We start from the raw sequence: 57,671 nt of genomic DNA on the forward strand, positions 1-57,671 counted from the left end.
TAATTCCTATTTTTCTGTCAGTGCCAAACGGTTCATTCTGCTTTTCATTGTCTAGCTACATGAACCAGCACTTCGGAAAAAAGATAATTATCGTTGTCGGCAAAAAACACCGAAAACAATAATTCCTATTTTTCTGTCAATGCCAAACGGTTCATTCCACTTTTTATTGTCTAGTACGTTACATAAATCTCGAAGGAGGCGAAAATTTTGAGTAGTGTTGTGGAAACTGTTACCGAGTTAGTCACACCAATCTTAGAAAAACAAAATTTTGAACTTGTAGAAGTAGAGTTTGTCAAGGAAGGAAGAGACTGGTTTCTCCGTGTCTTTATTGATAAAGAAGGCGGTATTGATATCTTAGACTGTGCACTTGTTAGTGAGCAGCTAGATGAAAAGCTTGATGCTATGGATCCTGATCCGATTCCTCAAGCGTACTTTCTGGAAGTGTCCTCTCCGGGAGCTGAACGTCCGTTGAAGAAAGAAAGCGACTATGAAAAAGCAGTTGGAGAATACATTCATGTTTCACTTTATCAAACAATCGATGGTGAAAAACAATTTGAAGGTATCTTAAAAACAGTAGATAAAGATCAGTTGACCTTGACAGTCAAAATCAAAACAAGAGTCAAAGATTATACATTTGAACGAAAAAACATTGCCAAAGCTCGTTTAGCAATTCAGTTTTAAATAAGTAAAAACATAAAGCAGAACTTTCCAGTTTTTGCTTATCGCGAGATGCAGGAATTGACCTGAAAAAGGTTGATCAGCTCCGTTCACCTTTCATTTAGACAGTAGGAGGAAATGATAAAAAAATGAGCAAAGAAATGTTAAATGCACTGGATGCATTAGAAGCTGAAAAAGGTATTTCTAAAGAGATTGTGATTGAAGCGTTGGAAGCAGCATTAGTTTCCGCATACAAAAGACATTATGGGCAAGCCCAAAATGTAGAAGTAGAATTTGACAACAAAAAAGGTAACATTCATGTTTATGCTGTCAAGGAAGTAACAGAAGAAGTTTTTGATTCACAACTTGAAGTATCGCTAAAAGAAGCGATGGAAGTGAATAAAGCTTACGAAATGGGTGACAAAATCCGTTTTGAAGTGACACCAAAAGATTTCGGACGAATTGCAGCACAAACAGCAAAACAAGTTATTTTACAACGCGTTCGTGAAGCAGAAAGAAACATTATTTATAATGAATTCAGCGCTTACGAAAATGATATCATGCAAGGAATTGTTGAAAGACAAGACCGTCGTTACATTTACGTAAACTTAGGAAAAATCGAAGCTGTTTTATCTAAGCAAGATCAAATGCCAAATGAATTTTACCAACCCCATGATCGTATTAAAGTATACGTTTCAAGAGTTGAAAATACATCAAAAGGCCCACAAGTTTTTGTAAGCCGTAGTCATCCAGATTTATTGAAGCGATTATTTGAACAAGAAATCCCAGAAGTGTATGATGGAATTGTAGAGATTGTCAGCATTGCTCGAGAAGCAGGCGACCGTTCAAAAGTTTCTGTCCGTTCAACTGACCCGAATATCGATCCTGTTGGAACTTGTGTAGGACCAAAAGGCCAACGTGTTCAAGCAATCGTTAATGAGTTAAAAGGTGAAAACATGGATATCGTTGAATGGAGCGAAGACCCAGCCGTTTTCATCAGCAATGCATTGAACCCTGCCCAAGTAGTTGATGTTATTTTTGATCCAAATAATAGCAAAGCTTGTACAGTTGTTGTTCCAGATTATCAGTTATCACTTGCGATTGGTAAAAGAGGTCAAAACGCTCGTTTAGCAGCTAAATTGACTGGCTTTAAAATCGATATCAAACCAGAATCTGAAATGGAAGCTTACTATGCAGAACATGCAGAAAATCAAGATACTCCTGAAGAAGAAGCACATGATGAAGCAATCGTGGCCTCTGATATGACTGCTGATGATTACGAAAACGTTGAGTTTGAAGAAAAAACAGCAGAAGACGAAGAACAAGTTTAACCATTTGGAGGGAATCAAATGAAAAAAAGAAAAACCCCAATGCGTAAATCTGTTGTTTCAGGTGAAATGAAACCGAAAAAAGAATTAGTTCGAATCACGCGTTCTAAAGAAGGCGAAGTGGCAATCGATCCTACAGGGAAAATGCCAGGACGTGGAGCTTATGTTTCACTTGAGCCTAAAGAAGTCCAAGATGCTTGGGATAAACATATCTTAGATCGTGTGCTAGAAACGACATTGACAGATGCTTTTTACCAAGAATTATTAGACTATGTTGAACACCAAAAAGCGCGGAATGAGTTGTTCGGCAATGGATAAAGAAAAAATATTGAATTTATTAGGTTTGGCTATGAGAGCTGGAAAACTAGTGACCGGTGAAGAATTGACCATCGGTGACATCCGTAGCAATAAAGCAAAATTTGTTTTCGTTGCGGCAGATGCTAGTGACAATACAAGAAAGAAAATAAAGGACAAATGTTCTTATTACAATGTTCCTTGCGATGAGTCGTTTTTACATTCAGAATTAAGTCACGCAATCGGTAGAAGGCGTATGGTGATCGGTATTAATGATCAAGGCTTTGCGACCAAGTTCAAGGAACTAATCAAAGGTTAGGAAGGTGATTGCATGGGGAAAAAAAGAATTTATGAATTAGCCAAAGAAATCAATCAATCGAGTAAAGATGTTGTCGAAAAAGCACATGCTTTAGGTATGGATGTGAAAAATCACATGGGCGCAATTTCTTCTGAGGACGAATCAAAACTTCGTAGCTCATTTGGAGGAAACAAGCCTGCGAGTCCGCAACAAAAACCAGTGGCGAAACCACAAGCAACACAAAATGGTCAACCACAAACAAAACCAGCAAATCCAAAACCAGCTAACCAAAATGGAAATAGACCAAACCAAAATCAACATAGAGCACAACAAAACGGCCAACAAAATCGTCCGCAACAAAATAACCAAAATCAAAACCGTCCAGCACAACAAGGACAACAAAATAATCAAAACCGTAACAACCAAAATCGAAACATGCAAGGAAGCAGCCAAAATATGACTCAAAACCGTTCAAATCAAGGACAGCAAAATCGTCCGCAACAAAACAACCAAAATCAAAACCGTTCAGCACAACAAGGACAACAAAATAATCAAAATCGTAACACTCAAAACAATCAAAATCGTAATACACAAGGTACGAACCAAAATCGTCCAGCACAAACAGGACAACAAAATCGTCCGCAACAAGGACAAACGAATCAAAACAGCAACAACACACAAGGTAATCAAAACCGTAATAACACTAACACTGGAAACCGCAACAATAGTTTCGGTGGCGGCGGTGGACAAAACCGTAACCGTAATGGCTACAACAACCAAAACCGCAACAGATACAACAAAAAAGGCAAAAAAGGCAAATACCAAGAATCAACAAAACCAGCAGTGCCAGCACGTAAATTCCGTGAATTGCCAGATGTATTAGAATATACAGAAGGAATGAACGTTGCCGATATCGCGAAGAAAATTCACCGCGAACCAGCTGAAATCATCAAAAAACTATTCATGATGGGTGTTATGGTCAATCAAAATCAATCATTAGATAAAGAGACGATTGAACTATTAGCAGTTGACTATGGTATGGAACCACAAGAAAAAGTTCAAGTTGATGTTGCTGATATCGATAAATTCTTCGAGCCAGAAGCGTTAGTTGAAGAAAATCTTGTGACACGTCCTCCAGTTGTAACGATCATGGGACACGTTGACCATGGTAAAACGACATTACTAGATACACTGCGTAATTCACGCGTAACTTCTGGTGAAGCAGGTGGTATCACTCAACATATTGGTGCTTACCAAATCGATATCGACGGTAAACCAATCACGTTCTTAGATACACCAGGACATGCTGCCTTTACAAGTATGCGTGCTCGTGGAGCAGGTATTACAGATATTACGATTTTAGTTGTTGCAGCAGATGATGGTGTAATGCCGCAAACGGTTGAAGCAATCAACCATGCCAAAGCAGCTGAAGTACCAATTATCGTAGCAGTCAATAAAGTCGATAAACCAGGTGCTAATCCAGATCACGTGAAACAAGAATTAAGTGAACACGGTTTGATTCCAGAAGAATGGGGCGGAGATACGATCTTCGTAAACATTTCAGCGAAATTCAACCAAAACATTGACGAATTATTAGAAAATATTCTTTTAATCGCCGAAGTAGAAGATTTGAAAGCTGATCCAACTCAACGTGCGATCGGTACAGTAATCGAAGCTCGTTTAGATAAAGGAAAAGGACCAGTTGCGACATTACTTGTTCAACAAGGTTCATTACGCGTTGGAGATCCAATCGTTGTTGGGAATACCTTCGGACGTGTCCGTGTGATGACGAATGATATCGGTCGTCGTGATAAAGCAGTAGGACCTGCAACGCCAGTTGAAATCACTGGATTGAATGATGTACCACAAGCTGGCGATCGTTTTGTTGTCTTTGAAGATGAAAAAACAGCTCGTCAAGCAGGTGAAGAACGTGGCAAACGTGCGGTTCTTGAACAACGTTCATCAAACAATCGTGTAACTTTAGATAATCTATTCGAAAGCTTAAAAGAAGGCGAATTGAAAGATGTTAACGTGATTATCAAAGCAGATGTACAAGGTACTGCTGAAGCATTAGCGGCTAGCTTACAAAAAATCGAAGTTGCAGGCGTTCGTGTGAAAATCGTTCACTCAGCTGTAGGTGCAATCAATGAAAGTGACGTAACTCTTGCTGCAGCAAGTAATGCGATCATCATCGGTTTCAATGTACGTCCTACACCACAAGCGAAACAACAATCAGATCAAGAAGAAGTAGACATTCGTTTACACCGTATCATCTACAAAGCAATCGAAGAAATCGAAACAGCTATGAAAGGGATGCTAGATCCTGAATTTGAAGAGAAAATCACTGGACAAATGACTGTTCGTGAACTTTACAAAGTATCTAAAGTTGGAACGATTGCTGGTTGTTACGTAACAGAAGGATCTATTCGTCGTGATAGCGGCGTTCGTGTGATTCGTGACGGTATCGTAATCTTCGAAGGCAAACTAGCTAGCTTGAAACGTTTCAAAGATGATGCGAAAGAAGTTAAGCTTGGCTTTGAATGTGGTGCAATGGTTGAAAACTTCAACGATCTTAAAGTGGACGATGTCATTGAAGGATTTGTTATGGAAGAAATCAAACAATAAAAATAAATAAAAGTAGAGAGAAGGAGAAACAGTATGGCAAATTATCGTGACCGCCGAGTAGGTCAAGAAATTATGCGTGAAATCAATGATATATTGAGAAAACGCGTAAGAGACCCACGTGTGCAAGACATTACAATTACAGATGTTCGAGTGACTGGTGATCTACAACAAGCAACGATTTATTATAGTTTGTTATCTGATCTAGCTTCTGACCAACAAAAAGCGCAACAAGGATTAGATAAAGCTAAAGGATTGATTCGTAAAGAATTAGGTCAACATTTGACGTTATATAAAACGCCAGAACTAATTTTTGAAAAAGATGAATCTGTTCAATATGGAAATCATATCGATGACCTGATTCGTAAATTGAATCAAGAATAGAAAAAAAGAAAGTATCTTCTTATTAAAAAGAAGATACTTTCTTTTTTATTTAGATTATATTGTTGTTTTTATATACTTTATGTATACTATATTTAATAATGAAAAGGAGGAATTAGATGATGAAGAAGAGTCGCAAATTGTTGATAGGTGTTGGGATGTTATCTTTGTTTGGCTTGGGAATTTTGGTTGGTAAATATGGAGAAGCGGATGAGAAAAAAGTTTATATACCATCTGCAGGAATTCGTGAACAAGTAATTAAAGAGATCAGTCATAGCGAAGAAAATAATAATGTAGAAAATGAATTGCCGACATCAACGCAGTTGGCGCAAATAAAAGAAGATCATATCATTTTTTCAAATCAATATGAAGAATCCACTTCCCTAGAGGGACTTCAAGAAATTAAAGATGTTAAGGGGATATCGTTATTGATGTTTAATAAAGTTATAGATTATCGACCTCTTGGTGGGATGGAAAATTTACAATATATTCAGTTTTATTATTTTCCTGATACTGAAGACCCAGTTAGTAAAAAAGCTGTAGATGTTTCATTTGTGAAAAATCTTAAGAAATTAAGAATTTTTGATGGGGGCACATTACCTGTTTTAGATTTAACCCCTTTCAATGAATTGAACAATGTTGAACAACTAAATATGAGTGGAGAAGTTGATGGAATGACTCCAATTGTTGTTTCGAAAAAGAATAGAAGTGCAATTGTTGGAAATCCTGTAACGTATTCAAAACAATTCAATAATGCTGCTTTAAGTGTTAAAGCTTATAATGTTGACGGTGAAGAATTGCCCGTTACTGTTTCAGGTAATAACTTTTTTGTAAGTGATATTAAATCAGAAACCAGCATGCTTACTTTTGAAATTAATAAGGTGGATTCTAAAAACGAGTATATTAATCATTTTATTCGCTATACTGCTCCATTAAACTGGTACTAAGTTGATACAATATATCACCATGTAGATCGCTTTAAAGAACTGTCACGTAAAAGCTGATTAACTGGATTTTTATAAAAAGTCGATTTTGGATAATGATTCTGTTAGACCCAAAAGTTAGATTTTTTTTATACTAAAATAATTCAGTTATTTTGTAATGTACTTATTTTTTGTAACTATATTGAAAGAAACTGTAATGTTTTTAACGATCAAATAAATAAAATCTATGCTATTATATATAGTACAAGTCTTATCAAAGATACTGTTGAAGAAAATGGAGGGTCAATAGTGAAGAAAAAGAATTTGTCATTATTAATAGTTAGTATGGTTACAGTTGCAGGAACAATAGCACCAATTAGTTCACTAGCCGAGACAACTGATAAAAAAATAGAACAACAAGATAAAGAAATTTCAGCATTAAAAGAAAAACAAAAAGGTGTATCAGCGCAAATTAGTACATTAGAAGCAGAGATTTCTTCGATTTTCGAAGAAGCTATTTCTCTGAATAAACAAAAAACAGAATTAACGAAAGAATCTGAACAATTAAAAAAAGATATTACCGCACTAGATGTGCGAATCAATAAAAGAACAGAAGCGATTCAAAAACAAGGAAGAAATGTTCAAGTAAATGGACAAGGGACTCAAATTCTGGATATGATTTTAAATTCAGAATCTATCACTGATGCAGTTGGACGAGTACAAGCAATTTCTTCAATCATGACAGCAAACAATGATTTAGTTAAACAACAAAAAGAAGACAAAGCACTCGTTGAAAGTAAAAAATCAACAATTCAAACGAATTTAGTGAAGATAGAAAAGGCAGAGGCTCAGCTTGAAAAAGAAAAAGAGAATCTTGTTGCCAAACAAGCAGATTTGAATGTTCTAAAAGCAGAAGTAGATTCTGAAACATCAGGTGCTGAAAGTTCGAAAAGCAAGCTTTTAAAAGAACAACAAGAAGCATTAAAGGCTCAACTTACAAATGAAGCGAAAAAGAAAGAAGCTAAAAAAGTTGAGACTGCTAAAACAGATGCTACAAAGTCTGATACTTCAAAAGCACCAGAAACAACAACAACTCAAAGTGAAAGTACTTCGGATACCACTACGGCACCGTCTAATACTGATGAAACAAATGAATCAACAAAACCTAACACTGGGAATAACGGAAATGAGCAAGAAAGTACTGGACCAACAGAAAAACCTAGTGATCCAGTAACACCACCTGTGACTTCTGGTGATGCAACATTCCAAGCTCTAAATTCTTTACGAGCTGCTCATGGATTAAATCCAGTTAGCTGGGATGCGGGACTCGCAGCTGCAGCGAGTAGCCGTGCCTCTACTATGCAAGATTTCCAAGTGCCATCAGATCACTGGAATAGAGGTGATGAAGTGATTGCCTTTATGTTTGCACCTGGTAATTCTGTCATCATGGCTTGGTATAATGAGACGAACATGACATCACCATCTGGAACAGGTCACCGAGATTGGGAGTTGAATCCTAGCATGACACGTGTTGGATTCGGATATGCAGGCGGTGTAATTGTGGGACATTCTGCCTAATAGCAATATTTAATGGAATTCAATTAGCATAGTAGCGTGAAGCAAAACTTCTTTAGTCGTTTTGTTTTACGCTTTTTTATTTTCGATTCAGATTATTTATTTTGGCAACTACCTATTTGTCCGTTAAACGTAATATCTATTAAAACCAGCTTTAAAAAAATGAATTTCTAATCTCTTCTATGCTATAATAAATCAGTTGATACTTAAATTTTGGAGGAACTATTAGATGGACGGTATTTTACCTTTATGGAAAGAAGCCGGCATGACTAGTCATGACTGTGTTTTTAAACTAAGGAAAATTTTACATACGAAAAAAATTGGTCACGGCGGTACTTTAGATCCTGACGTATCTGGGGTTTTACCTATTTGTATCGGAAAAGGGACAAAAGTAATTGAATATATGGTTGATTCTGGTAAGACATACGAAGGTGAAATTACGCTTGGTTTTTCTACCACAACAGAAGATGTCAGTGGAGAAATTGTTGAGAAAGTAATACTGTCTAAACCTTTTTCAAACGAAGAAATTGATGCTGCTATGCAAACGATGACAGGTGTGATCACACAAATTCCACCGATGTTTTCAGCAGTTAAAGTTAATGGTAAACGTCTTTATGAATATGCTAGAAATGGTGAAGAAGTTGAACGACCAGTGAGAAAAGCGACGATTTATTCTTTTGAGCGCACCAGCGAGCCTGAATTTGATGAGGTAAAGGGAACGCAAAGCTGGTGTTTTAAAGTCGTTTGCGGTAAAGGAACGTATGTTAGAACTTTATCTGTAGACACAGGTATTGCCTTAGGAGTACCTGCACATATGTCTGATTTAACTCGTATGGCAAGCGGTGGCTTAACAGCAGAGCAATGTTTGACTTTAGAACAAGTTGCAGAAAAAATGGAGCAAAATGAAATCAATGATACCTTATTACCGATTGAAACAGCTGTCCAGCAATTTCAACGCATCGATCTATCTGACGAATTGTATCAAAAAGTCAAGAACGGCGTTCGATTAAGTCCAGCTGAATTGGCTTTAACAGAGATGCCCGAAGACTTAGTCGCTTTATTTTATCAAGATCAGGTTGTGAGTTTATATATGGCGCATCCGACTAAACCCAATGTATTGAAACCTAGCAAAGTGCTAAGAAATAATTAATAGAAAGAAGTTTTATCATGCAAATTATTCCAATTCGACATCCTTATAATCCAGAACAAATCCCTACTGATGACGTTGTTATGGTTTTAGGCTTTTTTGATGGTGTTCATCGTGGACATCAAAAAGTAATTGAAACAGGTAAAAAATTTGCCGAAGAAAAAGGCTTGAAGCTAGCTGTGATGACCTTTAATCAACATCCTTCGATTGTTTTTCAAAAAGTTCTGCCCGAAAATATGAAATATTTGAACAGCTTAGAACAAAAAGAGCGATTAATGAAAAAACTAGGTGTAGATATTTTATATGTGATCGAATTTACTTCAGCGTTTGCTCATTTAGCTCCGCAGGAATTTGTGGATCAATATATTGTCGGGCTGCACGCTAAAGCTGCAGTTTCAGGTTTTGATTATACTTATGGTCCTAAAGCGATTGCGGATGTTGCTCATTTACCAGGCTATGCCAAAGATCGATTTGAAGTCGTTACGGTAAGTAAGGAAGAGTTAGATGGCGCAAAAATCAGCTCAACACGAATTCGTGAACTGATGGAGCAGGGGCGAATGGAAGAAGTCACTGAATTACTAGGTTATGTTTATGAAACGGACGGAACAGTCGTTCACGGGGATGCCAGAGGACGTTTATTAGGATTTCCAACAGCTAATATCAAAGTGAAAAGTACTGTGCGCCTGCCTAGGATCGGTGTCTATGCTGTGAAAATCAAAATTGGTAATAAGTGGCATATTGGTATGGGATCGATTGGTCATAATGACACATTTGGTGATGGCCGTGATCTCACAGTAGAAGTCTATATTTTAGATTTTCATCAAGATATTTATGGAGAACAAGTAACGGTACGTTGGAATCATTATTTGCGGGATCAGGTTAAATTTGATGGAGCTGAAAGTTTGATTGTACAGCTAAAACAAGACGAACAAGATACTGGCGATTATTTTTTAGAAAAGTAATAGCGCTATAAATATTTTAGGATGGTTCATACTTTCTATTCTGTCATAATTGAGGATAAGCAAAAATAGTTGCTTATTAAAATTTAGGAGGATGAAGTCCATGAAAAAAATTATTTTAGGAGCAACAGTTTTGCTATGTTCAGTGGCTTTAGTAGGTTGTGGGAAAAATACGGATAAGAATAAAGATAAATCCGAAACGCCGTCATCTTCGAAAGTTGAAAAAAGCAGTAGCACTTCAGAATCTAGCAAAAAAGATAGTCGAGAAAAATCTGATTCCAAAGAGGCTGATAAAAAAACATCAGAATCTACTGCTAAAAAGAAAAAGTAATCTATCATTTTTATTCAAAAGAAGAGAGCAAAACAAAACTGATAGTGAGTTTTGTTTCGCTCTCTTTTCTTGACATCTAATTTTTTATAAAAGTCAATCAAACGAAGCATTAGTAAAAGATGACAATACTTGCTTTACCTCAGTGCTCATATATTTATTTTTAAGATAATAAATAGACATAACTCTGATTGGCAGACTTTTATGAGTGATTGAGACGATGTTTAAATCATCTAAATGACATTCTAAATATTGTGGAACGATAGAAAAAGTATCTGTGTTGCTTACCATGTAAAGGATCAGTTCAGTGGAATCAACTTGAATATCATATTCTTGAGACCTTTCTGGGAGATGAAGAGCCATCCAGTCATAAATTGTTTTTGTTTCAAGGAACTTTTTATTGAAAAAAATAAATGGATAGTTGTCAAATAAGTCTAAAGTAATTGTCGAGTTCTCTAAAAGCGGATGTCCTTTTCGCATGATAATTTTGTATTCATTTGAATAAATATCTATTTTATTTATGGTAGCAGGCACATTTGCTATGGAAGGACCAATCCCAATGTCTGACTCCAACTTTTCAAGCGATTTGAAAATGTTATCTGAAATAATCGTATTTACTCTTAAATGTTTATATTCATGAAACAATGTAGAAAGAGTGTCATTTAATTTGAATTCTAGATCATTTAAAAAAAGAGAAATCTTGAGCGTTGTTATCCTAGGTTCTTTTGTAGTAGAAAGGTCATTGATCTCTTCACAAATATAAAACATTTCTTGTTTGATCCGCCAACAATGCGTTTCTAATATTTTTCCAGCAGGAGTAAGTTGACACTCTCCGCCGTTTCTAAAAAATAATGCCGTTCCAATTTCGTCCTCAAGGTTTTTTATTTGTTTACTTAGTGCAGCCTGTGAAATATTTAGTTTGTTACTGGCTCTGGTGAATTGTTTTTGTTCACAGAGTGCCAAAAAGTAATTTAAATGGGTTAGTTCCATAATGAGTTGCTCCTTTCAAACTACAAATTAAAAGATATATTGAAGCTGTTCAATAAGATATTCATGTGTCTTTGAGAGCGGAGAGCTTGAAGAATAGCCAATAGAAACATTTCTAAAGGGAGCATCAATGATCTCGACAGAGACAGTATTTAAGTAATTAGGAATTGAATCTACTAATGAGTAAGGAAGAAAGGCTACTCCAAAGTCTTGATCAACCAAATTTAATATTGAAATTGTAGATGGAAGTTCATAATAGCGATTATCTTTCAGTTCAGGATGATTTGTTTCAATCCAAGAAGTGATGATTTGTTTTTCGTAAATTTTGTTTGAATAATTGATTAGTGGTATTTGCTGCAAATCTTCCGCCGTTAATTCATCTAACTCGGATAATTGATTGTTAGTGCTGACGAAAATACTATATGATTCAGAAAAAATTAAGTCACTTGTTATTTTCGAATTTGTTTCTGACAAAATACCGATAGCAATGTCGATTTCATTATTTCCTAGTACCTCTTCTAGATTTTCAAAATAACTGTACTCAAGCGAAACAGAGGGATAATGAAGACGGAATTCCGTTAATAATTTAGCAATTAAATAATCGATATCAGGTAAATTAGTACCGATTTTGATTGTTGCAGTTTCTCCAGTATGAACGAGTAAGTTGATTTCATTGACTGCCATGTCAAATTCTTTAAAAATTTTTTCTCCTCTAGTTTGTAGCACAAGCCCTTCTGCGGTTAACTTGTTATTACCGTAATCTCTTGTTATCAATTGAGCATGTAATTCCAGTTCTAATTCGCGGATATGAGTGCTCAAATAAGGTTGAGAAATACCTAATTCCTCCGATGTCTTTGTAAAGCTTTTGCTTTTACATAATGCTAAAAAATAATCTAAGTGTTTTAGTTTCATTTCCCCATCTCCTTCACTCAAGTAAAAATAAAATTCTAATCACATATAAGATAAAATAATTTTAGATAAAATAGTTCATTTTTTTAAAAAATATATAAAAATTTAATAGTATCTATGATTATTTTGAAATAAGCATAATTTGATGTACAGGAGAAAGAGCAATTTTCAGACAAATAGGAAAAGAGCCTCTTCAATTGGTGATAGCAGACCAATTGAAGAGGCTTTTATCAGGTTGTTGCTTTCTGATAAGAAATGATGAACGTTAAATCATGCACTGTAAATAATTTATTTACTCGTTCATTATATTCGTACTGATGCATTTAAACCATTCTATTTTACTTATAGTGCTATTCCTTTTTGTATGGATTAAATATGAGAATCTTGAGAAAACAAATCCCACTTCGCAGAAAATACGAAGTGGGATTTATCCGAGTTAATATTGTAAAAAGGAGTATGGATTGTGCATAAACGAAGTTGGGATGTTCGTCTACATAACTATCATAAATAGAAATGAGCAAATAAACCATCCCTTTTTATTTATACCTTTATTCTATTTTGTAAATGATTTGATGTTGGCTAACAAAAGCTTAAGTACGCTGATAAAACTATATACAAAAAAAGTTATAGCGGTATAAGTTTTTTAGTCTATAAAAAAATGATGTAACTCATTAGAATGATAGTGTAATTCTTCTTGTTAGGTGAGGCTCCTATACAAACACAGGCTACTGCCCAAAAACGTCGAGAGACGCCAATGGGTAGAACAGGAATTGTCGGATTAAGGCTTTTCATAAGGTAGCTAAAAGCTGATGCTTTTTACGTTGTATAGTGCCAAAACTCAACGATTGCGAAGACTCACGGCAGAGCGGGCTGAGTTTTCAGTGCGTTTTTTTTGTGTGGAAAGGATGTGGTTAGTGTGCCAGAAGATAGTTCGATCAATAAATCAGTAATTGAAAGAAAAGAGGAAAAGACAGATGCAAAAAGAAATGAAGAACATGATCCATGAAAAAGCATATCAAAAATTAGCTAACCTATCTATCGATAAAGTATTAGAAAATTTTTCATCTTCTTGGGATGGACTAAAAGCCAGAGAAGTACAACGTTCTAAGGATAAATTTGGCGTAAATAAAATCACTGATGATAAAAAGAAATCATTTATTTATACGGTGATAAAATCATATGTTACCCCATTTACAGTTGTATTGATGATTCTTGCAACTATTTCATTTTTTACGGAATATGTTTATGCAGAACCAAGTGAAAAAGACCTTGCCGGCGTATTGATCATGCTCGTTATGGTTTTGTTAAGTGGAACAATGAGCTTAGTTCAATCAGTAAAATCAAGCAATGCAGTTAGTAAATTGCAAAATATGATTCAGATAACTGCAACAGTTACTAGAGAAAATAAAGAAATGGAAATCCCCATGGATGAAGTTGTCTGCGGTGATTTAGTTAAACTTTCAGCAGGTGACATGATTCCAGCAGATTTACGTCTGATCCATGCCAAAGACTTGTTCATCTCACAATCTGCGATGACCGGAGAAAGTTTTCCAGTTGAAAAGAAAGTAAAAAATACAGTGCATACCAACAATAACCAAACAGATTTTGAAAATTTGTTATTTTTAGGCAGTAACGTGGTCAGTGGCAGCGGCGTTGGTGTTGCAGTTCGAGTCGGTGACAATACTTTATTTGGAAAAATTGCTCAAGATGTAGCAGATGACGAGAAAAAAACTAGTTTTGAATTAGGTGTGAATAAAACAACCTGGCTTTTGATTCGTTTTATGATGGTGATTACACCAGCGGTATTTTTGATTAATGGAATCACTAAAGGTAATTGGAGCGAAGCGTTGATGTTTGCGATTGCGACAGCGGTCGGTTTGACACCAGAAATGCTGCCAATGATCGTAACGACAAATTTGGTCAAGGGTTCTAGAGATATGGCAAAAGAAGGAACGATCATGAAAAATGTCAATGCGATTCAAAACTTTGGAGCGATGGATATTTTATGTACCGATAAAACCGGGACATTAACACAAGACAAAGTTATTTTAGAATACCACTACAATACGTCGTGTCAAGAAGATCGCAAAGTACTGCAGTCTGCTTTTTTAAATAGTTATTTTCAAACAGGTCTTCGTAATTTAATCGATAAAGCAATTATTGAAGCGACATCAAAAGAATTAACCATTGATGAAGAAGATTATTTTAAAATCGATGAAATACCTTTCGATTTTAATCGTAGAAGAATGAGTGTGGTTGTCAAAGATAGAAGAGCCAATCAAAGTAGCTTGATCACAAAAGGTGCAGTTGAAGAAATGCTTCAGGCCTGTTCTTATATCAATCAAGGTGGCGAGATTGTTCCAATCACGTCAGAAATAAAAAAACAAGTGCTAAAAACAGTGAATGACTTAAATGAAGATGGTCTAAGAGTGTTAGCAATCGCTGATAAGAAAGTCAATAATCAGTTAGATGATTATTCTGTTGAAGATGAAAAAGAACTTGTTTTACAAGGGTATCTAGCATTTTTAGATCCTCCTAAAGAAACGGCAGCGCAAGCTATCCAAGCGTTGAAAAATAACGGAGTTTCAGTAAAAATCTTAACTGGTGATAATGAGTTAGTTACACGATCTGTCTGTAGAGAAGTTGGTCTGGGCTCTGAAAAAATGATCAATGGTTCAGCAATTGCTAAATTAACTGAGACAGAATTAGAAAAAACAGTCAATGAATACAATGTTTTCACAAAAGTAACACCAGATCAAAAAACAAAAATCGTTAAAGCTTTGAAAAAGAACGAACAAACAGTTGGTTTTATGGGCGATGGGATCAACGATGCTGGAGCGATGAAAGTTTCCGATGTAGGGATTTCTGTGGATACGGCAGTTGATATTGCCAAAGAATCAGCAGATGTTATTTTACTGCAAAAAGATTTAATGGTTTTAGAACAAGGAATCTTATCTGGACGTCGAGTGTTCAGTAATACAATGAAATATATTAAAATGACAGCAAGTTCAAACTTTGGAAATGTTTTTTCCGTGATTCCAGCAAGTATCTTTTTGCCATTCTTACCAGTGGCACCAATTCAATCACTTTTCTTAAACTTGATTTATGATACTTCCTGTATGTCTGTTCCGTGGGATAATGTTGACGCAGAATATGTAGAAAAACCTAAAAAATGGGAAGCTAAGTCGATTGGTTCGTTTATGAGATGGTTTGGACCAACAAGTTCTGTTTTTGATATTGTTACGTATCTATTTATGTACTTTATTATTTGTCCAGCTATCTTGGGCGGTAGTTTCTTCTCGTTAACAGCAGATAAACAGTTATTATTTATTGCAATTTTCCACGCAGGTTGGTTTATTGAATCTTTATGGTCACAAATGTTAGTTCTCCATGTACTAAGAACACCAAAAATTCCATTTCTTCAAAGCAGAGCATCAGGGATTTTAACATTGGTGACTTCGATTGGGATTTTAGTTGGAACAGTTTTACCGTTTACCAAGTTAGGGGCAAGTATCGGTTTTGCACCACTGCCGGGAAATTATTTCTTCTACTTAATTCCGACAATTATTGCATATTTACTTTTAGTAACAGTAATCAAAAAAATCTATATGAGAAAATACCAAGAGTTGCTTTAGTCTATAGCTAAAAGGAACCTTATGTTCTCACTAGATACTCGAATTTTAGGTGTGAAGCAAAATTGCTAGTTAATTTTGTTTCACACTTTTTATTTATAAAATTAAGAACTTGGATGAAAAGTTTAATAAATCAAATTAGAACATTTTACGATCGAGTATGGTAAGATAAGATGCGCCTTCTATATAATAGTATAAAAAGTAGCGAACTTCTAAATTTGGAGGAAGAAATAAATTGAAAAATGATCATCTTAACACGTCGGCATATATACATATTCCCTTTTGCGAACATATCTGTTACTACTGTGACTTCAATAAAGTCTTTTTAGAAGGGCAGCCAGTGGATGAATATATTCAAAGTTTGTTAAAAGAGATTCGTTTAACACAAGAAAAATATCCCAACAATGATACTAAAACGATCTATATTGGCGGGGGAACGCCAACGTCATTATCAGCGAATCAATTGGCCGTTTTATTAGAAGGAATACGAAAATCACTTCCTTTTGATCCTAAAAATGAATTTACAGTAGAGGCCAATCCTGGAGACTTAACTCAAGAAAAGCTGCATGTGATGAAAGAATATGGTGTAAATCGTTTATCTATGGGCGTCCAAACGTTTGATAATCAATTACTGAAAAAAATCGGACGAAAACATACTGCAGAAGATGTCTATGAAACGATGAAGTTTTTAGAAAAAGAAAACTTTTCCCATGTAAGTATTGATTTGATTTATGCATTACCAGGGCAAACCTTGGAAGGCTTTAGAGATACTTTGACACGCGCAATCGAACTTGATTTACCTCATTATTCTTTGTATTCTTTGATTCTAGAAAATAAAACGATGTTTATGAACTGGGTTCGACAAGGTCGTTTACAGTTGCCAGATCAAGAAATAGAAGCACAAATGTTTGAAGAAACAATCGTTGCGATGGAAAAAGGCGGACGGCATCAATATGAAGTAAGTAATTTTGCTTTAAAAGGAAAAGAAAGTCAGCACAATTTGATTTACTGGAATAATGAACATTACTATGGATTTGGTGCAGGCGCGAGTGGGTATCTAGGGCATACTCGTTATCGAAACCATGGACCGATCCAACATTATTTAGAACCCTTACGAAATAATCAATTACCAACGGTTGAAACGGAAGTTCTGACGTTGAATAACCAAATGGAAGAGCAACTCTTTTTAGGTTTGCGTAAAAAAGATGGTGTTTCTAAACAACAATTTAAAGAAAAATTTGGTGTTACACTGGAACAAGTCTATAAAGAAAAAATTCCTCAGTTAGTAGAAAAAGGTTTGTTGATAGAAGACGATACTTGTATTCAACTTTCTGAAAAAGGCTTATTTGTTGGCAATGATGTATTTGAAGAATTTCTGATCGACAAAGAATAAAAAAGCAAAAAGTACCAAGGTGTTTTCCTTCAGAAAGCCTTGCGTACTTTTTCTTTTCCTGTAATTTAGCACTCGACAGTGAAGAGTGCTAAAAAAGTATGTTTTTCTCTTGACAATTATACAAGATATTGATATATTAATAATTGTATTAGCACTTGAATAACATGAGTGCTAATGAAGGGTGGTAACTATGATAACTGAAAGACAAAAGAATATTTTGCGACTTATCATCCAAGAATACACGAATACAGGAACTCCGGTAGGATCAAAGAAATTGATGGAAGAAGGAATCAACTCGAGTTCTGCCACGATTCGTAATGATATGAAAGCTTTAGAAGAACATGGATTACTGCTTAAGACGCATTCGTCTTCTGGTAGAATCCCTTCTATGGATGGTTATCGCTACTACGTGGATCATTTGTTGAGTCCTGCTGAGATCGAACATGATGAATTAGAAACAATTCGTCATTCGTTTGGAAAAGAGTTTCACGAAATCAATGACATCATCGAACAATCGGCAGAAATTCTCTCTGATCTAACAAGCTATACAGCTTTTTCGTTAGGTCCTGAGGTGAAGGAACGACGATTGACTGGTTTTCGGATCGTTCCATTAAATGAACGACAAATCATAGCGATTATCGTTACCGATAAAGGCAATGTAGAAAGCCAAGTATTTGCGATTCCTGCATCCGTTTCAAGCCAAGACTTGGAAAAGATGACGCAAATTATCAATGATAAATTGGTGGGACAACCATTATTGACCGTATATCATCGTTTGAGAACAGAAATCCCGATGATTTTACATCGTTATTTTCAAACGCCAGATGGTATGATGAATTTATTCGATGCAATGCTAGGACATGCTTTTGAAGAAAAAGTATTTGTCAGCGGCCGAATGAATCTTTTAAATTTCGGCGTAAAAAAAGACATCGATCAATTAAAATCTGTTTATTCCTTTATGCAAAATACAGATGCGATTTCGCATTTGCTGACTGCAGATGAAAAGACTGATACACAAATAGCGATTCGGATCGGCTCAGAAATAGGCAATGATTTGCTTGATGACATGAGCATGATCACTGCCACCTACGAAGTGGCTGGTCACGGTAAAGGAACTATTGCTTTATTGGGACCTACAAGTATGCCTTATTCAAAAATGTTCGGTTTAGTGGACGTTTTCCGGCATGAATTAGCTTCAAAACTTGGTGCTTATTATCGTTTCCTTGATGAATAAGCAAAAAGTTAAAATATAGAACTCAAATAATTCTACGGAAATGAGAAGGGAAGTTGCAACGTGAGTAAGAAAGAAGAGACAAATGAAGAAATACAAGAAGAACACATGGAGGCAATTGATGATTCAGGTGTTTCTGAAACAGAAGCTGAAATGACAGAAGTAGAAAATGCTCAGGCTGAGTTATCAGAAATGGAAGATAAATTTTTAAGAGCTCGTGCTGAAATAGCAAACATGAGCAATCGTTTCAAAAACGAGCGAGAGTTACTTGTTCGTTATCGCTCACAAGACCTAGGTAAAAAATTATTACCTTCGATTGATAACTTAGAACGTGCGATGGCAATAGAAGTCGATGATGAACAAGGCGCAAGCTTGAAAAAAGGCATCTCGATGGTTCTTGAAGGCTTACAAGCTGCGTTGAAAGAAGAAGGCATCGAAGAAATCCCAACAATGGGTGAAGCTTTCGATCCTAATTTACATCAAGCAGTCCAAACGATTCCGGCAAGTGATGAAATTCCAGCCGATACAATCGTTGAAGTATTACAAAAAGGGTATAAATTACATGACCGCGTTTTACGAGCAAGCATGGTTGTTGTTGCACAGTAACAGCAAAAAAATGTTTGTATAATATAAATTGAAAAAAATTAAAATAGAAGATAGGAGATCATTAATTATGAGTAAAATTATTGGTATTGACTTAGGAACAACAAACTCAGCAGTTGCAGTATTAGAAGGCGGAGAAGCAAAAATCATTGCGAATCCAGAAGGTAACCGTACAACCCCTTCAGTAGTATCATTTAAAAATGGCGAAATCCAAGTTGGTGAAGTTGCAAAACGTCAAGCAGTAACTAATCCACATACAATTGCCTCAATCAAACGTCATATGGGAGAAGCAGGATACAAAGTAGAAGCAGATGGCAAATCTTATACACCACAAGAAATTTCTGCAATGATCTTACAATATCTAAAAGGTTTCGCAGAAGATTATCTAGGTGAAAAAGTTGATAAAGCAGTTATCACTGTTCCTGCTTACTTCAACGATGCACAACGTCAAGCAACAAAAGACGCTGGTAAAATCGCTGGTTTAGAAGTTGAACGTATCGTTAACGAACCAACAGCTGCAGCATTAGCTTATGGTTTAGATAAAACAGATAAAGACGAAAAAGTATTAGTATTTGACCTTGGTGGTGGTACATTTGACGTATCGATCCTTGAATTAGGGGATGGCGTGTTCGACGTATTATCAACTGCCGGTGACAATGAACTAGGTGGAGATGACTTTGATAACAAAATCATCGACTACATGGTAGCAGAATTCAAAAAAGAAAACGGTGTTGACTTATCTAAAGATAAAATGGCTGTTCAACGTTTGAAAGATGCTGCTGAAAAAGCGAAAAAAGATTTATCAGGTGTTACTTCAACACAAATCAGCTTACCGTTTATCACAGCAGGAGACGCTGGTCCATTGCACTTAGAAATGAACTTAACTCGTGCGAAATTTGATGAATTAACAAGTGATTTAGTAGAACGTACAAAAACTCCTGTACGTCAAGCATTGAAAGATGCTGGTTTGAATCCTTCTGAAATCGACGAAGTTATTTTAGTTGGTGGATCTACTCGTATTCCAGCTGTCGTAGAAGCTGTTCGTAAAGAAACAAACAAAGAACCAAACAAATCAGTTAACCCAGATGAAGTAGTCGCAATGGGAGCTGCAATCCAAGGTGGGGTTATCACTGGTGATGTGAAAGATGTCGTATTATTAGATGTAACACCATTGTCATTAGGTATCGAAACTATGGGTGGCGTATTTACTAAATTGATCGATCGTAATACAACGATCCCAACAAGTAAATCACAAGTATTCTCAACAGCAGCAGACAATCAACCAGCTGTAGACATTCATGTATTACAAGGTGAACGTCCAATGGCTGCTGATAACAAAACTTTAGGTCGTTTCCAATTAACAGATATTCCAGCTGCTCCTCGTGGTGTGCCACAAATCGAAGTAAGTTTTGATATCGATAAAAATGGTATCGTAAACGTACGTGCTAAAGATTTAGGAACACAAAAAGAGCAAACAATCACAATCAAATCTTCATCAGGTTTATCAGATGATGAAATCGAACGTATGGTGAAAGATGCTGAATCTAATGCTGAAGCAGATAAAGCACGTAAAGAAGAAGTTGACTTACGTAATGATGTTGATGCTTTGTTGTTCACTGTTGACAAAACGTTGAAAGAACTAGAAGGCAAAGTTGACGCTGAAGAAGTGAAAAAAGCAGAAGATGCTCGTGATGAATTAAAAGCTGCTGTTGAAGCAAACGATATCGAACAAATGAAAGAAAAACGTGATTCATTAAACGAAATCGTTCAAAACTTAACAGTAAAACTTTATGAACAAGCAGCGCAACAACAAGCACAAGAAAATCCAGAAGCTGCACAAGGTGGAGCAGATGATGTTGTAGATGCTGACTTTGAAGAAGTAGAAGGCGACGATAAATAATCGTTAACAAGCTGGCAAAGACCAAAGTCATCGCTTTGGTCTTTGCCTATCTTTATTTGTAGAGAAAGTTGGCTAGTAAATGAAGTGAAGCTATTTTGCTTTTGCTTGATTTGTGGTATGATTACAACGATGTTTTATACAAATAAATTGCTGACGATCCTTTTTTAGAATAAATGGAATAATAGTTGGAGGGGAATTAATGGCTACGAAAAGAGATTATTATGAAGTCCTAGGTTTAGCAAAAGGCGCTTCAGATGATGAAATAAAAAAAGCTTACCGTAAGCTTTCCAAGCAATATCACCCGGATATCAATAAAGAAGCAGATGCTGAAGAGAAATTTAAAGAAGTGTCTGAAGCATATGAAGTATTGAGTGATCCTCAAAAGAAAGCGGCATATGATCAATATGGTCATGCAGGTACTGATCCTAACTACGGTGGAGGCGCTGGTGGTTTCGGCGGCTTTGGTGGTGGCGGATTCTCCAGCAGTGGTTTTGGCGGATTTGAAGATATTTTCGATTCATTCTTTGGCGGCGGTTCTCGAAGTGTAGATCCAACGGCACCTAGACAAGGGGCTGATTTACAATACACCGTTAACTTGAAGTTTGAGGAAGCGATTTTTGGTGTGGAGAAAGAAATCAAGTACAATCGTGAAGATAACTGTGAAACTTGTGGTGGTAACGGTGCGAAACCTGGTACGCATCCTGAAACTTGTCACAAATGTCATGGTTCTGGTTCGATCAATGTTGAACGTCAGACACCACTTGGACGCGTGATGAGTCGTCAAACTTGTGATGTTTGTCGTGGTACGGGTAAAGAAATCAAAGAACCATGTCCAACATGTCACGGAACTGGGCATGAGAAAAAAGCACATAAAGTGAAAGTCAATGTTCCAGCCGGAGTAGAAGACGGACAACAAATGCGTTTGGCTAATCAAGGGGAAGCTGGAATGAACGGTGGACCGTATGGCGATCTATACGTTGTATTCAGTGTAGAAGATAGTAACATTTTTGATCGTGAAGGATCAGAAATTTATTACGAGTTACCATTGAGCTTTGTTCAAGCAGCGTTAGGTGATGAAGTCAAAGTACCGACTGTTCATGGGGATGTAAAATTAAAAATTCCTGCAGGCACTCAAACTGAGACAAACTTCCGCTTAAGAGGCAAAGGTGCACCTCGCTTACGTGGCGGCGCTACTGGCGATCAACATGTGAAAGTCAAAGTCATTACACCGAAAAACTTGAACGATGAACAAAAAGAAGCATTGCGGACATTTGCTAAAGCTGGCGGTCAAACCGTTAGTGAACAGCAAGAAGAAGGATTCTTTGATAAGATGAAAGATGCTTTTGGCGGTAAGAAAAAGAAATAAACTATTAAAGCTTCTCAAGCTGTACTGAAACCGGCACAGCTTGAGAAGCTTTTTTGATTGCGATCATACTTGATAAAGCTCAAGCAAATTTTTAATACGTTTTTTCAATTCGGATCTAACATGAGGTGGTGTAAGGCATTCGCATTGATTGCCAAAACCTAAAAGTAAATTATAGCCGAACTCATCTTCCATAAAAGGAAATTCGACAATCCATTTTTCAGAATCAGGAGCAGGAACAATAGTTAACTGTCCAAATTTATCGATTAATTGTTCTTTGATTTTGTGTGTTACTTTCAGCGTTGTAATGGTGAAGTCTTTACCATAAAATGGCTCTTTTCCCAACGCTTTAGCTTGAAATGCACGTGGGACAAACGTTGTTGATAGTAGGTCTAAGTTATTTATTCTAGAAAGTTTAAATGTACGAAAATCATTTTTTTCTAAACAGTAAGCTTGTAAATACCAACTGATTTCTTTTAAAACAAGTCGATAAGGTTCGATGATTCGAGTTGTTTTTCGACCTTGGTTGTCCTCATATTCAAAGCGCAATAAGCGCTGTTGATCCATACCAGATTTAATGATTTCTAAATAGGGTTGTAAGGTATGATTGCTGGTCCATGGAGTGAGATCAATCGCTATTTGGTTGGTTTTGAACTCGATGTCTTCTAGAGAACCAGCTGGAACAAGTGATTTTATTTTTTCAAAAGTTTGACTGAGTTGAATCGGAGATACATTGTTAGATAAACTTTTTAAAGCAATCAACAGAGAGGTGAGATCAGTGGATGTAAAAAAATGTTTATCTATTTTGTAATTATCCATAATTTGTATCCCACCATTTACCCCAGGGTGAGAGGTGACAGGGATGCCCGCTTCAGCGAGTGAGTTAATATCTCTGTAAATCGTTCGAACAGAGACTTCTAGTATATCAGCCAATTGAGAAGCACTGATTTGTTTTTTATCTAATAAAATCATAGTTATTGCAAGTAGTCTTTCAGTTTTCAATAAAGCACCTTCTTTTTTAGAGAGAATCCTTGTTCTTATTATAACTAAAAATCAGCTGAATTGGGATGGAAAGTCAAAAGAGTTGGTTTAACTAAATAGAAAATGTCTAGGGCTAGTTTGGAAAAATTGACTTTAATGAGATAAATTTATATAATTACGTTGTTGTTTAAAGCAATATGTAGATTAAATAAAGATAATGAAGTTTTTTTATAGGCAGCACACTTTTATAAAAGTGACGGCTGTTTTTTTATTGTTAAATAGGGCAGCTATCTAATATACTAGCAGAGAAAGGAACTTTTAGATGAACAAACACTTTTTTCAACAAAGACATCCTTTAGTTATTTCCTGTTATTATCTGTTGATGCTGTTGATTGCGATGAGTACGACGAATCCATTGATTATCAGCTGCCTTTTTTTAGGTAGTTTGACACAACAATTGATTTATTTAAATGGAAAACCAAAATATACGATTATTTATCCTTTATTTTTTTGGGGAGTTATAACGTTGACGAATCCATTATTTATCCATCGAGGCGGTACAATTTTATTTTTCTTTTTAAATAAGCCAATTACGTTAGAAGCTTTTATCTACGGTTTTTTTATGGGAATGATGATTACAGCTGTCATTTACTTATTTCAAAATTTTCAATCAGCAGTTGATTCTGAGCAGCTTTTTTATCTTTTTGGACGACGATTTTCTAAGGCGACGATGATTTTAACCATGGTTTTTCGATTTATTCCATTGTTTCAGCAATATTACCAAGAGTTGAATCAGGTACAAAAACATGTGCAGAGGACACAAAAACGTACTTTTAAAGAGAAAGTTTCTTATGGATTGGATTTATTTGGAAATTTATTTTCCTGGGCTCTAGAAAATGGAATGGATACGGCAGATTCGATGAAAGCACGAGGGTATGGTGTGGGGGTTAGGAGTAGCCGTATCACTTATCGTTGGAAGATAGTAGATACGTTGGCTCTGATCATGATCGTCAGTTTAAGTTGTCTATTTTTGTTGCAATTAATGCAGGGAAATTACGAATTTAATTATTATCCTTATCGAGATAATATCTTGTTACGAATAGAAGAGCACAGTACGGATTATCTATTGTTTATTTTCTTAGCGTTTTTACCAGCACTGAATCGAGTACGGGAGGTGATCATTTGGACTATCTTGAAATCAAAAATCTGAGTTTTCAATATGCTGGAAATGAGAAACAAGTGTTGGATAATGTATCATTATCGATAAACCAAGGAGACTTTATGTTAATCTGCGGTGCTTCTGGAAGTGGAAAGTCGACCTTATTAAAAATGCTAAAACCACAACTGACACCAGCTGGCAAACGAACAGGGGATATCTATCTAAATAATGAAAAATTAACGGATCTTCCAGAAAGTTTCTCAGCAAGTAACATCGGTTATGTGATGCAAAATCCAGAAAATCAAATTGTAACGGATAGTGTTTGGCAAGAGCTAGCGTTTGGGTTAGAAAATATGGGAATTGCTTCATCTGAAATGAAAAGTAGGATTGCTGAAATGGTCAACTATCTTGGGATTCAAGAGCTGATCGATTTTAAGACTAAAGATTTATCTGGTGGACAAAAACAACTGCTGAATTTAGCTTCCGTTTTAGTTATGAGACCGGATATCTTGATTTTAGATGAGCCGACCACTCAGCTTGATCCAATCGCTTCACAGAATTTTATTGATATCTTAGTACGATTAAATAAAGAAATGGGTCTGACGATTCTATTAGCTGAGCATGATTTAGAAGCTATTTTTTCATTAGCCAATAAGGTTGTACTTTTAGATAAGGGGCAACTGATTTTTTCAAATAAACCTACGACGATTTCCCGCGAAATCAAAAACAAGCAACATGATCTTAAACGTTTTATTGCCAGCTTACCTAGTGCTGTTCAGATTTATCTGGAAAGTGGATTAAATGGAAAACCCCCACTTACGGTTTTAGAAGGTAAACGATTTTTAGCACACCATTTTCCTAAAAATGCTGATGATAAAATGGAAAAATCAAATCAACGAAGGAAACTTGATAAAAAAGAACAAAACATAAGCATTCAAATAAAAAATGGTTGGTTTCGTTATGACAAAAAGGGTCGTGACATTTTAGCAGGAGTGGATCTTGATCTGTATGACGGAGAGATATTTTCTCTAGTCGGAGGCAATGGAACGGGAAAAACAACGTTATTAAAGGTAATTGCTGGCATTCATGAATGTTATCGAGGAAAAATAAAGATTTTTGATCAAACGCTTAAAAAAAATCAGCAAGAAATTGGCTATTTACCTCAAACGCCTCAACTGATGTTTATTAAAGATTCCGTGATAGAAGACTACGAAAATCACTTGAAAACTAAACGGATTGATGCCCAAGATCAAATCAAAAAAATCACTGAATTACTTGATTTGAAAGGCATTCTTACACAGCATCCGCTTGATTTAAGTGGTGGTGAAAGTCAGATGGCGGCACTAGGGAAGTTGCTCTTAACTGATCCTAAAGTGCTATTATTAGATGAACCGACCAAAGGAATCGATGGTTATGGAAAGAAACAATTGATCAGATTGCTAAAAAAATTATCACATCAAGGTAAAACGATCCTAGTTGTGACACATGATTTAGCGTTTGCTGCTGAATTATCTGACCGTTGCGGTTTGTTTTTCCAAAATAATGTGTTAACAACTGGGGCACCAAACGATTTCTTTAGTCATCATAGCTTTTATACGACGGCTGCAAGCCGAATTTCTCGCGAAACATTTTCAGGTTTGGTTACAACAGAGCAAGTAATCGCTGCGTGTAGGGATTTGAAAGGAGTTGCTGATGAGTAAAAAAGAGTTTAAAACACTGGTAATTAATGTTTTATTTGTACTAGTTTTGGTTAGTATATGTATGATACTGTTTCAAGCTAGTCAATATCAGGTTATTTCTATGTTGCTAATTATTAGCGCCTGCTTTCCGATTTATTATCGTTATGAAAAAAAACAAGTTAACATTAAAGAAATCGTTTTGATTGCTATATTAATAACGGTTGCAGTTTTAGGGCGTTTTCTATTTTATATGATTCCGGCAATTACACCGATGACTGCAATTATCATTATTTCAGGTATCAGCTTAGGTTATGAAGTTGGTTTTTTGGTCGGATCATTATCGGCGGTTGCTTCTAATATGTTGTTTGGTCAGGGACCGTGGACACCCTTTCAAATGTTTTCTTGGGGAATGATCGGTTTTCTTGCAGGGCTGCCTTGGATGCGGAAAATACTTGGAAAAAGCTATTGGTTTTTAGCACTTTATGGTATCTTTGCAGGATTGTTCTTTTCATTTTTTATGGATGTTTGGACTGTTTTTTCAATCGATCGCTATTTTTCTTGGCAAAGATATTTAGCTTTATTACTTACAGCAGTTCCATACACGCTGTCTTACTGTTTCGCAAATGCGTTCTTTTCGTGTTTACTGTTTAGAGTAATTCAAACAAAGCTTCAACGTATTTTAATCAAATACGATATAAAATAATATAATTAAAGGTGGAACTCAAATGAAAAAAGTAATAAAAGCAGCAATGATTGTAACGGTTATCTTTTTATTAGGTGCATGTGGTAAAACAACAAATACGAATGATACAAAAAAAGCCAAAGAAGAGTTACTAAAAGTTACGATCATCTTAAAGGAAGATAACAAAGAATTTGATAAAAAAGAATTAAAAGTCAAAAAAGAAGAATCGCTTCAAACAATTATGGAAACAAATTATAAAGTTGATATGGATAAAGATTTTATCAGCGGCATCGATGGTCATCAACAAGATGCAAAAACGAGTAAATACTGGATGTATGATGTGAATGGTAAACAACCTGATGTAGGAGCGGTCGAGTATTTTCTAAAAGATGGTGACACAGTTACTTGGACTTTGAATAAATTATAAAATAAATAGATATGTTTAACAAACCCTGACAATCAGTTGTCAGGGTTTGTTTGTTAGAATGAACTTGTCAGTTAGATAATTGAACAATAAAGGAGCTAACATTTTATGAACACAACAGAAGTATTTAAAAAAATCATGAAAGAGCAAACAGAAATTGCTCTAGCGACAAGTGTAAAGGAGATACCGAATGTACGAATCGTCAATTTCTTTTACGATGAAACAAAAAAATGTTTATTTTTCTCCACCTTCAAGGGCAACGAAAAAATCACTGAGTTTCAAAAAAATCCCAACGTGGCTTTTACAACAATCCCAACTGAACAAACAAATCATGTTCGGGTACATGAGGCTAAGGTCAAAAAAAGTGAGTTGACTGTGTATGATGTTGCGGAACAATGGATTCAAAAAATTCCAAGCTATGTAGAAAACATCAAACAGGCAGGGGCAATGCTGGAACTATATGAAATTCATTTTACCAAAGCAATCGTAATTTTAGGAATGGCTAGTAGAGAAACTATCCTACTATAGGATAAAAAGGAGAGAATAGTATGAATTATTGGATCGGGGTGGCGTCTAAAGATCATGTGAAACTTGGTGTAATAGGTGGTTTTTGCCAACTATGCCATGGTAAATCAGCGCCACTGAATAAAATGAACGCAGGCGATTGGTTGATTTATTATGCACCTAAACAGAGTTTAAAAACAAAAGAACCGTGCCAAGAATTCATTGCATTAGGACAGGTTTTACCAGGAGATACATATTCATTTGAAATGGCTCCAGGTTTTATCCCTTATAGGAGAAATATTGACTTTATAAAAAATATTCAACCTGTTCCATTACAAGCAGTTGCTGAGTTTCCATTGTGGCAGGAATATCGATCACGTTTGAGATTTGGACATTTTCAAATTCCGAAAGAGCTATTTGATTTTATCGTTTCTGGTATGAAAACTGCATAATTAAGAAAAAATCAGGACAGAGGTGGGATAGAAATGTTTATCCGTATTCCACTCTCAGCCTGATTTTTTAATTTTCTATTTTAAATAACTATTCGTAACGTAATGCTTCAATTGGATCAAGTTTCGCAGCTTTTCTGGCTGGATAAACACCAAAGAAAATCCCGATAGCACTTGAAAATACTAAAACAGCAACAATTGATGTCAACGTAAACTGAGCAGTAATGTCTAAAGCACTTGCAACAGTAACAGCTAAGATTGCCCCTAAAGTAAGACCAATCAAGCCGCCGATCAAACATAAAATGACTGATTCCGTTAAAAATTGGAAAAGAATATTACTATCCGTTGCACCTAACGCTTTTCTTGTGCCGATCTCCCTTGTTCGTTCAGTTACAGACACTAGCATGATATTCATTACACCAATTCCTCCAACAAGGAGAGCAATTGCAGCAACCGCTGCGATAAAATTAATAAATAATCCTAAGACGTTATTTACTTGATCTAATGCTTGTAAGAAATTGGTTGCGGTATAGACATTATCGCCGACTGTATTATGACGAACAGAAAGAATATTGACGATTTGTTTCGATACAGCATCGATGTCGTCTTTTGATTTAGCAATGACTGTCAAACTAGTGATTTTTGTTGCGTCAGGATTTAAATTATTGGCCGTTGTGAGCGGAATGGAAACATAGCCCATCATTTCTTTTTCATCAAAAGAGCCGACCATTTTTTCAACAGTACTTTTGGTAACCCCGATGATTCTTGTGCTGACTTGTCCTTTTTGTCCGCTTAAATTGATTTTCTCACCTACGACATTTTCTCGACCATTAAAAAAATAACGGGCTGTATCAGCGCTGATTATAGCGACTTTGCTGCCTTCAGAATATTCGGTTGTGTTGAAATAACGACCGTAAACAATATCTTTATCCATTGTTTGATTGGTATATTGCAAATCAGGTGTTCCAGCCATGATCAGTGTGGGTTTTGATTGACCATTTGCTGCACCAACTGCTTGGATCGAAACAACAGGAGAGATATGATCGATTTGCGGAATACCTTCTTTCAAAGCTTTAATATCTTTACTTGTAATTTTTTGATTATCAGTGGCATCCCGACTCGTTGAAACAGAAATCGTAGAGGCACCTAAATCGCTGAATGTGCCGGTGATTTGACTCGTTGCGCCATTACCAACAGCTAAAATCGCGATAACTGCTGCAATTCCGATGATAATTCCTAACATGGTCAAAAACGAGCGCATTTTATTGGCTAAAATACTGTCGATCGCCATTTTAAAACTTTCAATAATTCCCATAGGAAGGCTCCTTTCTATAGTGTTTTTCGCTCAAGTACAGGCTGATCATCAATGATTTCACCATCTCGAAAAGACACGATTCGTTTCGTGTATTGTGCTACATCGGGTTCATGAGTAACCATGACTACGGTTGTACCAGCATTATTTAAATCTTGGAAAATTTTCATGATTTCTAATGTTGTTTTTGAGTCTAAATTTCCTGTTGGTTCGTCAGCCATCAAAACAGCAGGATCATTTACGATAGCACGTGCAATGGCTACGCGTTGTTTTTGTCCACCGGAAATAGCATTAGGTCGATGGTTGACCCGATCAGCCAAACCGACTTTTCTTAAAGCCTCTAAAGCTCGTTCTTTCCGTTCTTTCCCAGAAATTCCGGAGTAAACCATCGGTAGAGCAACATTATCTAAAAGTGACATCCGCGGCATTAAATTAAAAGATTGAAACACAAAACCGATTTCTTTGTTTCTAACATGGGCACTTTCATTGCTAGAAAGATTGGTGACATCTTGTTTATTTAAATAATAAGAGCCTTCATCAAAACGATCCAATAAGCCAAGTATGTTCATCATTGTTGATTTACCAGATCCACTAGGCCCCATAATAGACGTAAATTCGCCTTGTGCAATATGCAGGGAAACATTTTTTAAGGCAATTAATTCTTCTCCGCCAGTAGGATAGATTTTTACCACATTTTTTAAATCAATCATTGTTTCACCTTCTATTCTTTGGTTACTTCAGTCTTGTTTTTGATATCAGAGTTGGGCGAAAGAATCACCGTATCATTTTCTTTTAAGCCACTTTTTACTTCGATCAATTTATCTGACTGAATGCCGATTTTAATTTTTGTCTCTTTAGCTTGGTTATCTTTAATAACGTAAACGATCGGTTCATTCTTATCATTGTAAGTTAATGCTTCAATTGGTAAAGAAAGCACATTTTCAACAGTGTTTGTGGTAATATCTACATCTGCATCAAAACCGGCAAATAAATTTTCAGGGGCTTTATCAAAGGTTACAACAGCACCTAAACTTGCGTTTGTTCCAGTTGCTGATTGTGTAGTAACTGCGACTGGATCTTTTTCAGCAATTTTTCCGTTAAAGGTTTGGTTGCCACTTGTGATTTCTACTTTTTGATTAAGTGCGACAGCAGATGCTTCAGAATTTGATAATTCTAGCTGCACTTTTAAGGTGGAAAGATCATCAAGTTGAATCGAGGCTTTACCTTGTTGGGCATTTGTATCCGCTTGTTTTGCTTTGATATTGACTTGAGTAATAGTACCATTGAAAGAGGCAATCAACTGCAGGCCGTTATCGTAGGTTGCTAGAACAGCGTCTTTTTCTACCTTATCACCTACAGCAACATTCACATCGATAACATTACCTGTTCCCATAAGTGTCTGTGTTTGATTAGGAATCAAGGTTCCCGTAGTTGATAGTTTTTCAATGATTGTTTCTTTTTTTACTTCACCGGTCCGAACACTGATTGTATTTGTTTTCCCAGCATTTACTTGAACAATTGAGAAAATCACAACTGCCACAATTAAAACTGCAAGGATACCGAAAATAGTTTTCTTTTTCATAAATTTCAGCTCTTTTCTCTTTAGTTTATGACAAGATGTCATTTATGTAAGCTTACTCTTTTTTTCATAGAAAGTCTAAGATTTATTTGTTTTTTTTAAGGATTACTAAATAATTCAAGGTGTTTCTATTTTTGATGAATTTTTTTTAACACGCTGTCTTTCTTGAGGTATAATTGAGCAAAAGCACACTTGAAAGGGGAGAAAAAAATGAAAGATTTTGTCTATGCAGTTAGTGATATCCATGGAGAATATGAGTTGTTCAAGGAACTGATCCAGTATTTTGATCCGACAATGCATCAGTTAGTATTGATTGGAGATTTAAATGATCGTGGTCCAAAAACAAAAGAAAGTTTTCTCCTGGGAAAAGAATTAGTCGAGAAATATGGTGCAGTCTACCTTAGAGGAAATCATGAGGAGTATTTTCTCCAGTTTTTAAATAAGCCGGAAGATTGGTTCACTAGCTATATTCGTAATGGCGGCAAAGAAACGATGGAAAGTCTGCTTCATAAAGGCGCGACGGAAGAATATTCTCCAACAGAAATTAGTATGATGATTCGTAGCCGATACAAAGAGTTGATTGAATTTTTGGTTGAACGACCGTTGTATTTTGAATGGGAAAATTATATTTTTGTCCATGCTGGTGTTGACTTGACTAAAAAAGATTGGCATGAAACAAGTGCGCATGATTTTATCTGGATCAGAGAGGCTTTTCATCAAGGTAAAAATCATACAGGGAAAAAAATCGTCTTCGGTCATACAATTACGCCGATGCTTCATGGAGATATGGAAAGGACTGATTTGTGGCTTTCAGATGATAAAATCGGTATCGATGGAGGCGCAGTATTTGGTGGCTCGGTGCATGGCGTGATTTTTGACCAAAAAGGCATTGTGCAAGATATCGAGTATCAAAATTTAAAAGGACCATGGCAGCCAGATTTTTGAGACTATATTGTTTCTATTTTTAAGTAAAATAACGAAAGACTTGCTTCAGCATGTTTGTCCGCCTATATTTCAAGGTGAAAATATGCTAAAATGAGACAGTATGTTTAATGAAAAGAGGTATGTAAATATGGCAGAAGCTTATAACCAAGAAGTAGTTGATTTACTTCAGAAAGAATTGACAGAATATCGTCCAAAACAAATAACAACAGTGCTGACTTTACTGAGTGAAGGAAACACTGTTCCTTTTATTGCACGTTACCGTAAAGAAATGACAGGCAGTTTAGATGAAGTACAAATTCGTGAAATCGAAGAACGTTATACTTATTTAGGCAATCTAGAAAAACGAAAAGAAGAAGTTCTACGACTGATCGAAGAACAAGGCAAACTAACAGAAGAGTTAGCTAAGTCAATTCAAAAAGCGACCAAAATGCAACAAGTGGAAGATTTATATCGTCCTTACAAGCAAAAACGTCGTACGAAAGCGACAATTGCCAAAGAAAAAGGCTTAGAACCTTTAGCTGACTGGTTAATGAGTTTGCCAGCCCAAGCAGATGCGAGCGCAGAAGCTCAAAAATATGTTGATTCAGAAAAAGAAGTTGAATCAGCTGAAACAGCCTTGCAAGGAGCTCATGAGATCATTGCTGAACGAGTAAGTGATGAACCAAAATTCCGAACATGGATTCGTGATTTTACGTTCAAACATGGTCAATATGTCAGCACGGTCAAAGATAAAGAAAAAGATGAAAAGTCTGTTTACGAAATGTATTATGATTTTTCAGAACCTGTTAGTAAAATGGTTTCACATAGAGTATTGGCAACAAATCGTGGTGAAAAAGAAGATATCTTGAAAGTAGCTATTTTAGTAGATGAGGAAAAAATCAATTCTTATTTAGAACGCCAATTGATTGGTACTAACAAACAATCATCAACTGCTAGTTACGTTGAAACGGCCTACTTAGACAGTTACAAACGATTTATAGGTCCAGCAATCGAACGTGAAATCCGCAATGAATTAACTGAAAAAGCGGATGAACAAGCAATCAATATTTTTGGTGAAAACTTGCGTAATTTGTTGTTGCAACCACCGTTGAAAGGTAAAGTTGTTCTAGGCTTTGACCCAGCTTATCGGACAGGATGTAAAATGGCGATCGTAGATGCAACTGGAAAAGTCTTAGCAATCCAAGTGATCTATCCTCATAAACCAGCATCAGGAGAAAAACGTGCAGCAGCAGGCCCAGCTTTCAACAAACTGATTGAAAAATATCAAGTTGAAATGGTGGCGATCGGAAATGGAACAGCCAGCCGTGAATCAGAGCTGTTTGTTGCAGAACAATTAAAACAAATCAAGCGTGATGTTTTTTACGTGATTGTTAATGAAGCAGGTGCTTCTGTTTATTCTGCGAGTGATGTAGCTCGAACAGAGTTTCCAGACTTGCAAGTTGAAGAAAGAAGTGCGGTCAGTATTGCTCGCCGCTTGCAAGATCCCTTAGCAGAACTTGTAAAAATCGATCCGAAAGCTGTCGGCGTAGGTCAATACCAGCATGATGTTTCACAAAAACGTTTAGCTGAGCAATTAGATTTTGTGGTCGAAACAGCCGTTAACCAAGTAGGGGTTAATGTAAACACCGCAAGTCCACAATTATTGCAGCATATTTCGGGTTTAAACAAAACAACCGCTCAAAATTTAATGGCTTATCGCGACGAAAATGGGGCCTTTACAGCTCGAAATCAAGTCAAAAAAGTCCCTCGTTTAGGTCCAAAGGCTTATGAACAAGCAATCGGATTTTTGCGAATTCCAAATGGAAAGAATATACTGGATAATACTGGGATTCACCCAGAAAGCTATGATGTTGCCAAAGGGATTTTAGAAAAAGCCGATGTTAAATTAGCAGAGCTTGGAACCTCGGAGGCTGCTCAACGTATCAAAGGCTTGTCTATAAATCAATTAGAGGAAGAATTATCTGTTGGAAGTGAAACACTGAAAGATATTATCCAAGCCTTGGTTCAACCTGGAAGAGATATGCGTGATGAAATGCCTGCACCTCTTTTAAGAAAAGACGTTCTGTCAATGGAAGACCTTAAATCGGGCATGGAATTACAAGGGACAGTCCGTAACGTGATCGATTTTGGTGCATTTGTTGATATCGGCGTGAAACAAGACGGATTGGTGCACATTTCAAAACTTAGCACAAAGTTTGTTAAACATCCTACAGATATTGTAGCAGTCGGAGATGTTGTGACAGTTTGGGTGGAAGATGTCGATACGAAGAAAGGGCGCATCAGCTTAACGATGCTGCCACAAGTTGAAAGGAAAGAGTGATTTTGAGCAGTTTTTCTAAAGAAGGAAAACCAGCAAAACAAGAACTAACAGACGATCGATTACAAGAGTTAGTAGAAGAAATTTCATTTGCCTCTTTTGGGAAAAAGTTTCGCCACAAAGCTTTTTTTAACCGGCGTTTGAGAACAACGGGTGGAAGGTATCATTTAAACTCGCATAATATTGATTTCAATCCCAAGGTGTTTGAGCTGTACGGTGAAACAGAATTGATCAATGTGATCAAGCATGAATTATGCCACTACCATCTACATTTAGAAAATAAAGGCTACCAACATAAAGATGCTGAATTTAAATCGTTATTAAAACAAACGGGAGGCAGCCGCTATGTTCGACCTTTAGTGGAACAAAAACCGCAGTCCTATCATCAATATCAGTGTGAAAAATGCCAAACATTGATTTTACGAAAACGCAGAATCAATACCCAACGCTATGTTTGCGGGAAATGCCGTGGAAAGCTAGTCGAATTGGATTCGAGTAAGTTGTAATAAAAATAGCCGTCTTTTCTTTTGAGAGAAAAGACGGTTTTTTCTACGTGAGTGGGAGCAGAAGCAATCCCTTCGGAAATAAGCTGACATTCACAAAAATCTAAAGAGCAATTTTCGTGAATTCCTTCTTATTTCTCAGGATTAAACACTTCTGTCCCAACCTCATTTTATGGGATGATTTTAGAAGTATAAGGAAACATTGACAAAATTGGGACCATATTTTATCATTGATTTAGATAGTGAATATAAATCATTTTTTATCACTATTTAAATGATCAGATACGTTGCAGTCATATAAAAAGCGGTCATGGCGGAATGGCAGACGCGCCAGCTTGAGGGGCTGGTGGGGGCAACCCCGTGGAAGTTCGAGTCTTCTTGGCCGCATAGATTTCTGAGGGCAGAGATGCTTTTTTTACGCTAAATAGTGTACAAGTTTATTTTTTTCCGTAAAGGTAATTTTTTTATATCTTATTGATAAGTCTAACTTTAAAAATGAAAGTGAGGGCTAAAGATGAAAAAGACCATTATTGTGAGTGTATTTGGTATTATCATGTTGATTAGTGGCTTGTTTATTGGGAAAAATGTATTAGGGAGTTCTTGGGGCGGAACAAGAATTGGAATGTATTCGGAACATATTACATTGGATCGAATAGAGGATTCTTATCAACTTCCAGGGGGAAATTGGGAGCTTTTAGATAATAAAACCAATTTTGCAATTGATCATGAGGGCGTGGTTACAGCAAGCGGTGAAGGTTCGGCAAGAATTGTATACGAAATTGAGGGAAAGAAAGTTTATTCTGAAATCAAGGTAGATGAGTTTCCAGATTGGGGCGAGTATAAACAAATCGAAAGTAATGTTTCTATTTTAGGTCAATTTGACCATGCTTATGATGTTGAACAAATGAAATTTACCGCTGCAAGCAATGACTACTTACTGCAATTGGCATTACCTTCTAATTCAGGGGAAAGCGGAAGTTTTAGACTGTTTGGCGATGATGGATACCAGCTGGATTTCAGTTTTCGTGATATTCAGAAGAATGGAGATCTAGTAACTTTTGAAAGAACGCTGCATTTGAAGAAGGGAGAAACGTACTACATATCTTTAGCCAATGATTTATATTTTGATTTGTTGACATCATACGCAATTGATATCACCCCACTTGATTAGAAAAGCATCTTATAAATGGTAAAAAACGTATGGGCATTTTCCATACGTTTTTTCTGAATATCTTATATAATGTAAGCAAACATAAAAAGTGAAGGTGAGTTGAATGACAATCAAGCGTACTTGGTGGAAAGAAGCAGTTGGTTATCAGATCTATCCAAGAAGTTTTATGGATACTGATGGTGATGGTATCGGTGATTTGAATGGTATTCGCTCAAAGTTAGACTATCTTAAGGATTTAGGAATTGGTTTCATTTGGATCACCCCAATCTATGAATCGCCTAATATAGATAACGGGTATGATATCAGTGATTATCAAAAAATCCTTAGAACTTTTGGAACGATGGAAGAATTTGATTTGTTATTGGACGAAGCACATGCATTAGGAATGAAAATTATCATGGATCTAGTTATCAACCATACCTCTAATCAACATCCGTGGTTTCTGGAGTCGAGATCTTCAGTAAAGGATGATTATAGAGATTATTATATTTGGGCGGATGGAAAGGTTGATGGTCCACCCAATGATTGGGTTTCAATTTTTGGTGGATCGGCATGGGAGTATGATGAGGGAACCAAGCAATATTATCTTCATGTTTTTGCTAAAGAACAGCCCGATTTGAATTGGGAAAATCCCCGAGTAAAAAGAGAATTGTTTTCAATGATCGATTGGTGGCTAGATAAAGGCATAGATGGGTTCCGCGTGGATGCAATCTCTCATATCAAAAAAGCGCCTTTAGAAACGCCCTCAACTAGCGATCCTTTTGAGTCATTTAAAAATGTACCTGGAATTGAAACTCACTTGGAAGAGCTAAGAGATGTGTTCAAAAAACGTGATATTTTAACAGTTGGTGAAGCTAATGGAGTTAGTGCTGATGAAGCGTATCAATGGTTAGGGGAACATGAAGGATATTTTAATATGTTGTTTGAATTTGACCATATTTCTCTTTGGAACAAAGACGAGCAAGAAACATTAGATGTTATCCACTTCAAACAAGCAATCACAAGGTGGCAAGAAGCATTAGCAGATGGAAAAGGCTGGAATGCCTTGTACATGGAAAATCATGATATTCCTCGATCCGTATCTAGCTTTGGTAGTGAAGAGTCAGTATTTTGGCAGGCCTCAGCGAAGGCCTTGGCGTTAACTTTTCTTTTATTGCAAGGAACGCCTTTTATTTATCAAGGACAAGAAATTGGTATGACGAATATGCCGTTTGCATCAATCGACGATATCGATGCAGTCGATACTAAAAATTTTTATTATGAGATGATCCGTGCTGGAGTCAGTCCTTCAAAAGCAATGAATGTTATTAGAAGAACAGCAAGAGATAACTCAAGAACACCGATGCAATGGACTGCAGAAGAATATGCTGGTTTTTCAAAAAGAAAACCTTGGATAGTCCTCAATCCTAACAAGCAGGTCATTAATGTATTGGATGAATCAATGGATTCACATTCAGTTCTAAATTTTTACAAGGAAGTAATCAAGTTGAGAAGTCAAAGTGAAACATTGATTTATGGGACATATAAATTGTATTTGCCTGACCATCCTCAACTATTTGTTTATGGTCGTCGTTTAGGAGAAGAGCGATTTGTAGTGCTCATCAATTTGTCTAATGAATTTGCTTCTGCTGATTTACCAGAGAATGTTCAAATTGAAGAGTGGAATTTAGTATTGTGTAATCTCAATGACCACAGCATTCATCAACATACAGTGTTTGCTCCGTATGAAGCGAGAGTTTATAAACATAAATAAAGAGCCTGGCAATTTCTTTTACTGAAAAAGAAATTGCCAGATTTTTTATCTAACTATTTTAAGAAAAAGATGATGTGCTTATCTAGTTGCTTAAGATAAAAATTCATTTTATAGAATTGTGTAATCCTTATTATTGTGGATGAATAGATCAGTTATAGAGTTGTAATAGGCAATTTTTTTAGAAAATGTCCAATTTTTCATTGCTTTTTTTTTCTATGTGGCGTAACTTTAAAGATATAAATTTTGAAAATGAGGGATACAGTATGAGAAATTTTGATAAATCCAACAAACTTGATGGTGTAAGTTACGATGTACGTGGTCCGGTTTTAGAAGAAGCTGACAGAATGCAAGAAGAAGGCATTCGTATTTTGAAACTTAATACTGGAAATCCCGCTCCATTTGGTTTTGATGCACCAAATGAAGTCGTTCGTGATATGATCATGAATGTACGCAATTCAGAGGGGTACTCTGATTCAAAAGGTATTTTTTCAGCCCGTAAGGCAATTGAGCAATATTGTCAGGTAAAAGGGTTTCCTAACGTGACGATCAATGATATTTATACAGGTAATGGTGTTAGTGAATTGATCACGATGTGTATGCAAGGTTTACTGAATAATGGTGACGAAGTCTTAGTTCCAATGCCAGATTATCCATTGTGGACAGCTTCAGTGTCATTGGCAGGCGGAAATCCGGTTCATTATATTTGTGACGAACAAGCAGAATGGAATCCAGATATAGATGATATCAAAGCTAAAGTAACGTCAAACACAAAAGCAATCGTATTGATCAATCCAAATAATCCAACAGGTGCTTTGTATCCTAAAGAAATCTTGGAGCAGATCGTTGAGATCGCTAGACAAAATGATTTGATCATTTTCTCAGATGAAATTTATGATCGCTTAGTGATGGATGGGTTGACTCATATTCCAATTGCTACCTTAGCACCGGATTTATTTGTTGTAACCTTAAATGGTCTATCTAAATCTCATCGAGTAGCAGGTTTCCGTTGTGGTTGGATGGTACTTAGTGGGAATAAAAAGCATGTAAAAGGCTATATTGAAGGGTTGAATATGTTGGCTTCAATGCGTTTATGTTCTAATGTATTGTCGCAGCAAATTATTCAAACTGCTTTAGGCGGTTATCAAAGTGTGGATGACTTGTTATTGCCAGGCGGAAGAGTTTATGAACAAAGGGAATATATCTACAATGCAATCAATGACATACCCGGGCTTTCAGCAGTGAAACCAAAAGCTGCATTCTATATATTTCCTAAAATCGATAGTGCACGATTCAATATTTATGATGATGAAAAGTTTGTTCTTGATTTTCTGCATGAACATCATATTTTACTTGTTCACGGTGGTGGATTTAACTGGACACAACCGGATCATTTTAGAATCGTCTACCTTCCCAAAATGGAAGATTTGAAATTTACAACAGAAAAAATGCGTGAATTTTTAAGTACGTATAAGCAAAAATAAAAAGCGCAAAGAAAAAGTGACTCAAAACTTTTTTAGTTTTGAGTCACTCTCGTTTTAAGAAAGTAAACTACGAAATTATTCTGTAGTTTGACAATCTTTTTTACTAATTACCATACGATTTGTATATTTTTCTTCCATATCCGGACTTGGGTCCGAAACAACAACCAAATAAGCATTTTCATATTCTTTTTCGACATAGCCCATATAATGATTCTTTTCCCAGCTAAAGCTAATTCGTTTCTCCTGTACCATGAATAACACTCCTTATTTTGCAAGTAAAATTATTTTAAATCGTCTCAGTCTAGCGTTAGGTAATGTTCTTGCAGTATATTATGCATTAAAGTACAATAAATGCATAATGCGAATTCGCATATTTTTAGTTTCTTTAATGAATAAGTTTTATTAACCAGTATAGATGATCGAAATTGATTTAGGAGTGAAGCCATGGAGTCTTTTGGAGCAGTTATTAAAGAAATTCGCAAGAATAGAAAATTAACACAAAAAATGTTATCAGAAGATATTTGCTCACAAAGTGTGTTGAGCAGGATTGAAAATAATGAAGAACTGCCGAATGTGGTAGTAATGCAGCAAATTTGCCAGCGTTTGGGTGTGACAATGGATCAGATTATGCAGTTTAAATCAGAAGAAGTTCGTTTGATTACACAAATATTTGAAAAAATAGCAGATTATTTTCGACATAAAAAGTACGAAAAAATAATGAACTATATGAAAGATACACAAATTGAAGAGCGATTGCACTTAGATACGGATTGGCAACGCTATTATTATTATTTAGGTAGTTGTAAATTTTATCTTTGTAATGATTATGAACAGGCAATACTTGATTTGAAGAAAGGACTTTCTTTTACTTATCAAGCAAATAAAGTGAATTTATCAGATTTTGAAATTCAAGTAATCAGTTGTATAGGCAGTACCTATAGTAGCATTGGAAAAGTTACCGAAGCTGAAAAATACTTGAAATTGAGTATTCATTATTTTCATAAATTGCCAAATGAACGAGTGACTGCTGAACTAACAAAGATATTTTATAATTACTCGAAATTTTTAACAGATCAAAAACGTTTGGAAGAAGCGCAAATATATATCGATCAAGGGATCGTTTGGTCTAGGCATAGAAATAGTTACTATTTTTTAAGTGAGTTATTCCAGCTTAAAAGCCAATTAATGGCTGTGAAAGGAATGCTTGATGAAGCCGATGAATACCAGGTTTTATCTGAACAAATTTGTCGTATTGAAACAATTAAAATCTAACGAAATTTAAGTAAAATTTTTTCGAAAAGGTCTACACCATTCTTGACTTTGACTGGTTTTAAGAGTACGTTTAAAGTAGAAAATTAAAGAAAGAAGGATGAAGATGAGAACGTTTATCTTTGCTGAAAAGTTCTTTTTAAAAAGTGATGTAAAAGGACCTGGATATTTAGAAATCACAGATGGTATATTTGGAGATTTTTATAAAGAAGTGCCTGAAAAGGATGCAAAAGTAATTAAAGAAGAAGGAAAATGGATCGCACCTGGATTAGTTGATACACATATCCATGGCTATATGAATCACGATGTAATGGATAGTGATGCTGAGGGCTTAAAAGTCATGTCAGAAGGATTATTATCTTGTGGTGTAACGTCATTTTTACCAACCACTTTAACATCAAGTAAAGAACGCTTAAAAGATGTTGCAAAAACGATTGGTGATGTGTATCAAGAAGTTCCAGGAGCAAAAGTTCAAGGAATCTACTTTGAAGGTCCTTTCTTTACCGAAGAACATAAAGGCGCTCAAAATCCAAGCTATTTCGGTGACCCAGATTTAGCAACATTCAATGAATGGCAAGAAGCTTCTGGCGGTTTGATCAAAAAAATCGCTTTAGCCCCAGAGCGTAAAGGAGTTAAAGAGTTTGTAAAAGCTGTCACAGATGAAGGTGTAGTCGTTGCGTTAGGTCATAGCGATGCAACGTTAGAACAAGCTACAGATGCTGTTGAATCTGGTGCTAGTGTCTTTGTACATGCTTACAATGGTATGCGTGGATTAAATCACCGTGAACCAGGAATGGTTGGAGCGTTGATGTCATTAAATCATGTATTCTCTGAATTGATTTGTGACGGACACCACGTTCATCCAAATGCAGCAGATATTTTAATGGAAAAAGCAGGACATGACCATGTTGCCTTGATTACTGACTGTATGATGGCTGGCGGTATGCCAGACGGCAATTACAATTTAGGCGAGTTTCCAGTTGTTGTAAAAGATGGAACTGCTCGTTTAGAGTCTGGTAATTTAGCAGGTAGTATTTTGAAATTAAAAGAAGCAATCAAAAATGTTGTTGACTGGGAGATTGCGACACCAGAACAAGCAATTATGATGGCAACATTAGTTCCAGCAGTAAGTTGTAAAATTGATGATAAATGCGGCATGATCACTAAAGGTCGTGATGCTGACTTTATCGTTTTAAATCCTAATATGGAATTAGATGCAACATATTTAGACGGCGTAGAACGTTACCGTGCTTAATAAAATAAAAAAGATTTCAGCAGTATTTTGCTGAAATCTTTTTTTTATTTTGTGATCTTAGGCAATATGGATGAATCTAGTGAACCATTTAAATAGTCAATAAAAAAATCAGCTAGAAATAAATCATAAATTTCAAGATCCGATTTATACAGCGAAACGGGAATTACAAAGGTCTGTTGTTTTGTACCTGCAATATAATCACCATCAATTGTTTGAGCAACAATTAAAAATTCATCTTCTTTCCATTTTGAAATATCATCTAAAGAAATAGTTTCTTCTGAAGCAAGGTACTGAACATTATTTTCGAATTGTTCTTCAAGAGAGTGACTGAAGACAATGATGCTATCTTCATCTTGTTCATTGTCTAAAACGATAGTTAAAAAATTTTGTGGGTCATTATCAGTGAGCTGTTCTTTGATTTTTTGAAAGTCCATTAAATTACCTCCTCATTTAAAAGCGTAGCAAGTTTATTCAGAACGAATAGATAGCTACTTTTCATTTAAAATCGTTACATGAAAATCAATTGTCGTATTTTTATTAAGACCTTTCGCTTCTAAATCAATTTGCTTACATAACAATTCAGTTCCTTCATAAACTGGAGTGACCCGATAACGAATCGTTTCACCTTTATCTAAAGCTTGGCGGATTTGGTTTTCATATTTTGTCATAAAAGGTGTATTTACCGGCGTTTGATAAAGGGTAGTGAGATTTCTTGAATCATCACCCGAACCACCTAGTTGACGACCAATTAAATGACCTCTAGAATGATTGGTTGGATCAGTACCGGAAATAAATCCAGGTGGGCGGATATCTTTATTCGCTGAGGTTCCTGTGTTGACCATTGCGGGTTTCAATAGGGCATCAGCGCCAGTTGCACGACCAAGTGAATCTAATGAGTGATAATCGATCCATCCTTTCTTACTGTCAGCCAGTTCAGTTGCTGAAAAAGTTGCTGCGCCAAGCTCTTTAGGACCAGGGTTTGTAGAGTTCGTGGGTTTAGTAGAATTTGGTTTTGTTTGTTGTTGCGTTTCGATACCAAATAATTTTTGAACGTCATCTGGGACTTGAACTCCAAAAACGCCTAAAACTAAAATAATTAAAACCGCGACAAGCATCACTGCTGGACTAAATGGCGGCTTTTGTTTTTTTCTTGCCATGATTCTTCTCCTAACTAATATCAGAGGTTGAGAAAAAATACGAAACTCCGATAAAATAAACAGGAGTTACTTTTGACTCACCAATGGTTCAAATAGATGACCATCGTTCTATTATACGAAAAAATTGAAAAAAATCAAAATGCTTTTGAGCTCGTAGAGGACTTGTTTGACTTCTTATGATAAAATTTCATTGAGAGGGGATTTGGACAATCATGGCTTATATTGACGTAATAAATGAGTATAAAAGATACCACATGGGAGATACAACGATCGCAGCAAATGATGGGATCAGTTTTTCAGTAGAAAAAGGTGAAGTTGTCGTGATCTTAGGACCTAGTGGAGCAGGAAAATCAACAGTTTTAAACATACTAGGCGGGATGGATTCATGTGATGAAGGACAAATCGTTATAGATGGAACGGATATAGCAACATTTAATGAAAAGCAATTAACAACTTACCGCAGAAATGACGTAGGTTTTGTTTTCCAGTTTTATAATTTAGTACCGAATTTAACCACAAAAGAAAATGTTGAACTAGCTTCTCAAATCGTTTCGGATGCGTTAGATCCTGAAGAAGTACTGAAATCTGTGGGCTTAGGTGCTCGCTTGGATAATTTTCCAGCGCAATTATCTGGTGGCGAACAACAACGTGTAACGATAGCCAGAGCAATTGCCAAGCGTCCTAAACTATTATTGTGTGACGAACCGACAGGAGCACTTGATTATGAAACAGGAAAACAAATATTAACTATTTTACAGGAAACAGCTCATAATACAGGAACGACAGTGATTATCATCACTCATAATTCAGCTATTGCACCAATGGCTGATCGTGTGATCCGCATCAATGACGCAAAAGTTAGAAGTGAAACGATCAATGATGAGCCTAAACCTGTATCAGAGATAGAATGGTAGGTGACAGTGTTGAAAAAGACCGCGTTACTCAAAACCAGTTTTCGTGAAATCAAACAATCTAAAACACGCTTTTTATCTATCATGGGGATTATCTTTTTAGGTGTCTTAGTTTTTGTTGGGTTGAAAGCAACTGGACCAGATATGACTCAGACAGCTTCAAACTATTATCAAAAACAGAAACTACCAGATGCTCGAATCGTTTCTACGTTAGGTTTGGCAGATAAAGATCTAGAAGCCGTTAAACAAGTCAAAGATGTTGCAGCAGTTTTTCCTAGATACACGAAAGATATTGCAATCAGCGAGAAAAATGTAGCTGTAAAATTTGTTAGTTATGATTTAAAAGAAAAGCAACCGTTGATTGATTATCGATTGATCAAAGGGCGAATGCCTGAAAAAAGTGGAGAAGTCGTTTTAGATGATCTTGCTGAAACGCGAGGACACTACAAATTAGGTGAGACGCTTACGCTTTCAAAAGAAGACGATAAAGATAACTCGTTAAAAAAAGAGCAATTTAAAATTGTCGGGTTTGTTCAATCACCTGAATATATCGAGAATACTTCTAGAGGGAATACAACAATTGGTAAAGGATCATTAGATTTTTTTGCAGTGGTTCCCAAAGAAGATATGGCTCTTTCAACCTATACAGAAATCTTGCTATCGTTTAAAGGCTTAAATGATATAGACAGTTACTCACAAGAGTATAAAGATAAACGAGAAACAGCAGTTTCATCCGTCAAACAAGCAATGAAAAAACGCCCTGAACAACGTGTGGATGAAATTCGTGAAGAGTCAAAAGCTTCATTTGAACAAGCACAAAAAGAGATCACTGATGGCGAAAATGCGCTGAAAGATGCTGAAACCAAACTACAAACAAGTGAACAAGAATTAGCATCAGGCAAACAAGAACTAGCTCAAGCTCAGGCTGACTATACACAGCAAATCACAGCCGCTGAAAATGAATTGGCTGCAAATCAAGCAACCATCTCAAATGGTGTGAATGAGCTTGCGGCGCAAAAAAATGAACTCGAAACAAAGAAAAATGAATTAGCTCAAGCTTCGGTTCAAGTTGCTCAAGGACAAAGCGCATTGCCAGGTTTACAGCAACAACGTAATGAAGCTGCTGCAGCCAGTGAGTCGTTAAACCAGTTAGTCAATGGTTATCAGAGTTTAGCTTCTTCAGTTGCGATTTTAGATCGGGTTCCTGATGATTTGTTGGCAGAGAGTATTACAGAAGCTGCACCTCAGCTACAAACAGCACTGCAAGCATTAGGATCACCAGCCGAAGTGACTGCTGCGGTCAACCAATTGATTGCTCAACCAGTTAGAGGAAATATAGCAGTCGTTATGGGTACAATCAATAGTGCTTTAACTAACATAGCAGCCCAACAGGCTCAAGCAACACAAGCTCTGCAAACCCTTGATCAAACGATTAGAACAATCAATCAGTCAATCGCACAGTTTACGGAAAGTCAGCAACAGCTCAATGCGGCAGAGGCCCAAATCGCTCAAGCTGAATCACAGTTGGCATCTGCTCAAGAACAATTAGCGGTAGGACGTCAACAATTGGAGCAGTCTAAAATTGATGGTCAAGCAAAATTAAATGAAGCACAAGCTAAAATCGATGAAGGACAAAGTGCATATGATCAAGGTTTAGCTGAGTTTCAAAAGAAAAAAAATGAGACTTTGCCTAAGTTGAATGAAGCTAAAGAACAATTAGCAAAGAAACAAAAAGAATTAGCTGATCTAAAAGCAGCAGATTATTATTATTTTACGAGAGATGATAATCCTGGCTATTCAGAATATGAAGATAATGCTGAGCGAATTTCTTCTTTGTCAACGGTTTTCCCACTATTCTTTTTCTTGATTGCTGCATTAGTTAGTTTAACGACGATGACGCGAATGGTAGAAGAAAAGCGGACGGAAATTGGTAGTCTAAAAGCATTAGGTTATCGAAATGGTGAAATTGCGTTTAAATTCTTAGTGTATGCAACAATTGCCAGCTTATGTGGGGCTATTTTAGGCATATTCGTAGGATATTACTTGTTCCCAACAATCATTTTTGATGCGTATGGACAGTTATATAATATTCCTGATTTTGTCACTCCGTGGTATTTGAGTTACAGCTTGATCGGTATTTTGATCGCTGTCTTATGTACGGCTGGTGCCGCGATGGTTGTCTTGCGTATTGATTTATTCAGTACTTCTGCTAGCCTATTGCGCCCAAAAGCACCGAAAGCAGGGCAAAGAATTTGGTTGGAACGCGTGAAACCAATTTGGAATCGATTAAGTTTTATTCAAAAAGTCACTGCCCGAAATTTATTCCGTTACAAACAGAGAATGTTGATGACGGTTTTAGGGATTGCCGGATGTATGGCGTTGATTATTACAGGTTTTGGATTAAAAGATTCGATTTCTGATATCGTTGACGTACAATTCAATAAAATTTGGCACTATCAAGCAATCGTGACATTTAAAGATGATGCTTCTGAGAAAGAAACACAAAATTATCAAGAGGTATTAAACAAGGTCGATGGACTGAAAGAAACCATGCCATTACATGTTGAGTCTTTGAAAACGACTAAAAATTCAAATGCCAAGCAAAGTGTTTCTATCTATGTTCCTGAAAAACCAAAAGAAATCGATCACTTTATTTTATTCAATGATCGACAATCTGGTGAAAAATATCAATTAACTGATGACGGTGTGATCATCAATGAAAAATTAGCAAATCTGTTTAAGTATAAAGTCGGCGATACACTTGTCCTAAAAAATAGTGATAACCAAGAATATAAATTTAAAATAAAAGCAATTGCTGAAAACTACACGGGACACTTTGCTTACATGTCGCCAAAATATTACCAAAAAATAGTTGAAAAAGAACCTCAGTACAACACAGAATTTTTACTCTTTGATAAAACACCTAGTGAGAAAGTGGAAGCTTCAATCGGAAAAGACTTGATGGAAAATCAGAACGTGTTAAATGTTTCTTTCTTATCGATTTCCAGCGATGCTCTAGACGATACGATTCATAGCTTGAATATTGTGGTTTGGGTCTTGATAACTGTATCTGGGTTACTGGCGTTTATTGTTTTATACAATCTAACGAATATCAATATTTCAGAACGAATTAGAGAACTTTCCACAATCAAAGTTCTAGGGTTTTATGATAAAGAAGTGACGATGTATGTTTATCGTGAGAATATCATTTTAACAGTGATTGGTATTTTCTTTGGATGCTTCTTTGGAAAACTTGTTCATGGCTATGTGCTGACGACTGTAGAAGTGGATATGCTGATGTTTTCACCGACCATCCATTGGTTTAGCTATGTGTATTCAGGATTGATCACTTTGTTCTTTACATTGCTAGTTATGGTCTTTATGCATAGAAAATTGAAAAAAGTAGACATGATCGAAGCTTTGAAATCAAATGAATAAAAAGAATTAGAGAATGGAACAAATGAACTTTTTTACTAAGGTTTATTTGTTTCATTTTTTTGAATTAAAAGATAAGACAAAAGCATTAACTCTAACAAATAGGATGGAGCTATTTTTGCTCTCAAGTATATGATTTTTTCAAGATTAGCTGTCATTTTGTACAAAGTATTGGTAAAATATAGATATCATCGGGAGAAGATCGGGAGAGAATGGATGACCGTTGCCTATATTAAAACGTAACAAAAAAGGCAAAGGAGCGTAAATGGGAAAGTGGACACTACTATTTTAGGGATGAAATAATTAGAGATAGTCGAAGCAGACCTGTAAAGGGAAGGGGTGAGAACGTGATACAAGGAATTCCGATTGAAACGATTTACCTTTATGTACTGATTGCTTGTGCAGGAATTGCTGTTTTACTAGTAATATTTGGGGATATATTTGATTTTGATGGACCGATCGATCCAATGTTGGCCATTCCATGGCTAGCCTTTACTTCATTATTTGGTTATCTTGGAGAAAGACTGCTGGAATGGAATCATTTGATGCTGTTTTTAGTTAGTGGAGCGATTGCTTCGATACTAGTTTTTTTCTTAAATTTTTATGTGTTGGTGCCGATGAAAAATGCAGAATCAACCATTTCTATTTCTGAAAAGGACATGGAAGGTAATACGGCAACCGTCGTTACGCCAATTCCAGTCAGCGGGATGGGTGAGATTCAATTTAAAAGTGTCACTGGTTCGATCAGCCGCCCAGCAGCTTTTTATGCACCACAAGATCAACCGATCGATAGAGGCGCACAGGTGCTGATCATTGAAATCAGAAATCGCGTGTGTTATGTAGTTCCCTATGAAGGAAGCCTACAATTATAAAAAAGAAGGAGTAGAAGAAAATGGAATTAGGGATTTTAGGACCAATTGTTCTGGTTGTATTTATTTTATTAATGCTGCTGATTGTGTTTATTTCAAAATATCAAACAGCTAAACCAGATGAAGCGTTGATTATTAGTGGGAGCTATTTAGGTAGTAAAAATGTTCATGCAGATGAAAGCGGTAATAAAATAAAAATCGTTCGTGGTGGAGGAGCTTTTGTGCTACCAGTATTCCAACGATCAAACCGTATCAGTTTACTATCAAGTAAATTAGATGTATCGACTCCAGAGGTTTACACGGAACAAGGAGTTCCAGTGATGTGTGATGGTACATCGATCATCAAAATCGGTTCTTCTGTAGAAGAAATCGCAACAGCTGCGGAACAATTTTTAGGTAAAACGCGTGAAGAGCTTGAAAATGAAGCACGTGAAGTGCTAGAAGGACATCTTCGTTCGATTTTAGGTTCTATGACAGTGGAAGAAATTTATCAAAATCGTGATAAATTCAGCCAAAGTGTGCAAGAAGTTGCCAGTGTAGATTTAGCGAAAATGGGTCTGATCATTGTATCATTTACCATTAAAGAAGTTCGCGATAAAAATGGCTACTTGGATTCTCTAGGTAAACCAAGAATCGCACAAGTTAAACGTGATGCAGATATCGCTGAAGCTGAAGCTTGGAAAGAAACACGAATCAAAAAAGCCGAAGCTGAAAAAGAATCACAACAAGCAGAATTACAACGTCAAACTGAAATCGCTGAAGCATCAAAAGAAAAAGAATTAAAATTAGCAACATATAAAGAAGCACAAGATATCGCAAAAGCCAAAGCTGACCAAGCCTACAATTTGGAAACAGCTAAAGCCCAACAAGAAGTTATTGCACAAGAGATGGAAGTTAAAGTCATCGAACGTCAAAAACAAATCGAATTAGAAGAAAAAGAAATCGTTCGTCGTGAAAAACAATACGATTCAGAAGTGAAGAAAAAAGCGGATGCTGATCGTTATGCAAAAGAGCAAGAAGCCCTAGCTCAAAAAGCTCGTGAAGTTGCCGAAGCTGAAGCAGAGCGTTTCCGTGTGGAATCATTAGCAGAAGCTGAAGCCAACCAAACACGTTTAGCAGGACAAGCTGAAGCAGAATCTATTTTAGCTCGTGGTGCGGCTGAAGCCGAAGCCAAACAAAAGATCGCCGATGCTTTCAAGGAATACGGCGAAGCAGCTGTGTTAAGCATGGTTATGGAAATGTTGCCACAATTAATGAAAGAAGCGGCTCAACCACTTAGCAACATTGATAAAATCTCTGTTGTTGATACAGGTGGCGGTGGCGAAAATGCAGGAGCTAACCGTATTACTAATTATGCAACGAACTTATTAGCTGGTACTCAAGAAACTTTGAAAGAAACAACTGGCTTAGATGTCAAAGAATTGATCGAAAACTTTTCAAAAAAAGGAACGAACAGCAATGTGAATTTCTATAGTGATAATGAAGAAAATAAATAAATAAAAAAAACGTACAAGGTCTATTCCAGCATTATAAATGCTAGAATACTTGTACGTTTTTTTACTGGTTCTTTTTATCAAAAAAATTACTACGTTTAAGCTTCACCAGATTCTTCCAATTCAAATGCAGCTTTTTTTTCAGGAATCTTATTTACGATGAAAAAGGCAACTGCTGCAAGAACCATAATAATGATTGAGATATAAAAACCCATTTCTCGTGTTCCTGACGCATCGGAAATTACACCTGTGATCGTAGGGGCGAAGATGGACGCACTTAAGCCGAAAAAGTTTGATATACCAAGAGTTGTACCTAAAATCAACGGATTAGCTTGATCACTAATAAATGAAATAATAATCGGTTCAACTGCTAATTTTCCTAAAAAGCCATAAAGAATCAAAGCGATTAGTAACAAAGAAGAATTATTGGCTGTTACAGTTAGTAACAACATAGCTGCAGCACCTAATTCAAGTGCTAAAATAATCGATATTTTTTTTGATTGCCATTTATCAGAAATACGGCTGAAAATCAATGCACCAGGAATCGCAGCAAATGCCACTAAGGCAGATGAAAACCCGATTGCAAGTCCTTTAAAGCCTCGTTCGTCTTGTAAAAATGCTGGTAGCCAAGTTACTACCATATAATAACCATAACAAGTGCCAAAATATAACAGATAAGAAACTAGCATTTTGGGTGAAAAAAGTCCTTTTGGTTGTTTGTCAGAAGTAGCAGCAGATTGTTTCGTTGCTTCTGACTCTAGCGTAGTTGGTATAGGCGTATCTTTTTTTGAGTTCGGTTTGATTCCAAAGGTAAAAGCAAGAATCATAGTAACGATCAGGCCAAAACAAAGGAACATCATAGACTGCCAAGGCAAATCAAGTTGTTTCACTAAAAGGCTTGAAAGAATCATACCAATTCCCATTCCAACGGCTGATCCGCTGTTGATGATTGCTGTAGAGAGTCCTTTCCGGTGTTGGGGGATACTTTCAGATGAAAGTGAGAACGCCGCGCCGTAATAAGAACCGCACCCTAACCCGGCAAGCACACTGGCAAAATAAATCATAGTCAAAGACTGAGCCTGTGTGATCATAAAGGCAGCTAGCCCAAATAAAATAAATCCTGGAATCATCACTGTTTTTTTCCCAAGGCGATCAACTAACATTCCTGCTGGAATCTGCATACTAGTTGCTCCAAAGAAATAACAACTGGATATTAAACCCATTTGAGCATTGGTATGAAATCCAACGGTTCCTTGAATCTCAGAAAATAGTGGGGTCAATGAAGCACGATAAATCCAAATAGTTACCCAGCCCAAGCATAATAACACAACAATTCTCTTCCAATAATGTTTGTCGATTTTTTCACCATTTGTCTTCATTTTTTTCCTCCTGTAACTTCTTTATTTTTGATTTAGTGATTAAAATATTGATAAAAAACAAAATGTAAACGCTTTTTTATATCATATTAAGAAACTAAAATTATTACATGAGTCATTTTAACTAATAATTTTAAAATTATTTGCTCTGTTTGGACAAATACATCCTTGTATTCATCAATTATACTATCTTCAAGATTTTATTTTGTAAGCGTTTTACAAGAGAAAGGATAGTTTAACATGGAAAAAGAGATAGAGTGGGGTTATTCTTTGGAAAATGGACCTGATACGTGGATAAACTTATGTGATGATTATCGACAAGCCTGTAATCGATACATGCAGTCGCCTATTGCTTTGGCTAAAGATAAAGTCACAAATCAATTGGAAAAAGACACATTAACAATTGAGTATTTGTGTGATGAATTTCAAATACAGTGGTCTAAACACACATTTCATTTTATTCCAAAGTCAAATAAAAATAAAGTGTATTTTGATCGTAAATGTTTTTATCTTGATGATATCCATTTCCATATTCCCAGTGAACATACTCTTGACGGACAAGTCCATCCAATTGAGTTCCATTTTGTCCATCACTCTGAAGCGGACGAGCCGTTGGTTATTGCCGTATTATTTAAAAAAATAGTAGGGAATGAAGAGCTTTTGCAAATCGAAGAAAGTTGCACGACTATCAATTGGGATTTAAGAAAAAAGAATCTAAAATTAAATCCTTCTGTATTTATCTCTAAACCTGTTGAATATTATGCTTATTACGGATCATATACAACCCCGCCTTGTGTTGGAAATGTTCAATGGATCGTTGTTTCAAAGGCATCTTCACTGTTTAGTAAGACAATTTTGAAGTTAGTAAAAGAAAAAGACTGGGCAAGTAACAATCGTCCAATTCAACCACAAGAACAAAAAAAGATTTGGCATACATAATTGTGCCAAATCTTTTTAGGTAAATACGTAAAAATGTTAGGGACTTAAACGGATTATCCTTCAATAATGTCTCATTTCTAACTATTTTTGTCCGCGCTTTCATTTTCTGAAAGAGATAAAGCAACGCGTAATTTAAGCGATAATTTGGAATCATCAACGGATTGTCCAAATAATTGATTACATTTTTCTATTCGATATTTTACTGTATTGCGATGCACAAATAGTTGGTCAGCGGTTTCCGAAATTTTACACTGACAGTCCAAATAAGTAGTCAGCGTTTTTCGAAGTTCTTGATTCGTTTGATTGGTCGGATAGGCAAGACTTTTCAGAATAGATTGGCAGAAATGCTGCATCTCTTCTTCTGAAACATTTTCAGCTATCCGGTTGATTCCTTGAATAGTATTATAAAAAACGAAATTCTTTTTAGATGGGCTATTTTCTAAAGAACTTTTTGCTTCCTTGTATGAAAAGTGAAATAAGCTAAGTTGATTAACTGGATCACCTACGCCAAAACTAAGTGAGATAGTTAATAATTTAAATGTTTTATCATAGAGCTCTTCTAAAGTTGATTGTAAATCCTTCTTGTCTTTAAAAAGCAACACGAATTGATTATCTTCATCTGTAGGCAATAGTAACAAATTAGAATTGGTTTTTGTTAAATATTCTTCTAGGAAATCATAGATAAACAAATCAATTTCTTTTTCGTAAAAAGACTTATTTTTTGGTACTTGAATCGATACAACTACAACTCGGTAATAATTGGAGTCAAGGGAATCAATAATTGGATACTGTTTTACAAAATCCATAGACGGTCCGTTTTTTTCTGAATGCAACAAATTATGAAATAGGTGCAATTTTACTGAACGGTTTTCATATTTGATCGTTTGTTCTTTATAGATTGAAAGTGCCAGAACAATCAAGGACTGTTCAATAGCAAACTGAGAAAAAGGATAGGCTAACTGATCAACCTTGAAAAGAACTAATAAATAAGGAATATAACTATCTGAGTTGATTGGGATAAGATTGACTAAAGTATGCTCACCTTCATCGATTTTAAATAAAAAAGACTCTTTTTTTGCTTCTTGTTGTTTCGCTGTTAATTGGGCTAAAAGCTCTTTTTTCTTAGCAGGTGTCAAAAATTCTTCCACAGTATGATTTCGACTAGACGTAGCCAAGTGACCAAATGGATCGATCAACATAATCGGCTGTTTGATCATATGGCTCAATTGGTCAATCAAGACTGAGGTAGAAGCCCCTTTAAAAAGCAATTCAGCAAATTTTTGCTGTATTTCAAGCGAAAAAAAGATTTCTTCCGTTTGATCGGACCAAAGATAACTTAGCAGCTTATGCGAAATATCTCCCAAAGTCATATTCATTGGAATTTGAATAATTGGAAAGTTTAATGAATCTGCAAAATCAATGACTTTTTTGCTGATTTTTGGTATGTACCGACCTATTTTTACTGCTAAACCAGCGCTTGGAAGGCTATTTAAATGTGCAATCAGTTCACATAAATCATCAGGCGAATCTCTATAGGCCATTCCTGTTGTCAACAACAAAGAATGAGGAGATAAGTAATTTGCAACATCAGGTGTTTCTGATATTTCAACTGTATGCAGTGGAACATCTAAATTTGCTTGAGTGTTTAAAACAACTAAGTCTGTAAAACGTGGAATCGTTAAAATTTCTTTCAGGTTTTTCATGATAATCCCTCCTTTATTTTAAGAGCAAATAGGTGTGCAATGTAAATTATTTAGTTTTAAAAGATAAAGCGGCGACTTCTTGTTTGGCTAAATTGACGACCGTTTTGATTTTTGCTTCATTGATTCTAATGGTCGGTATCGATATGCTGATTGCTGCAATGATTTGGTTGGCAGAATTAAAAATCGGTATTGCAATACAAAAAACCCCTAGCTCACATTCTTCATTATCAACCGCATATTGTTGTTTTTTTATCTGTTGAAGTTCTTCTAACAACTTTTGTTTTTTAGTGATTGTATTTTTGGTTAAAGAGTGCAATTCAATCGTTTTTAGATATTCGTCTAATTCTTTATCTGAAAAAGCGGATAAAAATAATTTTCCTGCTCCAGTGCAGTATAAAGGCGCCTTTTTCCCAATTTTTTGAGTAATACTTAAGATTCTTTCTTGGCTGTCTATCGAATTGATGTACTCCAGCTGATTCCCTGCTTGAACTGATAAACAAGTAGCTTCTGATAGTGCGGAAGACAGGTGATAAAGAGTGGATTGCGTAAATTGAATCAAACTTTCAGCAGAAACTAAATTTGCTGAAATATTTTCAAATTTGTTAGAGAGTGAATAATACTGAGTTTCGGGATTTTGGCTTATGTAGCCTAAAGTCATAAGGGTATAAAGAAATCTCAGTGCAGTTGATTTTGGAAGCTCCGCTTTTTGTGCAAGTTCGACAAGAGACATTTCTTGCCTAGCGCTGGTAAAACTTTCAATGATAGCAAATGTCTTGATGACTGATTGATTTAATTTTACTTTTTTTTCGTTCATTATATCCTCCTACTTGTTTTTCTTTTTATCCAAATTTGTCCATCATGTACAAAATAAGGATTTGCTTTTCGTGTAAAAGCGTTAAAGACCCCTTCATGGAGTCATGGTAACATGTTGTTTAGTGAAACGCAATGCCACTTAGTGGAATTCGATCAAATAATAGAAAGAAGGAATTGAGATGAAAGCTGCAGAAGCAATTGTTCAAATTATGGTCAAAGAAGGAATAAAAGATGCTTTTGGTATACCAGGAGCTGGAATAAATCCGGTGTATAAATTTTTGGAAGCGGCACCAATCGAACATTATTGTATGCGTCATGAAGAAGCTTGTGTACACGCAGCAGATGGGTATTATCGAGCAACACATGAGATTGCATTAGCTATTTGTACGTCTGGTCCTGGCGCAACAAACTTTGTGACAGGTCTATACACAGCGAACATTGACTCGATCCCAGTTCTTGCCATTACAGGTCAGGCAAATAGCTGGCAAATGAAACAAGATGCCTTCCAATGTGTGGATATGGTAAGTATTGCATCTACAGTTTGTAAGAAAGTTTATTGCCCTTTAGATGCGCAAGAAATTCCAACAATTTTACGCGAAGCATTTTATATTATGCGCTCAGGGAAACCTGGACCAGTCCTACTTGATTTACCTCTTGATATTCAGCAAGTAGAAATTGATTTTGACATCAATGACTATGAACCGAAGAAAGTTGAAACAGTCAAAGCAGCATCGACTCAAATAAATCAAGTTCTGGATATGATCACTGAAGCGAAATCTCCAGTTATTATCATGGGCGGCGGTGTAATCTTAGCCAAAGCAGAACAAGAATTGATTCAATTTGCAGAAAAACTTCAAATTCCGATTATTCAAACCTACATGGCCAAAGGTGGTGTTCCAGTGAATCATCCACTTAATGCTGGACATGCAGGAATCCAAGTTGGACAACCAATCGGCAATAAAATTTTCTTGGATTCTGATCTAGTTATTGGAATCGGTAATCGCTTTACGGATCGTCATACTGGAAACTTGGAGGTATATAGAAAAGGACGCAAATTCATTCACATTGATATTGAAGCAAACCAAATCGGAAAAGTATTTACACCAGATCTAGGCATCGTCTCAGATGCAAAAGAAGCGTTGAGTGATTTATTAGCTGCTATTGAATCACGCAAGATGACTCAAGTAAACAGAGCGGGTGTTAGTGAAATCCCTCAATTAAGAAAAGAATTAGCTAGAAAAACGGATTTTGATAATACGCCAATCATGCCGCACCGAGTATTTAGAGAAATGAATCTCTTTTTCGATGACAATACAATGTACACTGCTGGCTGTGGTATCACTCAAATTTGGAGTGGTCAGTTGCAAGACATCGAAAAACCACGTCGCTACTTGCCATCAGGTGGTGCAGGAACATTGGGCTTTGAAGTACCTGCTGCTTTTGGTGCAAAAGTTGCTGATCCAAATGCAACGTCAGTCACTGTACTTGGCGATTTTGGTTTTACCTTTATGGGAGAAGAAATCGCAGTTGCCGCAGCATTTAAGAAGCCGATCATCGTAGTTATTGTCAATAATGCCTATCTAGGATTGATACGCCAAAACCAAATTTCAGCTTATGATTTTGAGTACGGTGTAGATATGCCTTATAACCAAGATGGATTGATTGATTATGTAAAAGTTGCTGAAGGATTTGGTTGTTTAGGAGAACGAGTATTTGATCCAAATGAAATTGCGAGTGCCTTCAAACGTGCAGTAGATTCTGGGAAAACATATGTGATTGATATTATCTGTGAACCAGAACAACTATGTGATATGGGTGGCGCAGTTGACCAAATTAAAAACTTTGGAGACTAAAAATAAACACACTAAATAAGTTAATAAAAGGAGAAAATAGAATGAAAGAGAATATTGAAACGTACTTTGATTTAGGCTTGATCCAATGGATGAGTTATCCGCCAAAAAATTACGATTTAAAAGAAACACTGCTACAAATAGCTAAAGATCCTGATTTTCGTGCAATTGAAATCACTCAAATCAAAGATGACCAGACACGTTTAGAAGTGAAACAATTATTAGAACAATCAGGATTAAGAGTTGGTTATGGCGCTCAACCACGTTTATTAGGACCAGGACTTAATCCAAATGCTCTGAATGAAGTAGACCGTCTTGAAGCAGAAAAAACATTGATCGAAGCTGTTGATGAAGCTGAATATTTAGGTGCTAAAGGAATTGCCTTTTTATCAGGACAATGGGAAGAAGCAACCAAAGATAAGGCTTATTCACAGTTATTGAAGACTACGATAAATGTATGTAAATATGCTGCGACAAAAAAAATGATGGTAGAGCTAGAGGTTTTCGATTACAATATGGATAAAAAAGCTTTGATTGGACCAGCTCCATTAGCTGCAGAATTTGCCGCTGATGTTCGAAAATATTGTAATAATTTTGGCTTGATCGTTGACTTATCTCATTTCCCAACGACGTATGAAACAAGTAAATTTGTGATTCAAACAACTCGTCCATACATCACGCATTTACACATTGGAAATGCTGTTGTAAAAGAAGGCTGTGACGCATATGGTGATCAACATCCAAGATTTGGATTTCCAAACAGTGCCAATGATGTAGCTGAACTAACCGATTTTTTCAAAATTTGTAAAGAGGAAGGGTTATTTAATAAAGACGAACCAATGATTCTTTCATTTGAAGTAACGCCACGTGATCATGAAGATGCTGATGTGATTGTTGCACAAACAAAACGTACAATCAATCGTGCATGGTCACTTTTAGAAGAATAAAGAAAGGAGAGAAACAAAGATGGATATTGTGGTTTTGGATGGTTATACCGAAAATCCTGGAGATTTATCTTGGAGTAGTTTAGAGAAATTGGGGAATCTGACCGTTTATGATCGAAGTCCTCTTTCTGAGGCTGAATTGGTCAAACGAATCGGAGATGCTCAAGTCGTTTTAACGAATAAAACAC

General features: G+C 36.1%; 51 protein-coding genes, 1 tRNA gene and 1 riboswitch (1 of these 53 running past the window's edge). Of the genes, 40 read left to right on the forward strand and 12 right to left on the reverse strand.

What is annotated here, in order from left to right; genetic code table 11:
- Positions 1–207 precede the first annotated feature (207 nt).
- The 11 genes from rimP (at position 208) to JZO69_RS02835 (ending at position 10,515) form a co-directional block, all read left to right on the forward strand.
- Positions 208–681: a ribosome maturation factor RimP gene (rimP, locus tag JZO69_RS02785; RefSeq protein ID WP_207111387.1), complete on the forward strand. Its 474-nt coding sequence runs from the start codon at positions 208–210 to the stop codon at positions 679–681.
- 125 nt (positions 682–806) lie between these two features.
- The gene (nusA, locus tag JZO69_RS02790) at positions 807–1,988 is read left to right on the forward strand and encodes a transcription termination factor NusA (RefSeq protein WP_207111388.1); all 1,182 of its coding nucleotides are present in this window, start codon (positions 807–809) and stop codon (positions 1,986–1,988) included.
- Between the two features lie 18 nt (positions 1,989–2,006).
- Positions 2,007–2,303, forward strand: coding sequence for an RNase P modulator RnpM (gene rnpM / locus JZO69_RS02795; RefSeq protein ID WP_207111389.1), 297 nt, complete (start codon positions 2,007–2,009; stop codon positions 2,301–2,303).
- Positions 2,296–2,598: a YlxQ-related RNA-binding protein gene (locus JZO69_RS02800; protein WP_207111451.1), complete on the forward strand. Its 303-nt coding sequence runs from the start codon at positions 2,296–2,298 to the stop codon at positions 2,596–2,598. The genes rnpM and JZO69_RS02800 overlap by 8 nt, the downstream gene beginning before the upstream one ends.
- 12 nt (positions 2,599–2,610) lie before the next feature.
- Entirely contained in the window at positions 2,611–5,202 is a 2,592-nt protein-coding gene (infB, locus tag JZO69_RS02805; RefSeq protein ID WP_207111390.1) for a translation initiation factor IF-2, read from the forward strand.
- A 33-nt stretch (positions 5,203–5,235) separates the two neighbouring features.
- Complete coding sequence (rbfA, locus tag JZO69_RS02810; protein WP_207111391.1) at positions 5,236–5,583, forward strand: 30S ribosome-binding factor RbfA; 348 nt, start codon at positions 5,236–5,238, stop codon at positions 5,581–5,583.
- Positions 5,584–5,699: 116 nt separating this feature from the next.
- Positions 5,700–6,527: a hypothetical protein gene (locus JZO69_RS02815; RefSeq protein ID WP_207111392.1), complete on the forward strand. Its 828-nt coding sequence runs from the start codon at positions 5,700–5,702 to the stop codon at positions 6,525–6,527.
- Between the two features lie 285 nt (positions 6,528–6,812).
- Positions 6,813–8,081, forward strand: a complete 1,269-nt coding sequence (locus JZO69_RS02820; protein ID WP_207111393.1) for a PcsB-like coiled-coil domain-containing protein — start codon at positions 6,813–6,815, stop codon at positions 8,079–8,081.
- Positions 8,082–8,307: 226 nt separating this feature from the next.
- A complete protein-coding gene (truB, locus tag JZO69_RS02825) occupies positions 8,308–9,228 on the forward strand; it encodes a tRNA pseudouridine(55) synthase TruB (RefSeq protein ID WP_207111394.1) in 921 nt (306 codons plus the stop codon).
- A 17-nt stretch (positions 9,229–9,245) separates the two neighbouring features.
- Positions 9,246–10,187, forward strand: a complete 942-nt coding sequence (ribF, locus tag JZO69_RS02830) for a riboflavin biosynthesis protein RibF (RefSeq protein WP_207111395.1) — start codon at positions 9,246–9,248, stop codon at positions 10,185–10,187.
- 100 nt (positions 10,188–10,287) lie between these two features.
- Entirely contained in the window at positions 10,288–10,515 is a 228-nt protein-coding gene (locus tag JZO69_RS02835; protein ID WP_207111396.1) for a hypothetical protein, read from the forward strand.
- A gap of 93 nt (positions 10,516–10,608) precedes the next feature.
- On the opposite strand, the gene JZO69_RS02840 is transcribed toward JZO69_RS02835, so the two are convergent.
- Both JZO69_RS02840 and JZO69_RS02845 read right to left on the reverse strand, forming a co-directional pair.
- Complete coding sequence (locus tag JZO69_RS02840; RefSeq protein WP_207111397.1) at positions 10,609–11,502, reverse strand: LysR family transcriptional regulator; 894 nt, start codon at positions 11,500–11,502, stop codon at positions 10,609–10,611.
- Between the two features lie 27 nt (positions 11,503–11,529).
- On the reverse strand, positions 11,530–12,411 hold the full coding sequence (locus tag JZO69_RS02845) for a LysR family transcriptional regulator (protein WP_207111398.1): 882 nt from the start codon (positions 12,409–12,411) through the stop codon (positions 11,530–11,532).
- Between the two features lie 683 nt (positions 12,412–13,094).
- Positions 13,095–13,265: riboswitch (M-box (ykoK) riboswitch) on the forward strand.
- Between the two features lie 117 nt (positions 13,266–13,382).
- Here JZO69_RS02845 and mgtA point away from each other — a divergent pair.
- The 6 genes from mgtA to dnaJ all read left to right on the forward strand — a co-directional run bounded on the left by mgtA (position 13,383) and on the right by dnaJ (position 22,533).
- Positions 13,383–16,043, forward strand: a complete 2,661-nt coding sequence (mgtA, locus tag JZO69_RS02850; protein WP_207111399.1) for a magnesium-translocating P-type ATPase — start codon at positions 13,383–13,385, stop codon at positions 16,041–16,043.
- Between the two features lie 232 nt (positions 16,044–16,275).
- Complete coding sequence (hemW, locus tag JZO69_RS02855; RefSeq protein ID WP_207111400.1) at positions 16,276–17,433, forward strand: radical SAM family heme chaperone HemW; 1,158 nt, start codon at positions 16,276–16,278, stop codon at positions 17,431–17,433.
- A gap of 190 nt (positions 17,434–17,623) precedes the next feature.
- A complete protein-coding gene (gene hrcA, locus JZO69_RS02860; RefSeq protein ID WP_207111401.1) occupies positions 17,624–18,667 on the forward strand; it encodes a heat-inducible transcriptional repressor HrcA in 1,044 nt (347 codons plus the stop codon).
- Between the two features lie 60 nt (positions 18,668–18,727).
- Positions 18,728–19,270, forward strand: a complete 543-nt coding sequence (gene grpE / locus JZO69_RS02865) for a nucleotide exchange factor GrpE (RefSeq protein ID WP_207111402.1) — start codon at positions 18,728–18,730, stop codon at positions 19,268–19,270.
- 67 nt (positions 19,271–19,337) lie between these two features.
- Positions 19,338–21,167: a molecular chaperone DnaK gene (dnaK, locus tag JZO69_RS02870; RefSeq protein ID WP_207111403.1), complete on the forward strand. Its 1,830-nt coding sequence runs from the start codon at positions 19,338–19,340 to the stop codon at positions 21,165–21,167.
- Positions 21,168–21,366: 199 nt separating this feature from the next.
- The gene (dnaJ, locus tag JZO69_RS02875) at positions 21,367–22,533 is read left to right on the forward strand and encodes a molecular chaperone DnaJ (RefSeq protein WP_207111404.1); all 1,167 of its coding nucleotides are present in this window, start codon (positions 21,367–21,369) and stop codon (positions 22,531–22,533) included.
- Positions 22,534–22,596: 63 nt separating this feature from the next.
- Here dnaJ and JZO69_RS02880 read toward each other — a convergent pair whose 3' ends face one another.
- Positions 22,597–23,532 carry a helix-turn-helix transcriptional regulator gene (locus JZO69_RS02880; protein WP_207111405.1) on the reverse strand — a complete coding sequence of 312 codons (936 nt, stop codon included), beginning with the start codon at positions 23,530–23,532 and terminating at the stop codon, positions 22,597–22,599.
- A gap of 301 nt (positions 23,533–23,833) precedes the next feature.
- Here JZO69_RS02880 and JZO69_RS02885 point away from each other — a divergent pair, with 301 nt between their 5' ends.
- The 6 genes from JZO69_RS02885 to JZO69_RS02910 all read left to right on the forward strand — a co-directional run bounded on the left by JZO69_RS02885 (position 23,834) and on the right by JZO69_RS02910 (position 28,411).
- Positions 23,834–24,721 (forward strand): energy-coupling factor transporter transmembrane component T, encoded by an 888-nt coding sequence (locus tag JZO69_RS02885; RefSeq protein ID WP_207111406.1) that lies wholly within the window; start codon positions 23,834–23,836, stop codon positions 24,719–24,721.
- Positions 24,694–26,370 carry an ABC transporter ATP-binding protein gene (locus tag JZO69_RS02890; RefSeq protein WP_207111407.1) on the forward strand — a complete coding sequence of 559 codons (1,677 nt, stop codon included), beginning with the start codon at positions 24,694–24,696 and terminating at the stop codon, positions 26,368–26,370. Before JZO69_RS02885 ends, JZO69_RS02890 begins: the two co-directional genes overlap by 28 nt.
- A complete protein-coding gene (locus tag JZO69_RS02895) occupies positions 26,363–27,052 on the forward strand; it encodes an ECF transporter S component (RefSeq protein ID WP_207111408.1) in 690 nt (229 codons plus the stop codon). The genes JZO69_RS02890 and JZO69_RS02895 overlap by 8 nt, the downstream gene beginning before the upstream one ends.
- Positions 27,053–27,074: 22 nt before the next feature.
- On the forward strand, positions 27,075–27,458 hold the full coding sequence (locus JZO69_RS02900; RefSeq protein ID WP_207111409.1) for a DUF4430 domain-containing protein: 384 nt from the start codon (positions 27,075–27,077) through the stop codon (positions 27,456–27,458).
- Positions 27,459–27,563: 105 nt separating this feature from the next.
- Positions 27,564–27,983, forward strand: a complete 420-nt coding sequence (locus JZO69_RS02905; protein ID WP_207111410.1) for a pyridoxamine 5'-phosphate oxidase family protein — start codon at positions 27,564–27,566, stop codon at positions 27,981–27,983.
- Positions 27,984–28,003: 20 nt separating this feature from the next.
- Complete coding sequence (locus tag JZO69_RS02910; RefSeq protein WP_207111411.1) at positions 28,004–28,411, forward strand: EVE domain-containing protein; 408 nt, start codon at positions 28,004–28,006, stop codon at positions 28,409–28,411.
- A gap of 88 nt (positions 28,412–28,499) precedes the next feature.
- Here the strand turns inward: JZO69_RS02910 and JZO69_RS02915 are convergent, their stop codons facing one another.
- The 3 genes from JZO69_RS02915 to JZO69_RS02925 are packed head-to-tail and all read right to left on the reverse strand — an operon-like array spanning position 28,500 to position 31,302.
- Positions 28,500–29,723, reverse strand: a complete 1,224-nt coding sequence (locus JZO69_RS02915) for an ABC transporter permease (protein WP_207111412.1) — start codon at positions 29,721–29,723, stop codon at positions 28,500–28,502.
- A 14-nt stretch (positions 29,724–29,737) separates the two neighbouring features.
- Positions 29,738–30,430, reverse strand: a complete 693-nt coding sequence (locus JZO69_RS02920) for an ABC transporter ATP-binding protein (protein WP_207111413.1) — start codon at positions 30,428–30,430, stop codon at positions 29,738–29,740.
- A gap of 11 nt (positions 30,431–30,441) precedes the next feature.
- Positions 30,442–31,302: an efflux RND transporter periplasmic adaptor subunit gene (locus JZO69_RS02925; protein ID WP_207111414.1), complete on the reverse strand. Its 861-nt coding sequence runs from the start codon at positions 31,300–31,302 to the stop codon at positions 30,442–30,444.
- A 207-nt stretch (positions 31,303–31,509) separates the two neighbouring features.
- Between JZO69_RS02925 and JZO69_RS02930 the strand changes: the two genes are divergently transcribed.
- From JZO69_RS02930 to JZO69_RS02960, 7 genes are all read left to right on the forward strand, one after another.
- The gene (locus tag JZO69_RS02930; RefSeq protein ID WP_207111415.1) at positions 31,510–32,244 is read left to right on the forward strand and encodes a metallophosphoesterase; all 735 of its coding nucleotides are present in this window, start codon (positions 31,510–31,512) and stop codon (positions 32,242–32,244) included.
- A 127-nt stretch (positions 32,245–32,371) separates the two neighbouring features.
- The gene (locus tag JZO69_RS02935) at positions 32,372–34,564 is read left to right on the forward strand and encodes a Tex family protein (RefSeq protein WP_207111416.1); all 2,193 of its coding nucleotides are present in this window, start codon (positions 32,372–32,374) and stop codon (positions 34,562–34,564) included.
- A 2-nt stretch (positions 34,565–34,566) separates the two neighbouring features.
- Complete coding sequence (locus JZO69_RS02940) at positions 34,567–35,067, forward strand: SprT family protein (protein WP_207111417.1); 501 nt, start codon at positions 34,567–34,569, stop codon at positions 35,065–35,067.
- Between the two features lie 301 nt (positions 35,068–35,368).
- Positions 35,369–35,451 (forward strand) — tRNA-Leu (locus tag JZO69_RS02945).
- 127 nt (positions 35,452–35,578) lie between these two features.
- On the forward strand, positions 35,579–36,235 hold the full coding sequence (locus tag JZO69_RS02950; RefSeq protein WP_207111418.1) for a hypothetical protein: 657 nt from the start codon (positions 35,579–35,581) through the stop codon (positions 36,233–36,235).
- 103 nt (positions 36,236–36,338) lie between these two features.
- Positions 36,339–37,988 (forward strand): glycoside hydrolase family 13 protein, encoded by a 1,650-nt coding sequence (locus JZO69_RS02955; RefSeq protein WP_207111419.1) that lies wholly within the window; start codon positions 36,339–36,341, stop codon positions 37,986–37,988.
- A 263-nt stretch (positions 37,989–38,251) separates the two neighbouring features.
- Positions 38,252–39,469 carry a pyridoxal phosphate-dependent aminotransferase gene (locus JZO69_RS02960; protein ID WP_207111420.1) on the forward strand — a complete coding sequence of 406 codons (1,218 nt, stop codon included), beginning with the start codon at positions 38,252–38,254 and terminating at the stop codon, positions 39,467–39,469.
- A 75-nt stretch (positions 39,470–39,544) separates the two neighbouring features.
- On the opposite strand, the gene JZO69_RS02965 is transcribed toward JZO69_RS02960, so the two are convergent.
- Positions 39,545–39,721, reverse strand: a complete 177-nt coding sequence (locus JZO69_RS02965; RefSeq protein WP_207111421.1) for a hypothetical protein — start codon at positions 39,719–39,721, stop codon at positions 39,545–39,547.
- A gap of 192 nt (positions 39,722–39,913) precedes the next feature.
- On the opposite strand from JZO69_RS02965, the gene JZO69_RS02970 reads away from it, so the two are divergent.
- On the forward strand, positions 39,914–40,741 hold the full coding sequence (locus tag JZO69_RS02970; protein ID WP_207111422.1) for a helix-turn-helix domain-containing protein: 828 nt from the start codon (positions 39,914–39,916) through the stop codon (positions 40,739–40,741).
- A gap of 103 nt (positions 40,742–40,844) precedes the next feature.
- On the forward strand, positions 40,845–41,993 hold the full coding sequence (gene nagA / locus JZO69_RS02975; RefSeq protein ID WP_207111423.1) for an N-acetylglucosamine-6-phosphate deacetylase: 1,149 nt from the start codon (positions 40,845–40,847) through the stop codon (positions 41,991–41,993).
- 44 nt (positions 41,994–42,037) lie between these two features.
- Here the strand turns inward: nagA and JZO69_RS02980 are convergent, their stop codons facing one another.
- Positions 42,038–42,427 (reverse strand): hypothetical protein, encoded by a 390-nt coding sequence (locus JZO69_RS02980; RefSeq protein WP_207111424.1) that lies wholly within the window; start codon positions 42,425–42,427, stop codon positions 42,038–42,040.
- A gap of 54 nt (positions 42,428–42,481) precedes the next feature.
- Complete coding sequence (locus tag JZO69_RS02985; protein WP_207111425.1) at positions 42,482–43,150, reverse strand: DNA/RNA non-specific endonuclease; 669 nt, start codon at positions 43,148–43,150, stop codon at positions 42,482–42,484.
- Positions 43,151–43,362: 212 nt separating this feature from the next.
- On the opposite strand from JZO69_RS02985, the gene JZO69_RS02990 reads away from it, so the two are divergent.
- The 4 genes from JZO69_RS02990 (at position 43,363) to floT (ending at position 49,861) form a co-directional block, all read left to right on the forward strand.
- Positions 43,363–44,064, forward strand: coding sequence for an ABC transporter ATP-binding protein (locus JZO69_RS02990; RefSeq protein WP_207111426.1), 702 nt, complete (start codon positions 43,363–43,365; stop codon positions 44,062–44,064).
- Between the two features lie 6 nt (positions 44,065–44,070).
- A complete protein-coding gene (locus JZO69_RS02995) occupies positions 44,071–47,499 on the forward strand; it encodes an FtsX-like permease family protein (protein WP_207111427.1) in 3,429 nt (1,142 codons plus the stop codon).
- Between the two features lie 344 nt (positions 47,500–47,843).
- On the forward strand, positions 47,844–48,368 hold the full coding sequence (locus tag JZO69_RS03000; protein WP_207111428.1) for an NfeD family membrane protein: 525 nt from the start codon (positions 47,844–47,846) through the stop codon (positions 48,366–48,368).
- 20 nt (positions 48,369–48,388) lie between these two features.
- A complete protein-coding gene (gene floT / locus JZO69_RS03005) occupies positions 48,389–49,861 on the forward strand; it encodes a flotillin lipid rafts scaffold protein FloT (protein ID WP_207111429.1) in 1,473 nt (490 codons plus the stop codon).
- 95 nt (positions 49,862–49,956) lie between these two features.
- Here floT and JZO69_RS03010 read toward each other — a convergent pair whose 3' ends face one another.
- Positions 49,957–51,237 (reverse strand): MFS transporter, encoded by a 1,281-nt coding sequence (locus JZO69_RS03010; RefSeq protein ID WP_207111430.1) that lies wholly within the window; start codon positions 51,235–51,237, stop codon positions 49,957–49,959.
- Positions 51,238–51,474: 237 nt separating this feature from the next.
- Here JZO69_RS03010 and JZO69_RS03015 point away from each other — a divergent pair, with 237 nt between their 5' ends.
- The gene (locus JZO69_RS03015) at positions 51,475–52,173 is read left to right on the forward strand and encodes a carbonic anhydrase family protein (protein WP_207111431.1); all 699 of its coding nucleotides are present in this window, start codon (positions 51,475–51,477) and stop codon (positions 52,171–52,173) included.
- Between the two features lie 77 nt (positions 52,174–52,250).
- On the opposite strand, the gene JZO69_RS03020 is transcribed toward JZO69_RS03015, so the two are convergent.
- Together JZO69_RS03020 and JZO69_RS03025 are read right to left on the reverse strand one after the other, a co-directional pair.
- Complete coding sequence (locus JZO69_RS03020) at positions 52,251–53,876, reverse strand: PucR family transcriptional regulator (RefSeq protein WP_207111432.1); 1,626 nt, start codon at positions 53,874–53,876, stop codon at positions 52,251–52,253.
- Between the two features lie 46 nt (positions 53,877–53,922).
- Positions 53,923–54,690, reverse strand: coding sequence for an IclR family transcriptional regulator (locus tag JZO69_RS03025; protein WP_207111433.1), 768 nt, complete (start codon positions 54,688–54,690; stop codon positions 53,923–53,925).
- Positions 54,691–54,868: 178 nt separating this feature from the next.
- Here JZO69_RS03025 and JZO69_RS03030 point away from each other — a divergent pair, with 178 nt between their 5' ends.
- The 3 genes in view from JZO69_RS03030 to JZO69_RS03040 are tightly spaced (at most 41 nt apart) and all read left to right on the forward strand, a layout consistent with a single transcriptional unit that may run on beyond the window.
- Positions 54,869–56,542, forward strand: a complete 1,674-nt coding sequence (locus JZO69_RS03030; RefSeq protein ID WP_207111434.1) for a thiamine pyrophosphate-dependent enzyme — start codon at positions 54,869–54,871, stop codon at positions 56,540–56,542.
- Between the two features lie 41 nt (positions 56,543–56,583).
- Complete coding sequence (locus tag JZO69_RS03035) at positions 56,584–57,486, forward strand: sugar phosphate isomerase/epimerase family protein (RefSeq protein ID WP_207111435.1); 903 nt, start codon at positions 56,584–56,586, stop codon at positions 57,484–57,486.
- A gap of 19 nt (positions 57,487–57,505) precedes the next feature.
- Positions 57,506–57,671, forward strand: the 5' end (the start) of a protein-coding gene (locus JZO69_RS03040) for a D-2-hydroxyacid dehydrogenase (RefSeq protein WP_207111436.1). It continues 797 nt past the right edge of the window; only the first 166 of its 963 coding nucleotides appear in the window; the start codon lies at positions 57,506–57,508; its stop codon lies off the right edge, out of view.

The organism is Candidatus Enterococcus ikei, assembly GCF_017316105.1.
Taxonomy (GTDB): Bacteria; Bacillota; Bacilli; order Lactobacillales; family Enterococcaceae; genus Enterococcus_L; species Enterococcus_L ikei.

Bases quoted from the DNA above. Each gene is read 5' to 3' on its own strand.
- nusA (WP_207111388.1), top strand. From the start codon at position 807: ATGAGCAAAGAAATGTTAAATGCACTGGATGCATTAGAAGCTGAAAAA.
- rnpM (WP_207111389.1), top strand. From the start codon at position 2,007: ATGAAAAAAAGAAAAACCCCAATGCGTAAATCTGTTGTTTCAGGTGAA.
- JZO69_RS02800 (WP_207111451.1), top strand. From the start codon at position 2,296: ATGGATAAAGAAAAAATATTGAATTTATTAGGTTTGGCTATGAGAGCT.
- infB (WP_207111390.1), top strand. From the start codon at position 2,611: ATGGGGAAAAAAAGAATTTATGAATTAGCCAAAGAAATCAATCAATCG.
- rbfA (WP_207111391.1), top strand. From the start codon at position 5,236: ATGGCAAATTATCGTGACCGCCGAGTAGGTCAAGAAATTATGCGTGAA.
- JZO69_RS02815 (WP_207111392.1), top strand. From the start codon at position 5,700: ATGATGAAGAAGAGTCGCAAATTGTTGATAGGTGTTGGGATGTTATCT.
- truB (WP_207111394.1), top strand. From the start codon at position 8,308: ATGGACGGTATTTTACCTTTATGGAAAGAAGCCGGCATGACTAGTCAT.
- ribF (WP_207111395.1), top strand. From the start codon at position 9,246: ATGCAAATTATTCCAATTCGACATCCTTATAATCCAGAACAAATCCCT.
- JZO69_RS02835 (WP_207111396.1), top strand. From the start codon at position 10,288: ATGAAAAAAATTATTTTAGGAGCAACAGTTTTGCTATGTTCAGTGGCT.
- JZO69_RS02840 (WP_207111397.1), bottom strand. From the start codon at position 11,502: ATGGAACTAACCCATTTAAATTACTTTTTGGCACTCTGTGAACAAAAA.
- JZO69_RS02845 (WP_207111398.1), bottom strand. From the start codon at position 12,411: ATGAAACTAAAACACTTAGATTATTTTTTAGCATTATGTAAAAGCAAA.
- mgtA (WP_207111399.1), top strand. From the start codon at position 13,383: ATGCAAAAAGAAATGAAGAACATGATCCATGAAAAAGCATATCAAAAA.
- hrcA (WP_207111401.1), top strand. From the start codon at position 17,624: ATGATAACTGAAAGACAAAAGAATATTTTGCGACTTATCATCCAAGAA.
- dnaK (WP_207111403.1), top strand. From the start codon at position 19,338: ATGAGTAAAATTATTGGTATTGACTTAGGAACAACAAACTCAGCAGTT.
- dnaJ (WP_207111404.1), top strand. From the start codon at position 21,367: ATGGCTACGAAAAGAGATTATTATGAAGTCCTAGGTTTAGCAAAAGGC.
- JZO69_RS02885 (WP_207111406.1), top strand. From the start codon at position 23,834: ATGAACAAACACTTTTTTCAACAAAGACATCCTTTAGTTATTTCCTGT.
- JZO69_RS02895 (WP_207111408.1), top strand. From the start codon at position 26,363: ATGAGTAAAAAAGAGTTTAAAACACTGGTAATTAATGTTTTATTTGTA.
- JZO69_RS02900 (WP_207111409.1), top strand. From the start codon at position 27,075: ATGAAAAAAGTAATAAAAGCAGCAATGATTGTAACGGTTATCTTTTTA.
- JZO69_RS02905 (WP_207111410.1), top strand. From the start codon at position 27,564: ATGAACACAACAGAAGTATTTAAAAAAATCATGAAAGAGCAAACAGAA.
- JZO69_RS02910 (WP_207111411.1), top strand. From the start codon at position 28,004: ATGAATTATTGGATCGGGGTGGCGTCTAAAGATCATGTGAAACTTGGT.
- JZO69_RS02915 (WP_207111412.1), bottom strand. From the start codon at position 29,723: ATGGGAATTATTGAAAGTTTTAAAATGGCGATCGACAGTATTTTAGCC.
- JZO69_RS02920 (WP_207111413.1), bottom strand. From the start codon at position 30,430: ATGATTGATTTAAAAAATGTGGTAAAAATCTATCCTACTGGCGGAGAA.
- JZO69_RS02925 (WP_207111414.1), bottom strand. From the start codon at position 31,302: ATGAAAAAGAAAACTATTTTCGGTATCCTTGCAGTTTTAATTGTGGCA.
- JZO69_RS02930 (WP_207111415.1), top strand. From the start codon at position 31,510: ATGAAAGATTTTGTCTATGCAGTTAGTGATATCCATGGAGAATATGAG.
- JZO69_RS02935 (WP_207111416.1), top strand. From the start codon at position 32,372: ATGGCAGAAGCTTATAACCAAGAAGTAGTTGATTTACTTCAGAAAGAA.
- JZO69_RS02950 (WP_207111418.1), top strand. From the start codon at position 35,579: ATGAAAAAGACCATTATTGTGAGTGTATTTGGTATTATCATGTTGATT.
- JZO69_RS02955 (WP_207111419.1), top strand. From the start codon at position 36,339: ATGACAATCAAGCGTACTTGGTGGAAAGAAGCAGTTGGTTATCAGATC.
- JZO69_RS02960 (WP_207111420.1), top strand. From the start codon at position 38,252: ATGAGAAATTTTGATAAATCCAACAAACTTGATGGTGTAAGTTACGAT.
- JZO69_RS02965 (WP_207111421.1), bottom strand. From the start codon at position 39,721: ATGGTACAGGAGAAACGAATTAGCTTTAGCTGGGAAAAGAATCATTAT.
- JZO69_RS02970 (WP_207111422.1), top strand. From the start codon at position 39,914: ATGGAGTCTTTTGGAGCAGTTATTAAAGAAATTCGCAAGAATAGAAAA.
- nagA (WP_207111423.1), top strand. From the start codon at position 40,845: ATGAGAACGTTTATCTTTGCTGAAAAGTTCTTTTTAAAAAGTGATGTA.
- JZO69_RS02980 (WP_207111424.1), bottom strand. From the start codon at position 42,427: ATGGACTTTCAAAAAATCAAAGAACAGCTCACTGATAATGACCCACAA.
- JZO69_RS02985 (WP_207111425.1), bottom strand. From the start codon at position 43,150: ATGGCAAGAAAAAAACAAAAGCCGCCATTTAGTCCAGCAGTGATGCTT.
- JZO69_RS02990 (WP_207111426.1), top strand. From the start codon at position 43,363: ATGGCTTATATTGACGTAATAAATGAGTATAAAAGATACCACATGGGA.
- floT (WP_207111429.1), top strand. From the start codon at position 48,389: ATGGAATTAGGGATTTTAGGACCAATTGTTCTGGTTGTATTTATTTTA.
- JZO69_RS03010 (WP_207111430.1), bottom strand. From the start codon at position 51,237: ATGAAGACAAATGGTGAAAAAATCGACAAACATTATTGGAAGAGAATT.
- JZO69_RS03015 (WP_207111431.1), top strand. From the start codon at position 51,475: ATGGAAAAAGAGATAGAGTGGGGTTATTCTTTGGAAAATGGACCTGAT.
- JZO69_RS03020 (WP_207111432.1), bottom strand. From the start codon at position 53,876: ATGAAAAACCTGAAAGAAATTTTAACGATTCCACGTTTTACAGACTTA.
- JZO69_RS03025 (WP_207111433.1), bottom strand. From the start codon at position 54,690: ATGAACGAAAAAAAAGTAAAATTAAATCAATCAGTCATCAAGACATTT.
- JZO69_RS03030 (WP_207111434.1), top strand. From the start codon at position 54,869: ATGAAAGCTGCAGAAGCAATTGTTCAAATTATGGTCAAAGAAGGAATA.
- JZO69_RS03035 (WP_207111435.1), top strand. From the start codon at position 56,584: ATGAAAGAGAATATTGAAACGTACTTTGATTTAGGCTTGATCCAATGG.